At 60.9% G+C, this 57,406-nt stretch carries 52 protein-coding genes (1 of these 52 cut by a window edge); 38 read left to right on the plus strand and 14 right to left on the minus strand.

Features of this window, described 5'->3' with window-relative positions; all coding sequences use genetic code 11:
* Nucleotides 1-111: 111 nt before the first annotated feature.
* A complete protein-coding gene (locus ASC74_RS29895; protein WP_056746503.1) occupies nt 112-540 on the minus strand; it encodes a hypothetical protein in 429 nt (142 codons plus the stop codon).
* A gap of 654 nt (nt 541-1,194) precedes the next feature.
* Here ASC74_RS29895 and ltrA point away from each other — a divergent pair.
* A complete protein-coding gene (ltrA, locus tag ASC74_RS29900) occupies nt 1,195-2,454 on the plus strand; it encodes a group II intron reverse transcriptase/maturase (protein ID WP_177338893.1) in 1,260 nt (419 codons plus the stop codon).
* Nucleotides 2,455-2,542: 88 nt separating this feature from the next.
* Here the strand turns inward: ltrA and ASC74_RS29905 are convergent, their stop codons facing one another.
* The 3 genes from ASC74_RS29905 to ASC74_RS29915 form a co-directional block, all read right to left on the minus strand.
* The gene (locus ASC74_RS29905) at nt 2,543-2,956 is read right to left on the minus strand and encodes a VOC family protein (protein ID WP_046048345.1); all 414 of its coding nucleotides are present in this window, start codon (nt 2,954-2,956) and stop codon (nt 2,543-2,545) included.
* A gap of 183 nt (nt 2,957-3,139) precedes the next feature.
* Nucleotides 3,140-3,736 carry a TetR/AcrR family transcriptional regulator gene (locus ASC74_RS29910; protein WP_056746506.1) on the minus strand — a complete coding sequence of 199 codons (597 nt, stop codon included), beginning with the start codon at nt 3,734-3,736 and terminating at the stop codon, nt 3,140-3,142.
* Nucleotides 3,723-4,574, minus strand: a complete 852-nt coding sequence (locus ASC74_RS29915; RefSeq protein ID WP_056746508.1) for a 3-hydroxybutyryl-CoA dehydrogenase — start codon at nt 4,572-4,574, stop codon at nt 3,723-3,725. The genes ASC74_RS29910 and ASC74_RS29915 overlap by 14 nt, the downstream gene beginning before the upstream one ends.
* Nucleotides 4,575-4,739: 165 nt before the next feature.
* Here ASC74_RS29915 and ASC74_RS29920 point away from each other — a divergent pair, with 165 nt between their 5' ends.
* Together ASC74_RS29920 and ASC74_RS29925 are read left to right on the plus strand one after the other, a co-directional pair.
* Nucleotides 4,740-5,759 carry an AraC family transcriptional regulator gene (locus ASC74_RS29920; RefSeq protein ID WP_056746510.1) on the plus strand — a complete coding sequence of 340 codons (1,020 nt, stop codon included), beginning with the start codon at nt 4,740-4,742 and terminating at the stop codon, nt 5,757-5,759.
* Nucleotides 5,756-7,570 (plus strand): ABC transporter ATP-binding protein, encoded by a 1,815-nt coding sequence (locus ASC74_RS29925; protein ID WP_056746512.1) that lies wholly within the window; start codon nt 5,756-5,758, stop codon nt 7,568-7,570. Before ASC74_RS29920 ends, ASC74_RS29925 begins: the two co-directional genes overlap by 4 nt.
* Before the next feature lie 3 nt (nt 7,571-7,573).
* Here ASC74_RS29925 and ASC74_RS29930 read toward each other — a convergent pair whose 3' ends face one another.
* On the minus strand, nt 7,574-8,530 hold the full coding sequence (locus ASC74_RS29930; protein ID WP_056746517.1) for an alpha/beta hydrolase: 957 nt from the start codon (nt 8,528-8,530) through the stop codon (nt 7,574-7,576).
* A 391-nt stretch (nt 8,531-8,921) separates the two neighbouring features.
* Here ASC74_RS29930 and rbsK point away from each other — a divergent pair, with 391 nt between their 5' ends.
* Genes rbsK through ASC74_RS29945 form a run of 3 tightly spaced genes read left to right on the plus strand, consistent with a single transcriptional unit; the run spans nt 8,922 to nt 12,279 of the window.
* A complete protein-coding gene (gene rbsK, locus ASC74_RS29935; protein WP_056746519.1) occupies nt 8,922-9,848 on the plus strand; it encodes a ribokinase in 927 nt (308 codons plus the stop codon).
* Nucleotides 9,849-9,892: 44 nt separating this feature from the next.
* On the plus strand, nt 9,893-11,224 hold the full coding sequence (gene fucP, locus ASC74_RS29940) for an L-fucose:H+ symporter permease (RefSeq protein WP_056746520.1): 1,332 nt from the start codon (nt 9,893-9,895) through the stop codon (nt 11,222-11,224).
* A complete protein-coding gene (locus tag ASC74_RS29945) occupies nt 11,221-12,279 on the plus strand; it encodes an aldose 1-epimerase family protein (protein WP_056746522.1) in 1,059 nt (352 codons plus the stop codon). Before fucP ends, ASC74_RS29945 begins: the two co-directional genes overlap by 4 nt.
* Here ASC74_RS29945 and deoR read toward each other — a convergent pair.
* Nucleotides 12,272-13,036 carry a DNA-binding transcriptional repressor DeoR gene (gene deoR, locus ASC74_RS29950; RefSeq protein ID WP_056746523.1) on the minus strand — a complete coding sequence of 255 codons (765 nt, stop codon included), beginning with the start codon at nt 13,034-13,036 and terminating at the stop codon, nt 12,272-12,274. The genes ASC74_RS29945 and deoR overlap by 8 nt on opposite strands.
* A gap of 127 nt (nt 13,037-13,163) precedes the next feature.
* Between deoR and deoC the strand changes: the two genes are divergently transcribed.
* Entirely contained in the window at nt 13,164-13,847 is a 684-nt protein-coding gene (gene deoC, locus ASC74_RS29955) for a deoxyribose-phosphate aldolase (RefSeq protein WP_056746526.1), read from the plus strand.
* Between the two features lie 182 nt (nt 13,848-14,029).
* On the opposite strand, the gene ASC74_RS29960 is transcribed toward deoC, so the two are convergent.
* Nucleotides 14,030-14,752 (minus strand): pirin family protein, encoded by a 723-nt coding sequence (locus tag ASC74_RS29960; protein WP_056746527.1) that lies wholly within the window; start codon nt 14,750-14,752, stop codon nt 14,030-14,032.
* A gap of 237 nt (nt 14,753-14,989) precedes the next feature.
* Here ASC74_RS29960 and ASC74_RS29965 point away from each other — a divergent pair, with 237 nt between their 5' ends.
* Both ASC74_RS29965 and ASC74_RS29970 read left to right on the plus strand, forming a co-directional pair.
* Entirely contained in the window at nt 14,990-15,940 is a 951-nt protein-coding gene (locus ASC74_RS29965; RefSeq protein ID WP_056746528.1) for a GlxA family transcriptional regulator, read from the plus strand.
* Between the two features lie 183 nt (nt 15,941-16,123).
* Nucleotides 16,124-17,608 (plus strand): ATP-binding protein, encoded by a 1,485-nt coding sequence (locus ASC74_RS29970; RefSeq protein WP_056746529.1) that lies wholly within the window; start codon nt 16,124-16,126, stop codon nt 17,606-17,608.
* On the opposite strand, the gene ASC74_RS29975 is transcribed toward ASC74_RS29970, so the two are convergent.
* A complete protein-coding gene (locus ASC74_RS29975; protein ID WP_056746530.1) occupies nt 17,573-20,377 on the minus strand; it encodes an ATP-binding protein in 2,805 nt (934 codons plus the stop codon). The two genes, ASC74_RS29970 and ASC74_RS29975, sit on opposite strands and share 36 nt — an antisense overlap.
* 286 nt (nt 20,378-20,663) lie before the next feature.
* Between ASC74_RS29975 and ASC74_RS29980 the strand changes: the two genes are divergently transcribed.
* Together ASC74_RS29980 and ASC74_RS29985 are read left to right on the plus strand one after the other, a co-directional pair.
* Complete coding sequence (locus ASC74_RS29980; protein ID WP_056746531.1) at nt 20,664-21,239, plus strand: flavodoxin family protein; 576 nt, start codon at nt 20,664-20,666, stop codon at nt 21,237-21,239.
* 31 nt (nt 21,240-21,270) lie between these two features.
* Complete coding sequence (locus ASC74_RS29985; RefSeq protein WP_056746532.1) at nt 21,271-22,095, plus strand: alpha/beta fold hydrolase; 825 nt, start codon at nt 21,271-21,273, stop codon at nt 22,093-22,095.
* A gap of 133 nt (nt 22,096-22,228) precedes the next feature.
* Here the strand turns inward: ASC74_RS29985 and ASC74_RS29990 are convergent, their stop codons facing one another.
* Nucleotides 22,229-22,666 (minus strand): helix-turn-helix domain-containing protein, encoded by a 438-nt coding sequence (locus ASC74_RS29990; RefSeq protein ID WP_056746533.1) that lies wholly within the window; start codon nt 22,664-22,666, stop codon nt 22,229-22,231.
* Nucleotides 22,667-22,873: 207 nt separating this feature from the next.
* On the opposite strand from ASC74_RS29990, the gene ASC74_RS29995 reads away from it, so the two are divergent.
* From ASC74_RS29995 to ycaC, 6 genes are all read left to right on the plus strand, one after another.
* Complete coding sequence (locus ASC74_RS29995; protein ID WP_056746534.1) at nt 22,874-23,860, plus strand: MBL fold metallo-hydrolase; 987 nt, start codon at nt 22,874-22,876, stop codon at nt 23,858-23,860.
* 45 nt (nt 23,861-23,905) lie between these two features.
* A complete protein-coding gene (locus ASC74_RS30000; protein ID WP_046049925.1) occupies nt 23,906-24,826 on the plus strand; it encodes a LysR family transcriptional regulator in 921 nt (306 codons plus the stop codon).
* A gap of 617 nt (nt 24,827-25,443) precedes the next feature.
* Nucleotides 25,444-25,860, plus strand: a complete 417-nt coding sequence (locus ASC74_RS30005) for a DoxX family protein (protein ID WP_056746536.1) — start codon at nt 25,444-25,446, stop codon at nt 25,858-25,860.
* Nucleotides 25,853-26,446, plus strand: a complete 594-nt coding sequence (locus tag ASC74_RS30010; protein WP_056746538.1) for an antibiotic biosynthesis monooxygenase — start codon at nt 25,853-25,855, stop codon at nt 26,444-26,446. Before ASC74_RS30005 ends, ASC74_RS30010 begins: the two co-directional genes overlap by 8 nt.
* Nucleotides 26,443-28,281, plus strand: a complete 1,839-nt coding sequence (locus tag ASC74_RS30015; RefSeq protein ID WP_056746540.1) for an amidohydrolase — start codon at nt 26,443-26,445, stop codon at nt 28,279-28,281. The genes ASC74_RS30010 and ASC74_RS30015 overlap by 4 nt, the downstream gene beginning before the upstream one ends.
* A gap of 71 nt (nt 28,282-28,352) precedes the next feature.
* On the plus strand, nt 28,353-28,979 hold the full coding sequence (gene ycaC, locus ASC74_RS30020; protein WP_008032694.1) for an isochorismate family cysteine hydrolase YcaC: 627 nt from the start codon (nt 28,353-28,355) through the stop codon (nt 28,977-28,979).
* A gap of 126 nt (nt 28,980-29,105) precedes the next feature.
* Here the strand turns inward: ycaC and ASC74_RS30025 are convergent, their stop codons facing one another.
* On the minus strand, nt 29,106-30,539 hold the full coding sequence (locus ASC74_RS30025; RefSeq protein ID WP_056746541.1) for a mechanosensitive ion channel family protein: 1,434 nt from the start codon (nt 30,537-30,539) through the stop codon (nt 29,106-29,108).
* A 78-nt stretch (nt 30,540-30,617) separates the two neighbouring features.
* Entirely contained in the window at nt 30,618-31,637 is a 1,020-nt protein-coding gene (locus tag ASC74_RS30030; protein WP_056746542.1) for an alpha/beta hydrolase, read from the minus strand.
* Between the two features lie 138 nt (nt 31,638-31,775).
* On the opposite strand from ASC74_RS30030, the gene ASC74_RS30035 reads away from it, so the two are divergent.
* On the plus strand, nt 31,776-32,672 hold the full coding sequence (locus ASC74_RS30035; protein ID WP_056746544.1) for a LysR family transcriptional regulator: 897 nt from the start codon (nt 31,776-31,778) through the stop codon (nt 32,670-32,672).
* A 136-nt stretch (nt 32,673-32,808) separates the two neighbouring features.
* On the opposite strand, the gene ASC74_RS32435 is transcribed toward ASC74_RS30035, so the two are convergent.
* The 3 genes from ASC74_RS32435 to gspG all read right to left on the minus strand — a co-directional run bounded on the left by ASC74_RS32435 (nt 32,809) and on the right by gspG (nt 35,185).
* On the minus strand, nt 32,809-33,402 hold the full coding sequence (locus ASC74_RS32435; protein ID WP_082555913.1) for a hypothetical protein: 594 nt from the start codon (nt 33,400-33,402) through the stop codon (nt 32,809-32,811).
* Between the two features lie 148 nt (nt 33,403-33,550).
* On the minus strand, nt 33,551-34,738 hold the full coding sequence (locus tag ASC74_RS30045) for a type II secretion system F family protein (protein ID WP_056746548.1): 1,188 nt from the start codon (nt 34,736-34,738) through the stop codon (nt 33,551-33,553).
* 12 nt (nt 34,739-34,750) lie between these two features.
* The gene (gene gspG, locus ASC74_RS30050; RefSeq protein WP_056746551.1) at nt 34,751-35,185 is read right to left on the minus strand and encodes a type II secretion system major pseudopilin GspG; all 435 of its coding nucleotides are present in this window, start codon (nt 35,183-35,185) and stop codon (nt 34,751-34,753) included.
* Between the two features lie 195 nt (nt 35,186-35,380).
* Here gspG and ASC74_RS30055 point away from each other — a divergent pair, with 195 nt between their 5' ends.
* The 20 genes from ASC74_RS30055 to ASC74_RS30150 all read left to right on the plus strand — a co-directional run.
* Complete coding sequence (locus ASC74_RS30055) at nt 35,381-35,989, plus strand: lytic transglycosylase domain-containing protein (RefSeq protein WP_056746552.1); 609 nt, start codon at nt 35,381-35,383, stop codon at nt 35,987-35,989.
* Nucleotides 35,990-36,434: 445 nt separating this feature from the next.
* The gene (gene mnxG / locus ASC74_RS30060; RefSeq protein ID WP_056746554.1) at nt 36,435-42,263 is read left to right on the plus strand and encodes a manganese-oxidizing multicopper oxidase MnxG; all 5,829 of its coding nucleotides are present in this window, start codon (nt 36,435-36,437) and stop codon (nt 42,261-42,263) included.
* A gap of 36 nt (nt 42,264-42,299) precedes the next feature.
* A complete protein-coding gene (locus ASC74_RS30065) occupies nt 42,300-44,252 on the plus strand; it encodes a cytochrome D1 domain-containing protein (RefSeq protein ID WP_056746556.1) in 1,953 nt (650 codons plus the stop codon).
* A 12-nt stretch (nt 44,253-44,264) separates the two neighbouring features.
* The gene (locus ASC74_RS30070) at nt 44,265-44,921 is read left to right on the plus strand and encodes an SCO family protein (protein ID WP_056746557.1); all 657 of its coding nucleotides are present in this window, start codon (nt 44,265-44,267) and stop codon (nt 44,919-44,921) included.
* Nucleotides 44,918-45,556 (plus strand): SCO family protein, encoded by a 639-nt coding sequence (locus ASC74_RS30075; protein WP_056746560.1) that lies wholly within the window; start codon nt 44,918-44,920, stop codon nt 45,554-45,556. Before ASC74_RS30070 ends, ASC74_RS30075 begins: the two co-directional genes overlap by 4 nt.
* A 9-nt stretch (nt 45,557-45,565) precedes the next feature.
* On the plus strand, nt 45,566-47,116 hold the full coding sequence (locus tag ASC74_RS30080) for a cytochrome c/ABC transporter substrate-binding protein (protein WP_056746562.1): 1,551 nt from the start codon (nt 45,566-45,568) through the stop codon (nt 47,114-47,116).
* 15 nt (nt 47,117-47,131) lie between these two features.
* Nucleotides 47,132-48,085 (plus strand): peptidylprolyl isomerase, encoded by a 954-nt coding sequence (locus tag ASC74_RS30085; protein ID WP_056746564.1) that lies wholly within the window; start codon nt 47,132-47,134, stop codon nt 48,083-48,085.
* Nucleotides 48,086-48,306: 221 nt separating this feature from the next.
* Nucleotides 48,307-48,840 (plus strand): response regulator, encoded by a 534-nt coding sequence (locus ASC74_RS30090; protein ID WP_056746566.1) that lies wholly within the window; start codon nt 48,307-48,309, stop codon nt 48,838-48,840.
* 84 nt (nt 48,841-48,924) lie between these two features.
* The gene (locus ASC74_RS30095; protein WP_056746568.1) at nt 48,925-50,631 is read left to right on the plus strand and encodes a GspE/PulE family protein; all 1,707 of its coding nucleotides are present in this window, start codon (nt 48,925-48,927) and stop codon (nt 50,629-50,631) included.
* Complete coding sequence (locus ASC74_RS30100; RefSeq protein ID WP_056746570.1) at nt 50,612-51,415, plus strand: hypothetical protein; 804 nt, start codon at nt 50,612-50,614, stop codon at nt 51,413-51,415. Before ASC74_RS30095 ends, ASC74_RS30100 begins: the two co-directional genes overlap by 20 nt.
* A gap of 1 nt (nt 51,416) precedes the next feature.
* On the plus strand, nt 51,417-51,962 hold the full coding sequence (locus ASC74_RS30105; RefSeq protein ID WP_056746572.1) for a hypothetical protein: 546 nt from the start codon (nt 51,417-51,419) through the stop codon (nt 51,960-51,962).
* Nucleotides 51,949-52,497: a GspMb/PilO family protein gene (locus ASC74_RS30110; RefSeq protein WP_056746574.1), complete on the plus strand. Its 549-nt coding sequence runs from the start codon at nt 51,949-51,951 to the stop codon at nt 52,495-52,497. The genes ASC74_RS30105 and ASC74_RS30110 overlap by 14 nt, the downstream gene beginning before the upstream one ends.
* Nucleotides 52,497-53,018, plus strand: a complete 522-nt coding sequence (locus ASC74_RS30115; RefSeq protein ID WP_056746576.1) for a hypothetical protein — start codon at nt 52,497-52,499, stop codon at nt 53,016-53,018. Before ASC74_RS30110 ends, ASC74_RS30115 begins: the two co-directional genes overlap by 1 nt.
* Entirely contained in the window at nt 53,015-54,850 is a 1,836-nt protein-coding gene (locus ASC74_RS30120; RefSeq protein WP_056746578.1) for a secretin N-terminal domain-containing protein, read from the plus strand. The genes ASC74_RS30115 and ASC74_RS30120 overlap by 4 nt, the downstream gene beginning before the upstream one ends.
* Nucleotides 54,851-54,852: 2 nt before the next feature.
* Entirely contained in the window at nt 54,853-55,326 is a 474-nt protein-coding gene (locus tag ASC74_RS30125; protein WP_056746580.1) for a type II secretion system protein, read from the plus strand.
* A gap of 4 nt (nt 55,327-55,330) precedes the next feature.
* Nucleotides 55,331-55,705, plus strand: coding sequence for a type II secretion system protein (locus ASC74_RS30130; protein ID WP_056746582.1), 375 nt, complete (start codon nt 55,331-55,333; stop codon nt 55,703-55,705).
* Nucleotides 55,680-56,216, plus strand: coding sequence for a type II secretion system protein (locus tag ASC74_RS30135; protein ID WP_056746583.1), 537 nt, complete (start codon nt 55,680-55,682; stop codon nt 56,214-56,216). Before ASC74_RS30130 ends, ASC74_RS30135 begins: the two co-directional genes overlap by 26 nt.
* A 4-nt stretch (nt 56,217-56,220) precedes the next feature.
* The gene (csgE, locus tag ASC74_RS30140) at nt 56,221-56,613 is read left to right on the plus strand and encodes a curli production assembly/transport protein CsgE (protein ID WP_056746585.1); all 393 of its coding nucleotides are present in this window, start codon (nt 56,221-56,223) and stop codon (nt 56,611-56,613) included.
* Nucleotides 56,610-57,029, plus strand: a complete 420-nt coding sequence (locus tag ASC74_RS30145) for a curli assembly protein CsgF (protein ID WP_056746587.1) — start codon at nt 56,610-56,612, stop codon at nt 57,027-57,029. Before csgE ends, ASC74_RS30145 begins: the two co-directional genes overlap by 4 nt.
* A gap of 31 nt (nt 57,030-57,060) precedes the next feature.
* A protein-coding gene (locus tag ASC74_RS30150) for a CsgG/HfaB family protein (RefSeq protein WP_056746588.1) crosses the window boundary here: on the plus strand, nt 57,061-57,406 show its 5' end (the start). The gene runs 521 nt beyond the window's last position; the window shows 346 of its 867 coding nt (coding positions 1-346); it begins with the start codon at nt 57,061-57,063; its stop codon lies beyond the right edge, outside the window.

The following is a 57,406-nucleotide window of genomic DNA, read 5'->3' on the forward strand; positions in this document are numbered from 1 at the left end:
GTGGGGTTTCCCCATGTGAGAGTAGGTCATCGTCAAGATTAAATTCCGAAACCCCTATCTGCGTATGCAGGTAGGGGTTTTGTTTTGTCCGCAGGAAAGTGCGAACGGACATTACCGGTACTTGATCACAATCCCTTTGAGTTTCCGACCTTCGATGGTTTTTACGTCGCGAGCCCACAGTGGACCGTTGACATAGGCGCCTACCGGTTGGATATGGTCGTAGACCACCACCACGGCATCGCCGCCGAGCTTGGCGGACTCGTCGCGTAGTTTTTCTTCTACCTGAGTGATGGGAGGAGCAGGCTCGACGCTCGCGTCGATGACCACCTCACCCAATCGGACGTGAGGGCGAAGAGGCTCGGTGCGCAGCACCACGACCTCGCTGGCGAGCGTCGGTGCGGGATGCTCCACGCCCACATAGGCGGTGGTCTGGGCGTCGACGGTGGCGCAGCCACTCAGCGCGAGCAGAGTGGCGGTGAGTCCTCCGGCCAGCAGTGACAGTTTGAAACGAGTGGACCAAGGCACATCATGGGCAGGCATGGTGGGGTTCCTCCGAACAATCCGCAGTTGTACGAGGTAGCGTGTTGACGGTAGCAGACGGTCCGGCAGTTGCCAGAAGCCCAACCTTTCCAGGTTGGGCTTTTTTCATGGTGCGCCCGGCAGGGCGCACTCACTAAGGGGTGAAAGTCCCCTGCACACCCGGCAAGGGGAAGTGCTAGCTAGAGGCAAGGGTTTCGCGGGTGACTGCGAGTCTGAAGGAAGCCCGAGGCAAAACGCTGGCCTGACGAACAGGAAGCGGATACGAGGCGGCATGGCGGGGTAAGTGGTCCATGATCTGCAAAGCCCAATACTTGCACAGAACGCCATGACGTAGATCCGACAGGCATAAGCGGGAAAGTGGGTGCGCAATACCCGGGGAGATCTGCACGGTTGCCCGTCAGGGCTACCGGCACCGCGAGGTGCGGGGATGGCCGTGCAGAAGTCAGCAGAGGGCATAGTAGGTCACGAGACTGAAGGCCTGAACGATTAATACCGAGAGTAGGACGACTGATCTCGACAATCCACGATGATGCAGAAGCTCCCAGTGTGGGAGGCCTGCCTGCCAGAGCCGGACGGAATCCGGAAGGAAGCCCGCAGAGTGCTGAGGGGGTTGCGGCGACAGCTGGGCGAACGAAATCGGAGGACTATCGGCTCATGGAGCAGGTGGTCGAACCCAGCAACATGCGACGGGCGTACAAGCGAGTTCTGAAGAACCGAGGCGCAGCGGGCGTTGATCGCCTGACGGTCGAGGAACTGAAAGACTGGTTGTTGGTGCACTGGTCAAGTGTGAAGACGGCACTGCTGGAAGATCAGTACCTGCCCCGGGCAGTACGCCGAGTGGACATTCCCAAGCCCAATGGCGGGGTCAGAACGCTCGGCGTACCCACGGTGGTGGATCGACTCATCCAGCAAGCGCTCCATCAAGTACTGCAACCGATTTTCGAGCCGACATTCTCCGAGGGCAGCTTTGGCTTTCGCCCACAGAGAAGCGCGCTGGATGCGGTGGCCAAGGCAAAAGAGTACGTAGCCGAAGGAAAGCACTGGGTGGTGGACATTGATCTGGAGAAATTTTTCGATCGAGTCAACCATGATGTGCTGATGGCTCGACTCGCCTATCGGGTGAAGGATGGTCGCCTACTGAGACTGATTCGCCGCTTCTTGGAAGCGGGGATGATGGCCGATGGAGTGATTCAACCTCGAAACGAAGGCACGCCTCAAGGTGGGCCGCTATCACCGCTCCTGTCGAATATCCTGTTGACCGACCTCGATCGGGAATTGGAAAGAAGGCAGTTAAAGTTCTGCCGCTACGCTGACGACTGCAACATCTATGTCGGTAGCGAATGCACAGGACGGCGGGTGATGGCGAGTATCAGGACCTTCCTGGAAGGTCATCTGAAGCTGCGTATCAACGAGCATAAAAGTGCAGTGGCGCGGCCTTGGAAACGGAAGTTTCTGGGCTATGCGATCACGATCTACCGCAAAGAAGCTCGAGTGCGGATCGCACCCGAAAGTCTTCGCAGGTTGATGGATCGAGTTCGTGAGTTGCTGCGCAAGGGGCGAGGACGGTCCTTGCGGCACACCATCGAGGTGCTAAACCCCGTATTGCGGGGTTGGGCGAACTATTTCCGATTGACCGCGAACATGCGGACACTGGACGAACTCGATTGGTGGCTGCGTCGAAAATTACGTTGCCTACTCTGGCGGCAGTGGAAAACCCCGAAGACCCGAGAACGACGACTCATCTCACTTGGGCTTAGACCCGAGCGGGCGTGGCAATCGAGCGTTAATGGGCGAGGGCCTTGGTGGAACTCGGCATCCCATCACATGAATCAGGCAGTACCGACGATGTACTTCGCCAAAATGGGGCTGGTCTCGTTGCGCAGCACTGCGCAACGACTCCAGTGTATTAATTGAACCGCCGTATGCGGAACCGCATGTACGGTGGTGTGAGAGGGCTGAGGGAGTAATCCCTCACCCTACTCGATCCTTGAGAAAGTGAGTTTCACTGATCCTTTTCGCAATTCACCATCCACGACACACCAAACCGATCAACCAACATGCCGAAGCGTGCTGCCCAGAACGTCGCTTCCAGTGGCATTTGAACGCTGCCGTCTTCCGACAACGCAGCGAAGACCCGTTCAGCCTCCGCAATGCTGTCGACATTCAGCGAAACCGAACAGCCGCTCATTTCGTCAGTAGGGCGATCAGGTGTTGTGTCCGAGCCCATGATCGCCTGATCGCCCACCAGCAGGCGGGTGTGGATGATCAGGTTGTGGTAGTCCGTCGGAAAGTGCTCGCGCGCGGGACTTTCGCCGAAGGTCATCATGACTTCGATCTGGCCTGGCAGGCTTTGGGCATAGAAGGTGAAGGCGGCTTTGCAGTCGCCGTTGAAGATCAGGTAGGGATTGATTTTCATGCTTTGCTCCCGGTAACGAAGAAGCGGAGGGAGGCTGAATTCACCTCCGGCTCCGCAGTGATTGGGCTCCCTTTAGCAAAGCGTTAGATATCGTGATTGGCAGGAATCGTTTAGATGTTTTTTCTATTGAAGCGGCGTGGCTTATGGCTTCTAGCGCCTCAGTAGTGATCCCGGTTCCTCAAGCTACTGCCCGTGGGCCGCGGGGCGTAGCAAACGTTCGATGGCTCCACTCACCAGACTCTCCAACAGCTCAACGCGCTCTTGCTCATCCAGCGAATGTTGCGCCAACCAGCCGGGTGCGCTGTTGAGTAAGTTTGCGATGGCATGTCCGGCGGCCAGCAAACCCTGTTCACTGAAGCGGGATCGGGCCCCGAGCATCAGCAGCAATTTGCGCTCGTATTGCTCGCGCAGCTGCCGAACCCGTTCCTGTTGATCTTCATTCAGGCAGCTGCTGTCACGCTCTGCCAGACGAAAATGCCAGGGCATCTCCTGATGCAGGTTCAAATGCGCTCGGATAAGGGCATGGAGCTTGTCACGTTTTGCCGGCGCCTTTTGCTCGATACGCCCCAAGGTTGCCAGCAGCTCTTCGTAGAACTCTTCGATCAGATCGAGCAGCAAGTGCTGTTTACTGGGGTAATGGTGATACAACGAGCCGGGAGCGAGCCCCAGGCAGGTCGCGAGCTCACGCATGCCGACCTGTCCGAAACCTTTGCAGGCGAACAGCTCCAGCACCTTGTCCCGGTACTCGGCAAAGCGCGAGCAACGCTCAGGCATAGGCATGGAAGCCACGCCCCGTTTTGCGCCCCAGGTAACCGGCGGCGACCATTTCCTTGAGCAGTGGAGCAGGGCGGTACTTGCTGTCGTTGAAGCCGTCGTAGAAGGCTTCGAGGATCGCCAGCACGGTGTCCAGACCGATCAGGTCCGCCAACGCCAACGGCCCAATCGGCTGATTGCAGCCCAGGCGCATGCCGGCGTCGATATCTTCGGCGCTGGCCAGGCCTTCCTGAAACACCAGGATTGCTTCGTTGATCATCGGCACCAGAATCCGGTTGACCACGAAACCCGGACGGTTGCCCGCGGTGATCGCGGTTTTGCCGAGAGTGGTCGCCATGTCCAGCGCCAGGGCGTGGGTGGCGTCGCTGGTTTGCAAACCGCGAATCACCTCGATCAGGCCCATCACCGGCACCGGGTTGAAGAAGTGCAGACCGATGAAGCGCTCAGGCTGGCTCACGCTGGCAGCGAGTTGGGTGATGGACAGCGAAGACGTGTTGGAGGCAATCACGCAATCGTCGCTGACCTGCGCGGCGATTTGTTGCAGCACGCGCAGTTTCAGCTCGAGGTTTTCGGTCGCGGCTTCGATCACCAGTTGCACGTTCTGCAGGTTGCTGTAGTCGGTGCTGGTGCGGATCTTGTCGAGAGCGGCGAGCTTTTGCTCTTGCGTCAGCGTTTCCTTGGCAACCTGCCGATCGAGGTTTTTGGCGACGGTCGCGACGGCCTTTTGCAGGGCGCTCTCGGAGATGTCGAGCAAGGTCACGTTAAAACCGGCCAAGGCGCAGACTTGCGCAATGCCATTGCCCATGGTGCCTGCGCCGATCACGCCAATGTTTTGCAGATTCATGTTCTGTCCTTCCGATCAAATCCCGCGATACCTTGGCCGCCGTAGTGGCCGAAGGCGTACTATTGGCCGCGAGTCTAGAGCCGGCAGGGCGGTTGTTCTATGCCGAAACTGTTCAACGGCACTGGTGTTTTTTGCCATTCGGGTGATGGGGAGAGAAGCGTTCACATGCGGGAAAAGGACTCGGTTTCTGCCTACTTCGTGCAGGCAATGATCCATGGGCTGGGCAACAATCCGCAACGTCAGAGGGCTGCGCTTGAACAGGCCGGCATCGATCCGGCGTTGATGGAGCAGCCCACCGCACGTGTACCGGCGAGTGCGTTTGCCGCGTTGTGGTTGATTCAGATCCGCGAGCTCAACGATGAGTTCTTCGGGCTCGACTCCCATGGCATGCCGCCGGGCGGATTCGCGCTGATCTGCCGGGCATTGATTCAGGAACCCGACCTGCACAAAGCCATGCGCCAGTGTCTGGCCAATTTCGCGCTATTCCTCCACGACTTTCGCGGCACGCTGACGGTGCGCGGCAAACGTGCAGTGATCAGCCTGCAGAACCACTCGCCAAACAGCGACGTCAGTCGTTTGGGCGAGGAGACGTTTCTGGTGTTGATGATCAGTCTGCTCTGCTGGCTCGGCGGTCGACGCATTCCTATCGACCGCGCAGATTTTCGCCATGAACGTGTGTCGCTCAGCGATGACCGTTTGCTCTGGGGACCGAACCTGACCTTTGGCGCGGAGCGCACCGAAATCGAATTCGCCAGCCACTATCTGCGTCTGCCGGTGGTTCAGGATCTGGCATCACTGAAAGTGTTTTTGCGCACCGCGCCGCAATGGCTGGTGATCCGTTTTCGTAATCAGCATGGCCTGGCGTCGCAGGTCCATCAGCGCCTGCGCAACAGTCATTACAGCCAATGGCCGACCTTGCAGGCCTTCGCCCTGGAACAGCACCTGAGCCCCAGCACCTTCCGCCGAAAGCTGGAGCGTGAAGGGTGTTCGTATCAGGAGATCAAGGACGAGGTACGGCGTGGCGTTGCGTTTGAGCAACTGCGTCAGAGCAAGGCGAGTATCAGTGACATTGCCGAACAGCTTGGCTTTCAGGAGCCAAGCGCGTTTCACCGGGCGTTCAAGAAGTGGACGGGAGAAAGTCCGGGACGGTATCGGGCGAGGTATCAGGGGGAGCTCACGGAGTGAACCCTGTTCTTGATCGTTTCACCTCGTTACTCGACCAGGCGAGACGCGCCTTGCTGCTGGTCTGGGCAACGTCACGCGGACTGTTTCTGGGATTGGTGCTGGCGACGCTGATCGCCGGCGTACTCCCGGCACTGGCCGCCTGGTTAGGCCAACGTATCGTCGATGCGGTCGTCACTGCCATGCAATTGCACGCGCAGCAGGGCAGTGCGCCGTTGTGGCCGGTCGTGCGTTATGTGCTGTTTGAAGCGGGCGTGCTCGCGTTGCTGTCCGGGACTCAACGGGCGTTGTCGGTCCAGCAATCGCTGTTGCGGGTGCAGTTGGGGCAGAAGGTCAATACGATGATTCTGGAAAAGGCCCAGACGTTATCGCTGGTGCAGTTCGAGAATTCGGAGTTCTACGACAAGCTGGTTCGCGTGCGCCGCGAGGCCTCGACCCGGCCGTTGGCGCTGGTGATGAAGTCGTTGGGGCTGATCCAGAACCTGATTGTGTTGATCAGCTTCGGCGTGTTGCTGGTGCATTTTTCGCCTTGGGCGCTGGTGCTGCTGGTGGTCGGTGCACTACCGGTATTTTTTGCCGAAGCGCATTTTTCCGGTGATGCTTTCAGACTGTTCACTCGCCGCGCGCCGGAGAGTCGGCAACAGAGTTACATCGAGACGCTGCTCTCTCACGAGGGCTACATCAAAGAGGTCAAACTGTTCGGCTTCGCGCCGCTGCTTTTGAAGCGTTATCGCGAGACGTTCGCGCGGCTCTATGCCGAAGACCGGCGCCTGACATTACGTCGGGATGGCTGGGGATTTGTCCTCGGTCTACTGGGCACCGGCGCGTTTTATCTGGCCTATGCCTGGGTGGTGGTCGATACCGTCCATGGCAATATCAGCCTCGGGCAGATGACCATGTACCTGGTGTTGTTCAAGCAGGGGCAGACGGCGGTGAGCAGCAGCCTGAGTGCCATCAGCGGTCTCTACGAGGATGGCCTTTACCTCTCCAGTCTTTATGAATACCTGGCCGAGCCTGTTGTGGCGGATACCGGCAACCTCACCGTGGGCGCGGTACCCGGCGATGGCCTGCGTTTCGAGAACGTCGGTTTCCGTTATCCAGGTGCCAGTCGCGCCGCGCTGGAAGGCATCGATCTTCACCTTGTGCCCGGCCACAGTGTGGCGCTGGTGGGGGAGAACGGTTCGGGCAAGACCACGCTGATCAAATTACTGACGCGGCTGTACCGTCCTGATCAGGGCCGTATCCTGCTGGACGGCAGCGATCTGCAAGCGTGGGAAGAAGACGCGCTGCGGCGGCGCATCGGGGTGATTTTTCAGGACTACATCCGCTACCAATTCTCCGTCGGCGAGAACATCGGCGTCGGTGACACACTGGCGTTCAACGATGAACAGCGCTGGCAGGCCGCCGCCGCCGAGGGCATGGCTGCACCCTTTATCGAAGGGTTGGATCGAGGATATGCCACGCAATTGGGGCGGTGGTTTGCCGGCGGCCAGGAGCTGTCCGGCGGGCAATGGCAGAAGATCGCGTTGTCGCGCGCCTACATGCGGCGCAACGCCGATATCCTGATTCTGGATGAGCCGACTTCTGCACTCGACCCGGCGGCGGAAGCGGCGGTGTTTGAGCATTTCAGTGAGCACACCGAAGGCCGGATGACGTTGCTGATCTCTCACCGGTTTTCCAGCGTGCGCAATGCCGACCACATCATCGTGCTGGACCAGGGAGCGATCCTTGAGCGAGGCGATCACGACAGTCTGGTGGCCGCGGGCGGGCGCTATGCGCAGCTATTTGATTTGCAGGCCCGCGGTTACCGATAGCGCTCAAGACTCCCGAGAAACCCGAGTTACCGTCGGCCCGGCCATCTGCGGTGGTTTTGCCTTCATCAAGCCGTCGAGTGCCTGGCGATACTGGCTACCACCCAGGCTCATGCTGTTGTTGTGCGTACCGCCGGGTACCAACAGCAGACGCTTGGGTTCGCTGGCGGCATTGAACAACTGCTGGCTGAACCGCGATGGCATGAACGGGTCGGCCAAGCCATGAACCACCAGCAACGGCATGTTGATGTCGACGATCTTGTCGATGGAATCGAATTTCTGCGACAGCAGCCAGCGCGCCGGCAACCATTTCACTGGCAGGTTGCTGTCGGCCACTTGCGCCACGGCATCGCCCAGCGAGGTGAAAGTGGACTCGATCACCAGACCGCGCACCGGCACCACGCCATGCCCCTTTTTCGCCTGCGCGGCCAGGTCTGCCGCCAGGTCGATAGCCACCGCGCCACCGAGTGAGTGGCCGTAAATCAGGCGCTTGCTGGCGTCCGGTTGCATCTGGGTGAAGCGCTCCCAGGCGGCTCGCGCGTCCTCGTAAACACTGGCTTCCGATGGCAGATCACCCTTGCTCTGGCCAAACCCACGGTAGTCGATGGCCAGCACCGAATAACCCATGGCGCGCAATTGCTCGATGCGGAACGCCTGGCCCGTCAGGTTCCAGCGCACGCCGTGCAGGTAGAGGATCGACGGCGCATCACGACGCGCGGCCGGCCACCACCAGGCATGCAGGCTTTGCCCGGCCTTGAAGCTGGCGGGCTTGATGTCGAACTCCTGAACGTCTTGCGGCAGACCGCGATACCAACCTGCGTTGCCCGGCTCAATACGAAACAGCAGCTCGCGCTCTGTGTACTTGAGCACGCCGCAGCTCACCGGCAAGCCGACGATTAGTACGGCCATGCACAGCAGCGGCAGCCAGCGTCGGCTCAAGCGGCTCATCACATTCGAAAACATGCGGGGGTCCGGAGGATGAAAAGGAAAGCTCGGGTTTTAACAGAAGCGTGGGCAAAGGTGGGGATAAATTCGACAGTCGTGTGTTGCCCCCGTCACCTGTGGGAGCGGGCTTGCTCGCGAAAGCGGAGGGTCAGTCACATCAATGCTGGATGTGCCGACGTCTTCGCGAGCAAGCCCGCTCCCACATTGGAATGCGTTCCCCTGTGGGAGCGAGCTTGCTCGCGATGAGGCCATTACTGCCCATAAATCTTTATAGCCATCCGCAAAGCCATTCGTCTTTGCTTCATACACCACTCAACAAAAAGATTGAGTAATCACACAAAATGTTATTTAAATAACAAAACAACAACGCCAGCGTCAGTCTGGCAAGCCGGATCAAGGTGGGATAGCAATGAGTAAGCTCGCAGTCATCGGTAGCAACATGGTGGATCTGATCACCTACATCGATCGCATGCCGGCCCAGGGCGAGACGCTCGAAGCGCCGGGGTTTGCCCTCGGTTGTGGCGGCAAGGGCGCCAATCAGGCGGTTGCCGCCGCCAAACTTGGGGCGGATGTGTTGATGCTCACCAAGGTCGGCGACGACCTGTTTGCCGACAACACCCTGGCCAACTTCCAGCGCTTTGGCATCGACACCCATTACGTGCAGCGTGTCCCCGGCGTGTCCAGCGGGGTGGCGCCGATCTTCGTTCAGGCTGACTCGCACAACAGCATCCTCATCGTCAAAGGCGCCAACGCGCATCTCGCCCCGGCAGATATCGACGCGGCCGCGCATGCGTTGCGTGAGTGTTCGCTGATCGTTCTGCAGCTCGAAATCAACGTCGACACCGTTTACTACGCCATCGAGTTCGGCCGCGCACACAACATTCCGGTGCTGCTCAACCCGGCGCCGGCCTTGTCAGGCCTGAGCCGTGAACACCTGGCGCAACTGGATTTCCTGGTGCCCAACGAGTCCGAGCTGGCGTTGATTACGGGCCAGACCGTGGACTCACCGGAGTCGGCCCATAACGCCGCCCAGACATTGGTCGCCAGCGGCATCCGCCACGTCATCGTGACCCTCGGCCAGCAAGGCGCGCTGTATGTCGGCGAGGAGGGCGAGTTTCAGATTCCCGGCCTGAGCGTTGCCGCGCGCGACACCACCGGGGCAGGGGACGCCTTCATCGGTTGCTTCATTCATCACTGGAGTCGCGACCGCGATATCCGCGCCGCCATGACCCAGGCCGTGGCGTATTCCGCCTGCTCGGTCACGGGCCTGGGCACTCAGACGTCCTACCCGGACGCCATTGCATTCGCTGAATTCCAGCGCCAACTCGACGCCTGACGTCGAGCTGATTCACCACTCAACGCTCACCACGGAGAACAACAATGACAAAGCCTCCGCTCCAACAGACGCCCGATGGTTTCTACCTGAACCGCACGCCCTGGTTCGCCTTCATTTTGCTGTGCAGCATCTTTGCGCTGTGGGCGGCGGCCGCGAGCATGAACGACGTGCTCATCGCGCATTTCAAAAAGGCCTTTCTGCTCAGCGATTTCCAGACCGCGTTTGTGCAGTCGGCGTTTTATCTGGGCTATTTCTTCGTGGCAATTCCGGCTGCGCTGGTGGTCCGCCGTTTCAGTTACAAGACCACCATCCTCATCGGCCTGATGCTGTACATGTTCGGTTGCCTGTTGTTCTTCCCGGCTGCATCGACCGCCAAGTACGGCATGTTCCTGCTGGCGCTGTTCGTAATCGCGGCGGGCCTGTCGTTTCTCGAAACCGCGTGCAACACCTATTCGACGCTGATGGGCCCGCGTGAAACCGGCACCCGTCGCCTGAATATTTCCCAGACGTTCCACCCGTTCGGTGCGATGGCCGGGGTCTATGTCGGCAGCTTTGTGATGTTCAAGGACACCGACGCCACTCGCGAGCAACTCACGCAAATGAGCGCCTCGGACGCGGCCGTCCAGCAGCTGCAAATGATCCAGTCCACGTTGCTACCGTACAAATGGATGATCGCAGTGCTGGTGTTGATGCTCATCCTGATCGCCATCACCCGGTTTCCCGCGTGCAAAGGCAACCAGCCGAGCAGCAAGAAAACCGCCAGTCTCGGCCAGAGCCTGTCGCGGCTGTGGCGCAACAAGCGGTTCACCTTTGGTGTGTTGGCGCAGTTTCTGTACGTCGGGGCCCAGGTCGGGGTGTGGAGTTTCACCATCCGCTTGGCGATGCAGTTGGGCGGTATGAACGAGCGCAGCGCGTCGTGGTTTCTGCTGACCACGTTTGCCGCGTACTTTGTCGGCAAGCTGATCGCCAACGTGCTGATGCGCAAACTGCACCCGGCCAAGGTATTGGCGGTGTACGGCGTGCTGTGCATCGCGTTGCTGGCGTACACCATTCTGGTGCCGAACATCACGGCGGTATACGCAGCCGTTGGCGTGAGCGTATTCCTCGGTCCGTGCTGGCCGACTATCTACGGCCTGACGATTGACGGCTTGGGTGAAGACACCGGTGTCGGCGGTTCGCTGCTGGTGATGAGCATTGTCGGTGGCGGGGTGATTCCGATCTTCCAGGGACTGCTGTCCGATTACAGCGGCGGCAACATGCAATTGGCCTATAGCGTGCCGCTGCTGTGCTTCATCGTGATCGTGATGTACGCGGTGCGTTGCCTGCGTCATTCCGACAGCGAGCGGGCAGCGGTGGGTGCGGTGGTCGCGTCATGAATACGCGGATCAATCTTCATCCGTCGCAGTTCGGCGAGGGGCGCAAAACCTTGCTGGAATCCGAGGCGTTCACGGTCAGTGCCTGGGTCTATCCCAGTGGCGTGCTGGCCGTGGAATTGGCCAACACTCGCGGCAGTCTCGTGGTGCTGCCGTATCAGGGGCAAATGATTTGGTCCGCCGTGTTCGACGGTTGCGACCTGACCATGCGCAACCTGTTCAGCCAGCCCAAACCCAGCCCGACGGTGATCGGCACCTACGGCTGTTTCATGTTTCACAGTGGCCTGCTGCGCAACGGTTGCCCGAGTCCCGAGGACGATCATCCGTTACACGGCGAGATGCCTTGCGCGGCCATGGATCGCGCCTGGCTGGAGGTCGGTGAGGACAGCGTCGGTCAATACCTGCGTTTGGGTGGCGAGTACGAATACGTGCAGGGTTTTGGCGACCGCTATCGGGCTAGCCCGAGCGTGACTTTGCGTGCTGACTCAGGGCTGTTCGACATCGCCATGCAGGTGACCAATCTCGCGGGCAAACCGATGGACCTGATGTACATGGCGCACATGAATTACGCCTATGTCGAAGGCGCTCGTTTCATCGATCCTTTGGGTTTCGAGCGGGTGCGCTTGCGCAGCAGCGTGCCGTCCCACGTGAAACCGACGCCGGTCTGGACTGAATACATGCAGGTGCTGGCGAAAGACCCGGAGCAGTTCACATGCCTGGATCAGCCGCGGCTCTACGATCCTGAGATCGTGTTTTTCTTCGACGGCGTGCGGGCGGATGACAGTGGCCACGCGCACTTTCTGCTGAGCCATCCGGACGGCGCAGCGTTCTACACCCGCTACCGCCCCGACCAATTCGACCATGCAGCACGCTGGATTCTGTATAACGCCGATCAACACGTGGCGGCGTTCGTGCTGCCGGCTACATGCGAACCGGAAGGCTATCGCGCCGAGTCTGCCAAGGGCCATGTGCGTTCACTGGCGGCGGGGGCGACGGCTGATTTCAGCGTCACCACCGGCTACCTGAATGCAGTGGAACAGCAGGCCCTGATCAGATGATCAACTGCGCGCCGCTGGCGGTAATGGCGTCGCGGTAGGCCTTGGGGATTTTCTTGTCGCTGACCACGAACTGAAAGTCTTCAAGGTTGGCGAAATGCGCGGTGCGCACCGTGTCGAACTTGCTGTGGTCGGCCAGCAACAGCCGATGTTGCGCCTGGCGCAGGACCTTCTGCTTGACCTCCACTTCATTGAAGTTGAAGCAGGTCACGCCGAAGTCCTGGCTGATGCCAGCAGCGGAAACGAAGGCCCAGGTCAGGCGTACGCTGTCGAGGATGCCGGTTTCGGTCTGATTCTCGAACACCTGGTTCTTGCGGTGGAACGTGCCGCCGCACACCACGATGTGGCAGTTGGGTTTTTGCGAAAGTTTGAGCAGCACGTTCAGGGAGTTGCACACCGCGGTGAACTCGAGCTCGTCGGGGATGAAGTCGACCACGAAAGGTGTGGTGGTGCCGCAGTCAAAGAACACCGTGTCGCCCGGTTGGATAAACCCGGCGGCGAGTTTGCCGATACGGCGTTTTTCTTCGACGTGCCGGGTGTCCTGTTCGGCCACGCGGTAATCGCCGGGCTCGCTGCCGTCGTGAATTTTCGTGATGTAGCCACCGAGCAGCCGCAGATGATCGGTGTACTTGCTCAGGTCGCGGCGCAGGGTCATCTCGGACACGTCCAGCAACGCCGCCATCTCGCGCAGATGAATGGCGCTCTGGTCTTGCAGGGCTTGTTGAATCAGCTTGAGACGCTCGGCTTTTTTACTGTCCACAGGCATTCCGGGGTTGAATGTTGGTGTTGTTTAAGTAACATTAATTGTGAGATTTGTAACGTTTTTGCGCGAATCACCCTCGATTGTGGCGCAGGGGCATTTGAATATACAAACAGGAGTTTTTGCGATGGCACACCTCGAACCCCAAGCGTTGGCGCAGTACATCGATCATACCTTGCTGGCGCCCGATGCTTCCCGCGAGCAAATCGCAACGTTGTGCCGCGAAGCCGTAGAGCACGGCTTCTATTCGGTGTGCGTGAACTCGGGGCAGGTCCCTCATGCGGCTCAATGCCTTGCAGGGCAAAGCATCAACATCTGCGCAGTGGTCGGCTTCCCGCTGGGTGCCGGTCTGAGCGAAACCAAAGCCTTCGAAGCCGAGCGGGCGATTGCTGCCGGTGCCGGGGAAGTCGACATGGTGTTGAACATCGGCGGGTTGAAAGACGGCTTGTTCGATCAGGTGCGGGACGACATCGCCCAGGTCAAACAGGCCTGCAGCAGTGTGCCGCTGAAAGTCATTCTGGAAAACTGCCTGCTCACCGACGCCGAAAAAGTGAAGGCCTGCGAGATTTGCCGTGAGCTGAACGTCGCTTTTGTCAAAACATCGACCGGCTTCAGCCGCAGCGGCGCCACCGTGGAAGATGTCGCCCTGATGCGCCGCACCGTCGGCGCGGTCATTGGGGTCAAGGCTTCCGGTGGCGTGCGCGATTATCCGACCGCGCTGGCGATGATCGAGGCTGGCGCCACGCGACTGGGCACCAGCTCGGGCATCGCGATCATCAGCGGCGCGCTGGCGGCGGGTGAGGGGTATTGATCAGTTAGACCTGCGGCATACCGCTCGTGTACGAGTGGTTATTGATGAAATTGTCGCGGTGTTTTCTGGCACTCGGGACGAAAGCTAAAGATCACAGCCTCGTTTCACTCGACAGCTCCTACAGGTGTACGCAAATCCCTGTTGGAGCTGTCGAGTGAAACGAGGCTGCGATCTCTTGATCTTTATGGCATTTCCGGCAGCTCTTGGGGCCGCAGGTCAAACACCAGCACTTCGGCATCCACGCCGTTGCTCAGGGCCAGTACCTGTTCATCGCGAACCCGCACACCATCACCTTCCTGCAAAGGCACGCCGTTGAGTTCAACACTGCCGCGGGCCACATGTACATAAGCATAGCGATTGGAGGCCAACTCCAGCGTTGCGCTTTCCTTGCCGTCGATCAACGCGGCATACACCCGTGCATCCTGACGCACCTTCAGCGAACCCTTCTCCCCGTCGGGGGAGATGATCAGTTGCAGACGGCCGCGTTTCTTCTGAGTGCTGAAGTGCTCTTGCTGATAACGCGGTTTGGCGCCGCTGACCTCCGGCACGATCCATATTTGCAGGAAGTGCACCGGCCGGGTGGTCGAGTGGTTGTATTCGCTGTGCGCCACGCCGCTGCCGGCGCTCATCAACTGCACGTCACCGGGGCGGATCACCGAGCCGGTACCCAGGGTGTCTTTGTGTTCCAAAGCACCTTCGAGCACATAAGAGAAAATCTCCATGTCGCGGTGTGGGTGCTGGCCGAAGCCTTTACCGGCGGCAACCCGGTCATCGTTGATCACCAGCAGGTCGGAAAAACCCTGCTCTTTCGGGTTGCGATAGTTGGCGAAGGAAAAGGTATGGAACGACTTCAACCAACCGTGATTGGCCGCGCCGCGATCCGAAGCTTTGCGAAGGGTCAGCATGATGAAATCTCCTGTGGGGACGTTGATTCGTCCGAGTGAGGAGAAGGTTAATAGTTACTGGCTGATGCAATAAGTAGATGGAAACTGAAATACTGTCCCTTTTAGGTTGACAGTAATCGACTGGCGATCACGTATTCTTCTCCGACGCTGATGCCACATTTGGCCATAATGCACCGCACTCTTCGGATGCCGGTATTTGGCAGACGGACCTTCTTATGACTTCAGTGATTTGAACCCATGAAAACCGTGGCTATGGTGTTGTTTCCGGACTTTCTGCTGCTGGACATGGCAGGCCCGATGGAAGTTTTTTCCATCGCCAATCGCTATCTGGCAGCGGATGATCGTTACGAACTGTCGACCATCGGCACCGAACATGGCGCACTGCGTGCCTCCAACGGCGTCAGCGTCCAGGCCGATTTGCACATCGATCAGGCGGATCGGGCGTTCGACCTGTTGCTGGTGCCGGGCGGTCCGGGTGCCTACAACGAAAAACATCCACCGTTGTTGTGTTGGCTCAAAGCCGCGGTCGGTCGCGCCGAGCGATACGGCTCGATCTGCACCGGCGCGTTTGTGCTGGGACATGCCGGTTTACTGGATGGTTATCGCGTGACCACCCACTGGCATTACACCGAACGACTGATCAAAGGCTTCCCGAAGGCCACCGTCGAGACCGATCAGATTTACGTGCAGGACCGCAATCTCATTACGTCCGGCGGTGTCACCGCGGGTATCGACCTGGCGTTGTCGGTGGTGGCCGAAGACCATGGAAAGAAAGTCGCCCAGGACGTGGCCAAGGTGCTGCTGGTGGTGATGAAACGTCAGGGTGGCCAGGCGCAGTTCAGTCCGCTGATGACCGCTGTCGCGCCCCATCAAACGCCGATGACCCGAGTACAAAACCATGTGCTTGAGCATCTTGATGAAGCCTTCAGCATCGACCGCATGGCCAGCCTCGCGAACATGAGTACACGGCACTTCGCCCGGATGTTTGCCCGGGAAGTGAACATGACACCCATGGAGTTTCTGCAAAGCGCGCGAATCGATTGCGCCAGGAATTTGCTGGAAACCAGCGACTTGCCGCTCAAGACCGTGGCCTTCAAAAGTGGTTTCGGCAGCGTGCGGCACATGCGTTTTCTGTTCAGTGAAAAGCTCGGTTTGACCCCGACTCAATACCGCGAACAGTTCAGCTAGAGCCTTCTTGTCCGTTATGCGCACCGTGATGGCTGTGACGCTCCCACCGTGGCAGTTGTACCGTCACTGATGCCTGCCAAGATACCCTGAACGCTTTGCAATGGAGGTGCGGGAGCCTGGAGGGCGGGTGCAAGGGATGTTGCTGCACTGTGAGCCGGGCCAGGTTTCAGCACGTGAATGTGCATGAACAGCCTCAGAGATTTAAACAGCGATGCGGTGCTGCGATTCGGCCCTTATGCATTCCACCTGCGGCAACGGCTGATCCTTGACGGTGATCGACCGCTGCGCATGGGCGGTCGGGCTCTGGATATCCTCCAGGTGCTGGTCGAGCGCGCCGGCAACGTGGTCAGCAAGGACGAACTGATTGCTCACGTCTGGCCGACGTCCGTGGTCGAGGAAATCAACCTGCGCGTGCACATTGCGGCCCTGCGTCGGGCGCTTGGCGACGGGCAGAATGGCCAGCGCTACATCGTCAACATTCCCCAACGCGGTTATAGCTTTATCGCCCCGGTGCAGCCTGCGCCCGCGGGCACGCAGGTCTTGATCGAGACCGTTCAAAAACATCAGCACAACCTGCCTGCACGACTCACGCCGGTGACCGGCCGAGATTCGATGGTCGGCAGTCTCGTCCGGCAGTTGCCGGTTCGGCGTTTCATGACCCTGGTTGGCCCCGGCGGCGTCGGTAAGACCACGGTGGCGTTGCGTGTCGCCGAACTGCTGTTGCAGCACTATGAAGATGGCGTGTGGCTGGTTGATTTCGCGGCGATCGATGACCCCACTCGAGTGGTCGATCATCTGACCCAGACCCTTGAACGAGAGATCGGCACGACGCTGGACGGGCTGGCAAACCGGCACACGTTGCTGGTGCTCGACAACTGCGATCACCTGCTGGAACACTGCCGAACCCTGGTCGAGGATGTGCTGATCTCGGCGCCTCGGTTGTCCATTCTGGTGACCAGCCGCGAGCCTTTGCAGGCGGCAGAAGAAACGGTCCAGCGCCTGCCATCTCTGACGGTGCCGCCCGTGTCGGCGTTGCACAGTGTCGCCGAAGCCATGGGGTATTCGGCGGTGCAGCTGTTCGTCAGTCGTGCCCGAACCCGTCAACAAGGGTTTGCCTTGCGCGAACAAGACCTCCAGGCGGTCCGTGAAATCTGTCGGCGGCTCGATGGGTTGCCACTGGCCATTGAACTGGCAGCGGCGCAGATCCACGCGCTGGCGTTGGTCGGTTTGCAAGCTCAGCTGGATAACTGTCTTCAGCTGCTGACCCAAGGTCGGCGCACGGCGGTGCCCCGACATCAGACGCTCAAAGCTGCGCTGGACTGGAGCTATGAGCGGCTGAGCCTGCTGGAACAAACCGTGTTGCAGCGCCTGTCGGTGTTCAAAATGTCCTTCACCCTCGATGCCGCGATTGGCGTGTGCAGTTGCGTGGAGCTGAAGCCCGATCAACTGGCGGAACGGGTGAAGCGATTGGTCGCCAAATCGTTGCTCTCGATGGATCAGGTCAACGGCACAGCCCGTTATCGCTTACTCAACACCACGCGCACGTATGCCCTTGAGAAGCTCGAACACAGCGGCCATCTGCGGGCGTTTGAGCGGCGCTATTCGCACTACATCAGCCGGGCGCGCTGGGTCTCAGGCGTGCAGTTGCCCATGGAGCTCGTCGAGTAATCGACGGACTTTGCTCAGGTCCGGTGTAGAAAATCCCTCGGTGAACCGATGGTAGATCGGTGCCAGCAGCTCATGTGCTTGCTGATACAAGCCCTGACGCTGCCAAAGTTGCGCCAGCGAGGTGGCGCTTCGCAGTTCCCAAGCCAGGGCGCCCTGGTGTTTCGCCACGTTTAATGCCCTTATCAACACGGCCTCGGCCGCTTCGGTTTTCAGCGGGCAATTCTCGGCCAGCAGCGCATCAGCCCGGGCCCGCAGAACTTCTGCCGTGCTCCAGCCGGCCGTACCGGTGTCGGCCCGTTGCAACAGGGCGTCATCGACGAAACTGCAATCCAGGGTGACCATGATGTCCTTGATCAGCCCCACGCCGGGCTGAAGAGGCAAGTGCGCCTCGGCGCGGTCGATCACCTGCGCATAGTGCCGGGCCCAGGTGTAGAACAGCAGCACCGAGTGTTTCTGTGCTTGTTCCAGCAGCAGGCGCAAGAGTTCACGAGCGGTACGGGTATCGCCGTTGTAGTGAGCGATCAGGCAACCGGCCAGCGCCAGGGTATAGCAGATGGACGTGCCATGGTTGATCTGGATCGCAATGTCCAGCGCTTGCCGGGCGGTGCGCCAGGCTTGTTCCGGTTGCCCCTGCAACCAGAGGATGCGCGCCAGAATCGTCAGGGCGGCGACGCTCTGATCGTAGTGCACGCCAAAACCGTAGGTGAAGCGGTTGAGGTGGCCGCTCTGGGCCATGCGCTGAAGGACCTGTTCGGCATTCACCCGCGCTTGCTGCTGGTCCCCGGCAAAGTGCAACGCGAGGACCCGCAAGCGATGCGTGCTAAGGGACACCACCGCATCGCCGTGCAGCCCCAACCGATCGAATTGCCGGCTCTGTTCCAAGGCCATTTGATAGTTGGCGCTACAGAGGTTGACCGCCATATGTCCTGACACCGCCCGCAACTGACCGGCCAAATCGTTGCAATGTTTGGCCAGGGTTCTGGCGCTGACGAAAGCCTCGATGGTTTCCGCCGTGCCGACCTGAGTGTGATAGCAAGAACTGCCGAGGGCGAGATGCAGGGCTATTTTCAGCTGCGGGCAGGGATCGGACGTTGCATCGAGCAGTGCCAGCGCCCTACGCACGTACAGACCGTGCTCCTTGAGCAGTGACAGTTCCTGCCACAGCGGCGTGGAAGCTGCCGTCAGGCGAATCGCCAATGCCTGCGGTCCTTGCGCGTTAAAGCACCAGTCGAGGGCCGAACGAATGTCTTCCAGACCGCGGACATAACGCTCGATCCACGTGCCCGTCGGAATCAGCTCCCAGTCGTGCTGGGCCTGATTCATCAAAGCCAGGCAGCGCTCGGCGTGACGTTCCAGGGTATCGGGCAGGTCGGCGGCCTGGTCGAGTTTTTCCAGGGCATAGCTGCGGGTGGTGTCGAGCAATCGGTAGAACACCTCTTCGTCACCCACTTCCACGTTCAGCAGCGATTTGGCCACCAGTTGCGTGATCGAGCCAAACACTGCCTGCGGTTCGATGTGTTCGCCGACGATCACCGCCGCCGCCGATTCCAGGGTGAATCCGCCTCTGAACACACCCAGTCGGCGCAGACAGGTTTGTTCGCAGGCACTCAGCAGCTCGAAGCTCCAGTCCAGCGTGGCACGCAGGGTTTGGTGTCGGCCCAACGTGGTCTGGCAACCCTGGGTGAGCAGGCGAAAACTGCCTTGGAGTTGGGTCAGCAATCCGCTTAATCCGAAGCCGCTGACTTGCGCGGCCGCCAATTCGATCGCCAGTGGAATACCGTCCAGACGCCGGCAGATTTCAATCGCCAGCGGCAGCTCGTCATCGGTCAGTTCGAAGCTGTCGTGGCTGGCCATCGCGCGTTCGACGAACAACTGCAGGGCGGAAAATGTAAGGGCCTGAGCGCGGTCTGGTACGGCGATGGGGGGAGGGCAGTCCAGCGATTCCAGGCGCTGGACACATTCACCTTCGGCCCGCAGGCTCTCACGGCTGGTGGCCAGAATGTGCACCTCTGGCGCGGCGCGCAGGATGCTCTCGCTCAGCAATGCGATGGCGTCGACCAGGTGTTCGCAGTTGTCGATCACCAGCAGCATCTGCCGGTTGCGCAAGAACGCGGCGAGGCCGCTCATCGGCTCGGCGTCGTGCAAGGACAGTTCGAGCAATGTCGCCAGGTGAACGGTGATCATCGACGGATCGTTGATCGGCGCCAGGTCCAGCAGACGAATGCCATCCCGGTAGCGCCCGATCAGTTGTTCGGCAACACGCAGGGCCACGGTGGTCTTGCCGATCCCGCCGGGGCCGACCAGGGTAATGAAACGCTGGCGTGACAGCTGGACCATCAGACTATCGACGAGGGACTGGCGACCGATCATGCGGGTTCGACGAACGGGCAGGTTGTGACCGCTCGGCGCGGGCGCTTCGCTCCCTGGAGGGTGCTCGATGTGCTCCAGCGAATAGGGCGCCACAAAGCTGTACCCGCGCTGGGCCACGGTGACGATGTAACGCTGGCCGGCCTGGCCGTCACCGAGGGCCTTGCGCAATGCGGCCATGTGCACCCGCAGGTTGATGTCTTCCACCACGCTTTTGGGCCAGACCCCGGCGATCAGCGTTTGTTTGCTGACCACCTTCCCGGCGTGTTCCAAAAGGATCAACAGAATGTCCATCGCACGCCGACCCAGGCGCAGGGGCTGATCGGCCTCCATGACCAGACGTTGTCCGGGATAGATCCGGTAGGGGCCGAAATGGATGGCTTGTTCGGGGGGAAGGGTCAACGTGTCACTCCTGCTTGCCGCCGTCTGGTACGCGGTTTCCGAGCATATTTGTCAGGTTTTTACGGCAGCGCAATGCGCTGGCCGGATGACTCTGCAATGTCCGCCTGAACCGCTGGTTTGCGGCCCCTGTTCATGAGTTCCGTATTTATTGGGCGCGACGGTCTTGAAGATATCGCTGAGGCTTTTGGCGCACCAGGGAAAATTAACAACGTTTAACTCGTCCTGAGTCTGGTCTACGCCCAAAACTCTACCCTGTAGGGATTAAACATGTCATGAGGACGCGGGAATGAGCAACGTGGTGGTGGTCTATCACAGTGGCTACGGGCACACCCGCGTCATGGCCGAAGCCGTGGCCCAAGGTGTGGAAAGGCACTTGAGAAGTACCTGCCAGCTGATTTCGGTCGAGGACGTGGACCGGCACTGGGACCATTTGCACAGCGCCGACGCGATCATCTTCGGCGCGCCGACCTACATGGGCAGCGCCTCGGCACCCTTCAAGGGGTTCATGGAAGCCACGGCGGCGTTCTATCTGGCCCAACCCTGGCGCGACAAACTGGCGGCCGGCTTCACCAATTCCGGCTGCCTGTGCGGCGACAAACTCAACACCTTGCTGCAGATGGCAGTGTTCGCCGCGCAGCATTCAATGATCTGGGTCGGCCTCGACCTGCTGCCGGCGCGTTCGAGCACGGGGGTGTTCGATGGGCAAATGAATCGCCTGGGCAGCTCGCTCGGCGCCATGGCGCAGTCGAATGTCGAACAGCCCCCCGAATGCGCACCGCCTCCCGAAGACCGCTGCACCGCCGCGCATCTGGGCGAGCGAGTGGCGCGGCTGGCTGAACGCATGAGCCACTCACCGGTTTGATACACCCCAACACTCGCTAAGGAGATAACGCATGAGTACGTTCACGACCCGAGACGGCACCGAGATTTATTACAAGGACTGGGGCACCGGTCAGCCTATTGTCTTTAGCCATGGCTGGCCGTTGAACGCCGACAGCTGGGAATCGCAAATGATCTTCCTGGCCTCCAAAGGCTACCGGGTGATCGCCCATGATCGCCGCGGTCATGGCCGCTCCAGCCAGCCGTGGACTGGCAACGACATGGACACCTACGCTGATGATCTGGCCCAGTTGATCGAGTTACTGGACCTGAAGGATGCCGTGCTGTTTGGCTTCTCCACCGGCGGTGGCGAAGTGGCGCGCTACATTGGTCGCCACGGCACTGGTCGCGTAGCCAAGGCCGGGCTGATTTCCTCGGTCCCGCCGCTGATGCTCAAGACTGAAGCCAACCCCGGGGGCCTGCCGATCGAAGTGTTTGACGGCATTCGCGAGGCATCCCTGGCCGACCGTTCGCAGCTTTACATCGACCTCGCAAGCGGTCCGTTCTTCGGCTTCAACAAACCGGACGCCAAGTCATCTCAGGGCATGATCGACTGGTTCTGGATGCAAGGCATGACCTCCGGCCACAAGAACGCTTATGACTGCATCAAGGCGTTCTCCGAAACCGACTTCACCGAAGACCTGAAGAAGTTCGATATACCGACGCTGGTGGTACATGGCGATGCTGACCAGGTGGTGCCGATCGAAGCGGCGGGCATTGCGTCTGCAAAACTGGTGAAAGGATCTACGTTGAAGGTCTACCCGGGCGCTCCCCATGGATTGACGGATACCCACAAGGATCAGCTCAACGCTGATCTGTTGGCGTTTTTGAAGGACTAAGCGTCCCGATCCTATGCCATGGAGGCTCTGTAGCAGCTGTCGAGCCCCGGCGAGGCTGCGTTCTCGGATTTTGCGACTGCTTCGTCCGAATGCGGCCCAAACCGAACGCAGCCTCGCCGGGGCTCGACAGCTGCTACAGGAAATGTGTTGGCGGGTCTACGGGGCGTTGGGGCAGGGCGCGCACAGCGCGGCAACGCCACGCAAACGGAGTGATGCCTTCATTGCGAGTGAAGATGTGGCAGAAATGCGCCTGATCGCAGAAGCCGCATTCGAGACTGATTTGCGTCAGCGTCAGGTCGGTGCTCTGAATCAATTGCTTGGCGCGGGCGATGCGCTGGTTGCGAATCCAGTCTTGAGGTGAGAGCCCGGTGCTGCACTTGAACGCGCGGGAGAAATGACTGCGTGAGAGGGCGCAGGCCCGTGCCAGTTCAGTGACTTCTACGGTTTCACCAAGGCGCTCGAGGATCAGTTGCTTGGCCAGGCTTTCGCGCCAAGGGGTCAGGCCGCCGGTGTTTTTCTTTCGCGTTTCAGTGGCCGTCGCGCGGGCGACGCTTTGCTGAGAATGGGCCATGACAAATGTCCGTGTCGGTGAGCTTCATTTTTGGCAGCAGGGCTCTGGCAGGCGAGTTAAACGTTGTTAATTCCGTCGGTGTGGGTGGCAACCAACGGCGCTAACTCAGCACATTGCTGCAATTTCTACGGGGGCGAGCCGTGCAAAATCGACGTCATCTGGCGGCGTTGTACGTGGCCGCTCTTCTGACTCGACCAAGGTGGTGGCATGAAACATTCTCTGGTTTGCGCGCTGGGGCTCGCGGTAGCGCTGGCGTCCGGCATTTCCTCGGCTCAGGCACCGGCGCAAGTCAGCACACAAGTGCCGGGTTACTACCGGTTGGCGGTGGGCGATTACGAGGTGACGGCGTTGTTCGACGGCTACAACGATCTGTCGCCCAAACTGCTCAAGGGCCTGACCCAAAGTCAGATCCGCACGCTGCTGGCTCGCCGTTCGATTGAAACGCCGGGCGTACAAACCGCGTTCAACGCCTTTCTGATCAACACTGGCAAGCAGTTGATCCTCGTCGATACCGGCGCCGGCCAGTGCATTGGTGCTACAGCCGGGATGCTGTCAGACAATATGAAAGCCGCCGGTTATGAGCCTGCGCAGGTCGATACGATTTTGTTGACCCACCTGCATTTGGACCATGTCTGCGGACTGGTCGACGGCCAACAGAAACCGGTTTTCGCCAACGCCACGGTCTTTGCTGCGAAGGCAGAAGCCGACTACTGGCTTGATCCCCAGGCCCTCGCCAAGGCGCCCGAAGGTGCCAAACCGTACTTCAAAATCGCCCAGGACTCGACCGCGGCGTATGTGGCCGAAGGGCGTTTCAAGACCTTCGCCGCCGGTCAGTCGCCAGTGCCGGGCGTGGTCGACGCGGCGCTGGAACCCGGTCACACGCCGGGCAGCACCACGTATCGCTTCACCTCGCAGGGGCAGAGCATTCTGTTTATGGGCGACCTGGTGCATAACCTCGCGGTACAGTTCGAGCACCCTGAAGTGTCGATTGGCTTTGACGTCAACAGTCAGCAAGCGATCAAGAGCCGCGCCAAGGTTTTCAGCGATGCAGCGGCGAGCAAAGTCTGGGTAACGGCGGCGCACTTGCCGTTTCCGGGCATCGGCCATATCGCGGCAGAAGGCAAGCATTTCCAATGGATACCGGTGGAGTACGGTCCTTACAAACGTGCGGCCAACGTACCGCTGATCGAGTAAAGTCCACCGCTTAGTGCCTGGCTGAACACACGAGGGAATCTGCCTGTGAACCGTAACGATTTGCGCCGCGTCGACATGAACCTGTTAGTGATTTTCGAAGCGTTGATGTTCGAAAAGAACCTCACCCGTGTGGCTGAAAAACTGTTCATGGGGCAGCCGGCGGTGAGTGCTGCGCTGGGACGGTTACGGGATCTGTTCGACGATCCGCTGCTGTTGCGCAATGGCCGCGGGATGGAGCCGACGGGGCGGGCACTGGCGATCCTCAAGGAGCTGCAACCGGCGATGGATGTGATTTCCGGGGCGGTCAGTCGAGCCAAGGAATTCGATCCCGCTACAAGCTGCGATGTGTTCCGCATTGGCCTGTCGGATGACGCCGAGTTCGGTTTGTTTCCGCCGCTGTTGCGGCAACTGCAGGAAGAGGCGCCGGGGATCGTCGTGGTGGTGCGTCGCGCCAACTATCTGCTGATGCCGGCATTGCTGGCCTCGGGAGAAATTTCGGTGGGGGTGAGCTACACCACGGATTTACCTGCGAATGCCAAGTGTAAGAAGTTGCGGGACATCCCCTGCAAAGTGCTGCGTGGGGACAAACGACCGGGAACGCTGACGCTCGACGAATACTGCGAACGACCGCATGCCATGGTGTCGTTCTCCGGCGACCTGAGCGGCAACATCGATCTGGATCTGGCCAAGGTCGGCCGCAGTCGCCGCGTGGTATTAGGCGTGCCGCAGTTCAGTGGGTTGCGGGCGTTGCTTGCCGGCACTGAAATGATCGCCACCGTGCCTGATTATGCGGCGTGTGCGCTGGTTGATGGGTGTGCGTTGCGGGCTGAAGATCCACCGTTTCCCATCGATGCGGCGCAGCTTTCGATGGCCTGGAGCGGGGTGCATGACAACGATCCGGCGGAGCGATGGTTGCGGTCGCGGATCAGTGAGTTCATGTCAAAGCCTTTGCCTGTTTCAGCTTGAACATGGCGACCTCCGGGCCGACCACATTCCCGCCTGCCCGATTCTCTGTAGGAGCGAGCCTGCTCGCGAAGGCGGCCTGGTAGCCGACCAATCTCTTTCAGGTGTACATATCCATTCCTGCGGTAACGGCCACTAATGGTTTCGCCCTTACGGCGACTCCCTTTGGCAAACGCCCCAAAGGAAGCAAAGGTCTCGCCCCAGCGTCCGGCCCCTCGCCTGGGCTCGGCGTACCCTCGCTCCGGCATTCATCTGGGGGCATCGCCTCCGGTTGGCTTCGCTTCAACCTCCTCTCGATGTGTTCGACTTCGTCGAACGGCGCTGCGCGCCTACCCCCCAGATGAACACCTCCACTCAGCCTCCCGAAGGGGCGGGTGAATCAAGATCAAGAGCTGCAGGCGAGCTAACGCTCGGCCTGTTGAGTGGTGAGGGGCGAAAGACGTGCGCCGATTCCCTTGTGGGAGCGAGCCGTTCCCACAAGGGATCTGCGGTGGATCGTACCGCCGGGCTCATCCACAAAAAGAGCACGTACATCCAATTTTTCCCCTCCCCACACCGGCACTATCGAATGACGTTTCGGCACATCGCTGCCGGTGGTTTCTCATTAGTGCAGGTAGCCCATGAACGTTTCGCGATGGGATGAACGAGCCCAGGATCTCGGGTTGTTTTTTTTGCGGGTCAGCGGTGGTTTGTTTCTGCTGTGGGTGCACGGTTTGCCGAAACTGCTTAACTACAGCACTCAACTGCAAACCATCGAAGACCCGTTTCACCTGGGCGCGAACGTCACGCTGATGCTGGCGATTTTCGCCGAGGTGCTGTGTCCGTTACTGATCGTCGCCGGGGTGTTTGTGCGTTTGGCGTGCCTGCCGATTCTGTGTGTGCTGCTGATCGCGCTGTTGATTGTGCATCCGCAATGGAGCCTCGATGAAGGGCAGTTCGGCTGGCTGCTGATGATGTTGTTCACCAGCCTTCTTATCGCCGGGCCGGGACGGCTGGCGCTCAATGTCCGTTTCCCTGGAGCTTTGCGTTATGCCTGAATCCAATCGTTTCGAGGAAGTCGTGACACTGGTCATCAAGCACAGGGTCAAGGCGGGGTTTGAAGTGCCCTACGAAGCCTGGTTGCGCAACATTGTCAGCATTGCCGGGCAACAGGAAGGGCACTTGGGTGTCGATGTGATTCGCGGCAAGAGTGCCGGTCTTGACCTCTACACCTGCGTGCTGCGCTTCTGCTCGACCGAATCGATGCAGCGCTGGCTCGATTCGCCGCAACGTCTGGGACTGGTCAACGAAGCCACGCCGATGCTCGCTGACGGCGACCAGACCGAGGTCAATCCGGTCAACGAATTCTGGTTCGCGCCGCAAGCCGACGCCGCTTCGCCGCCACCGCCGCGCTGGAAGCAGGCCGTGGTGACGTTGTTGGTGATTTTGCCGCACACCTTGCTGGTGCCGCTGATCTGGGGGCCGCTGCTGCAGCTCAACGCCTTCCTGTCCAATTACGTGGTCGCGACGTTCCTGATCACGCTAACCATCGTCGTGTCGGTGGTGTACCTGTTCATGCCGATGGCGACGCGGTTGTTCGCGCCCTGGCTGTCCTCTTCCACTCAGCCCAAGGAAACGCGATGAACGCCGATCTGATTTTATTCAATGGCCAATTTCATACCGTTGACCGTGAAAACCCACGCGCCAGCGCTGTAGCGATCAGCGACGGTCGCTTTGTCGCAGTCGGCACCGACGCCGACGCCATGGCCCTGCGCGGTTCGGGCACACAGGTCATCGATCTCAAGGGTCGCTGCGTCATTCCCGGCCTCAACGACTCGCACTTGCACCTGATCCGTGGTGGCCTCAACTACAACCTCGAACTGCGCTGGGAAGGCGTCCCCTCACTGGCCGACGCACTGCGCATGCTCAAGGATCAGGCCGACCGCACACCGACGCCGCAATGGGTGCGTGTGGTCGGTGGCTGGAACGAATTCCAGTTCGCTGAAAAGCGCATGCCGACCCTCGAAGAACTCAATCAGGCCGCGCCGGATACACCGGTATTTGTCCTGCATTTGTACGACCGCGCCTTGCTCAACCGTGCCGCGTTGCGCGTGGCCGGTTACACCCGCAACACGCCGAACCCGCCGGGTGGCGAGATTGTGCGCGATGCCAACGGTGAACCGACCGGCATGCTGGTCGCCCGGCCCAACGCGATGATCCTCTACTCGACCCTGGCGAAGGGGCCGAAGTTGCCGCTCGAGTATCAGGTCAACTCCACCCGCCAATTCATGCGCGAGCTCAACCGTCTCGGCCTGACCAGCGCCATCGATGCCGGCGGCGGTTTCCAGAATTATCCGGACGATTATCAGGTGATCGAACAGTTGGCCAAGGACCAACAGCTGACCATTCGCATCGCTTACAACCTGTTCACCCAGAAGCCCAAGGAAGAGCTGACCGATTTCAAAAACTGGACCAGCAGCGTGACCCTGCATCAGGGCGACGATTACCTGCGGCACAACGGCGCCGGGGAAATGCTGGTGTTCTCGGCGGCCGATTTCGAGGACTTCCTCGAGCCGCGTCCGGACCTGCCGCAAACCATGGAAGACGAGCTGGAGCCGGTGGTGCGCCACTTGGTCGAGCAGCGTTGGCCGTTCCGTTTGCACGCCACGTACAACGAATCCATCAGCCGCATGCTCGACGTGTTCGAGAAGGTCAATCGCGACATTCCGTTCAACGGTTTGCCGTGGTTTTTCGACCACGCCGAAACCATTACACCGCAGAACATTGAGCGGGTGAGGGCGCTGGGTGGCGGTATCGCGATTCAGGATCGCATGGCATTCCAGGGCGAATACTTCGTTGAACGTTATGGCGCCAAAGCCGCCGAAGCGACCCCGCCGATCAAACGCATGCTGGCCGAAGGTATACCGGTCGGTGCCGGCACCGATGCCACGCGAGTGTCCAGCTACAACCCCTGGACTTCGCTGTACTGGATGGTCAGCGGTCGCACGGTCGGTGGCCTGGAACTGCATGCCGAGGGCTTGTCTCGTCAAACCGCACTGGAGCTGTTCACCCACGGTAGCGCCTGGTTCTCTTCCGAGCAGGGCAAGAAAGGCATGATCAAGGTCGGCCAACTGGCGGATGTCGCAGCCTTGAGCGCGGATTTTTTCAGCGTCGACGAAGAAGCGATCAAGTGGATCGAGTCGGTGTTGACCGTGGTCGGCGGCAAGGTGGTGTACGCCGCCGGTGACTTCGAAAAACTCGGGCCGGCCAGCGTACCGGTGCTGCCGGACTGGTCGCCGGTGGTGAAAGTGCCGGGGCACTGGCGTCCAACCTCACCGATGCAGGCGCAGGTTCACCATTGCAGCGGGCCGTGTGGCGTGCATTCCCATAGCCATGAAAAGGCGCGGTTGTCGAATGCGCCGGTCAGCGATTTCGCGGGTTTCTGGGGCGCGTTCGGCTGCTCGTGCTTCGCGTTCTGACGATCACAAAAAAAAGCGCCGACCCTGCGCGTCGGCGCCGTATGTAATACCCATCCACCGAGGAGTTTCACATGAGCAACGTTCCGTACAAACGCCTGAACAAAGATGACGCCGTTGTCCTGTTGGTCGACCACCAGACGGGCCTGATCTCGCTGGTTCAGGATTTCTCGCCGAACGAATTCAAGAACAACGTACTGGCCCTGGGCGATGTGGCCAAGTTCTTCAAGCTGCCGACCATCCTGACCACCAGCTTCGAAAACGGCCCGAACGGCCCGATGGTTCCCGAGTTGAAAGAGCAATTCCCAGACGCGCCGTATATCCCGCGTCCAGGCCAGATCAACGCCTGGGATAACGAAGATTTCGTCAAAGCCGTTAAAGCCACTGGCCGCAAGCAACTGATCATCGCCGGTGTAGTCACCGACGTTTGCGTGACGTTCCCGACGCTGTCGGCGCTGGCTGAAGGGTTTGAAGTGTTCGTGGTGACCGATGCCTCGGGTACTTTCAACGAAACCGTGCAACAAGCAGCCTGGGCGCGCATGGCGGCGGCCGGTGCTCAACTGGTGAACTGGTTCTCGGTGGCCTGCGAGCTGCAGGGCGACTGGCGCAACGACATGGAAGGCCTGGCGAACCTGCTGTCACCGCGCATTCCGAACTACCGCAATTTGATGAACAGCTACTCGGTGCTTACCTCGAAGTAAGTTCCGTCAAGCAACACGCATAACCTGTGGGAGCGGGCTTGCTCGCGAAGGCGGTGTGTCAGTCAACATTGGTATTGCCTGACACACCGCCTTCGCGAGCAAGCCCGCTCCCACATTGAGATTTGTTTATGCCTGGCGTTTCTGAAGCCACCCCAAAAACCCTCCTTTTTTGATCGGCACCGGTGTGGTCATCAACGCCAACCGACTGCTCTGCTGTCTGACTGCCTGCAACTTGTTCAGCGCCCGACCCACTTCGACACGTTGTTCCATGCAGTTACGGGTCAGGGATTTGTCGATCCGGTAAATGATGCACGAGGTCAATGTGGTGAAGGTCGCCTGCGAGGGCGTATCGGCGAGAATGCTTTGCTCGCCCATGACTTCGCTCGGTCCCATACGCCCGGCTTCGGTTTGCCCAGTGCCATTGGGCACGGTGGCGCTGACCACGCCGGTGGCGATCACCATCAAGCTGTCTGGCACTTCGCCCAATTCCAGTACCACCTGACCTGCCGCGTACTGCTGCGCGACCATCGACTGGGCGATCTGATCACGCTCATCCTCGCTCAAGGAACGGAAGATTTTCACTTCATCGAGCAACGCCCGTGCGCGTGTCGTCGGTTCAATCACGCCATCGAGCTGCCGGGAAATCCCCGCCGCTTCGAGGTGCCGATGCACCAGGTCGAACAGTTGATTGCGCACTTCGCTTTTTTTACCCAACTCGGCGATAAACCCGCTGGCTACGTATTCAGACATGGTTTCGCCAGACTCTTTCAGCACTGCTTTCGGTGCCGGGTTGAGCAGCAAACTGCTGCTGCCCTGAAGCGTGCGGTCCAGTGCATCCAGCACCCGACGCGGGCGAATGTGGTTAGGCACTTGAATGCTGATCGACACGCCGTGCATGTTGTTCGGCCGACTGAGGTTGACGATTTTTGCCTTGGCCGCCACCGAGTTCGGCACCACCGCGGTACTGCCGGCACTGGTCAGCAGGTGGGTGGCGCGCCAGTCGATGTCGAGCACTTTGCCCTCGACGCCGTCGATCATGATCCAGTCATCCACCTGATACGGCTTGGTGGTGTTGAGCACGATCCCGGAAAACACGTCGCTCAAGGTACTTTGCAACGCCAGGCCCACGACGATTGCCACGACGCCGGAAGTCGCCAACAAACCTTTCACCGGCAGCTCCAGTACATAGCCGGCCGCCGCGACGATGGCGATCAGAAACACCAGCGCGCCGATGACATCCTGCAGCAACCGACCGCTGTGACCGATGCGGCGCATCAGTACCAGACCGATGACTTCGGTGAGCACCCGTGCGGCGTACAGCCACCAGAGAATCCCCAGCGCCGTGGCGCCCGATTGCGCCACGCGATCCTCGGTGAACAGCGGCGCCTGCAACGGACTCACGCCGGCATTGATCGCGAGTGCGCTGAACATCACGAACAGTGTCAGACGCACACCGACCCGCGTGACACGATGCTTAAACGGCGCGAGGTGCCAGAGCACGGCGTCGATCACCAGCAGCAGGGCACTCCACGACAGCAGATGGGCAAGGAAAAAGGACATGGGGAAACTCCGGCTAAAGATTGCTTTCGATCGCGTAGCAGCTTCGCCACGCATTTCTGTGTGGCGAGTCGAGGGGGCTCAGTTCAGATGCGTCTTGAGTTCCAGTGCCGCCTGGCGAACCGCTGCTTTCACCTCCGGTATCTGGCTCAGCGGGTTGAGCAGGCCGAAGTCGTGAATCATGCCGTTGTAGCGCACGGCCGTGACCGGCACACCGGCCGCGTCGAGGTGGCGGGCATAGGCTTCACCTTCGTCACGCAACACGTCGAACTCGGCGGTTTGCACCAGGGCCGCTGGCAAATCTTTGAGCTGTTCGGCGCTGGCTTGCAACGGCGAGGCATGGATCTGCGCACGCTCGGCTGTGTCGGTGGTGTAGCTGTCCCAGAACCAGTTCATCATGCCCTTGGTCAGGAAGTGGCCTTCCGCAAATTGCTGGTACGACCCGGTATCGAACTGTGCGTTGGTCACTGGCCACATCAACAGCTGGAAGCGCAGCGCCGGAGTTTTCTGTTCCTTGGCCATCAAGGCCACGACCGCCGCCATATTGCCGCCGACGCTGTTGCCGGCTACGGCCAGGCGTTTGCCATCGACGCCGATGTCCTTGCCATGCTCGGCCACCCAACGGGTCGCGGCGTAAGCCTGGTTGATCGCGGTCGGGTAGTGCGCTTCCGGCGACGGCGTGTAATCGACATACACCGCGACAGCACCGGAGCCGACCACCAAGTCGTGGATCAGACGCTGGTGAGTCGGGTAATCGCCCAACACCCAGCCGCCACCGTGGAAGAACATGAACACCGGCAATTCACCTTTGACCTTGGCCGGGCGCACGATTTTCAGGTTGATGGTTTGCCCATCGACCTTGATCGCACGGTCGCTGATGTCCACACCCGACAGATCGACCTTCACCGAATTTTGCGCGCCGGTCAGTACCGCACGGGCATCTGCAGGGCTCAGTTGCTCAAGCGGCTTGCCACCGCCGGCAGCGAGGGCTTCAAGGAAGGCTTGCGTGTTGTGTTCGACACCCGGGCTGCCAGCGGCAAAGGCGTTGCCTACGGCCAGGGCGAGGAGGGAAGAGGTCAGGGTTTTTTTCACGATGTTCATGGTTAATTCCTTTTTAATTGTGTGTTCGGTCTGGGGTTAGAAGCAGCGGCTGTCGCTGCACCGTGGACACAGATTAATAAGGTGTCTAAAAAGGAAAAAGCGGCTATAAAATGTTTGACTGTCAACCAAGGCGTGACAATGAACCCATTCGAAGATATGCGTATTTTTTGCCAGGTCATGGACTCCGGCAGCTTCACCGCGGCGGCCGATCAATTGGGCCTGTCCAAGCAGTTCGTCAGCCGGCGTTTAATGCAACTCGAAGAACGTCTGGGTGTGCGTCTGCTCAATCGCTCCACGCGGCGACTGGACGTCACGCCACTGGGACAGAGTTACTACGAGTCAGCCTTGCGCCTGCTGGGCGAAGTCGAGCAAGTGGAGCAGGGCATCGCCGGCCAGACCACCGAGCCCCGCGGCACTATTCGTATCAGCGCGCCGTTGTCGTTTGCAGTAGCGCATTTGGGCTGTTTGCTGCCGGTGTTTTTGCAGCGTTATCGCGATGTCACGGTGGAGGTCGACCTCAGTGATCGGCCGGTGGATTTGCTCAGTGAGGGTTATGACCTGGCGCTGCGCATCGGCATTCTGGAGGACTCGACGCTGATCGCCCGACGCATCGCTTCCATCCAGCGGGTGTACTGTGCCAGCCCGGCTTACCTGGCCGAGCGCGGCACGCCGCTCAAACCCGAAGACCTGCACAGCCATGACTGCCTGCCTTATGGCCACGGGCGTCAGGTGCAATGGCGTTTCGAAGGGCAGGGCAAGCCGTTGGTGGTCAATGTCACCGGGCGGATGCGGGTCAACAATGGTGAATTGCTCAGGGACGCGGCGATTGCCGGCATGGGGATTACTTACTTGCCTACCTTCATTGTCGGTTCGGCGTTGAAGGACGGCAGGCTGGTGCCGGTGCTGGATGAGTTGCGTCCGCAGCCGCTGACGTTATCGGCGGTGTATCCGCAGCACCGCCAGAGTTCACGGCCGGTGCAGGCGTTGATCGAGTTTTTGCGCGCGCGCCTGGATCAGACTGAGGGTGTGTTGTAGAGCATGAGCACATGCCAGTGTGCGAGCCTGCTCGCGATGGCGGAGTGTCAGACGACGTCATGTTGAATGACAGATTGCTATCGCGAGCAGGCTCGCTCCCACAGGGGATTTGTGGAGCTTTGGGGTTCAGCGGTTGTCAGGACCTTTTGTCATCGCCTGGCTCGCCACCAACATGCACACCATGGTCGTCACCCGGTTCACCGCCGACATGTACGCCGTGGTCATCGCCGACTTCACCGGCACGATGAACGCCGTGGTCGTCGCCGATTTCACCGGCGCGATGAACGCCGTGGTCGTCACCAATTTCACCGGCGCGATGAACCCCATGATCATCACCGGGCTCGGCGTGAGTGCCATTGCGTCCGGAGGAGGCTGTGTTACCGGAATGGCCCGAGCCATGGTCGCTGCCACTGTGACCGCTGCCGCTATTGCCGCCACTGCCGCTTCCCCCGTTACCGCCGCTATTGCCTCCGCTGCCGCTGCCACCGTGACCACCGCCATTGCCGCCGCCACCGCTTCCACCGCCGCCGCCAGAGCCCCCGCCACCCCCGGAGCCGCCACCCCCACCGCCAGAGCCTCCACCGCCACCAGAGCCGCCACCCCCTCCGCCACTCCCGCCATCCTTGGCCTGTGCGCTCGATACACCGGACAGGCTGTCCGGAATCAATACGGTAGACGCCGACAGAACTGCGCCAATCGCTACTGCCAGTAAAAGCTTGTTGATGTGCATGTCGTTCTCCGTCTTCTTGTTCGGGTTGGAACGTTGATGAACAATGCAACGTGCTGCTTGATTCAGTTGATAAACACTTCAACGCATCGATTTATTCATTTGTAAGTCGATGAACACTGCAACGTGCCGCTCGACCCTGTTCCAGGGGTCAGTGAATACTCGAGGCCAGCTCGAAAATCGGGATGTACATCAGGATCACGATCACCCCGATCAGCAGGCCGATGAAGGTCATGAGCAAGGGTTCGAACAGCCGCACGAACCATTCGATCCAGCGGCTGATTTCTTCGTCGTAGAAGTCGGCGCTACGCTCCATCATTTGCCCCAGGTTGCCGGACTGCTCGCCGGCGCGCAGCAAGCGCAGGGACACCGGTGTCACGAGGTGATTGAGTTCCAGGGCGGTCGACAGCGACTGACCCTCGCGCACCCGTTCGCAGGCCTGGTCCAGGCGCGCGCGGGAGGCGACGGTGAGCAGGCCGCGAACCATGCCCATGGCGGTGACGAGGGGAATGCCGCCTTGTAGCAGAATCCCCAGCGAGCGGTAGAAGCGCGCCAGTTCGTACATGAAGATGCGTTGATGGACCGCCGGGAGTTTTTCGATCACACGGTCCAGGCCCCGACGAAAGGCCGGTTGGCGCTGGAGGAAGGTGAGGGCGACGATGATCGCCAGCAATGCGCCGAAGAATTCGCCCTGATGGGCGTGCAGGAACATCCCGCTGCTCATCAGGATCTGCGACAGCCACGGCAGGTTCGAGCCCAGTCCTTCGAACACCAGGCTGAAGCGCGGCACCACGTAACCCATCAGAAACAACACCACGCCACCGCCCACCACCAGCAACAGCATGGGGTAGATCGACGCGCTGACGATTTTTTGCCGAACCTCGTCCATGCGCTGGCGATAGCTGACGTAGCGGCCCAGGGCATCGCCCACGGCGCCGGTCTTCTCGCTGGACTGTACCAACGCAACGTAAAGAGGAGGGAACACCGCCGACAACTGGGCCAGTGCCTGGGAGAACGATTTGCCTTCATAAAGCAGACGCACCAGTTCGCTCAAGGTCTTGCGGGCCTGGGGCGCGTTCTCTTTTTCCGCCAGGCTTTCCAGCGCATCGATCAACGGTAGGCCGGCATTGAGCAACGTGGTCAGTTCCTGGCTGAACAGCACCAGGTTGAAGGTCTCGCGCTGTCGAACCCGCAACGCACGCCAGTGACGCTCGGCGTACAGGCTGATCACCCGGTAGCCCTGGTCTTCAACGATACGCCGGGCTTCGCTGTGGCCGAGCGCCTCGACGGTCATCGAAACGACGCCGGCCTTGCCAACGGCTTTGAGATGAAAACGCATGATCGCCTCCCGTCATTGCCAGCTGGTGACTTCGGCGTTTTCACCTTCGCCGCCGGGTTGGCCGTCCTTGCCCATGGACAGCAAGTCGTATTCGCCATTTTCGCCGGGGCAGCGATAGGTGTAGTTACGGCCCCACGGATCCTGCGGCAGTTTTTTCTGCAAGTAAGGGCCGGTCCAGCGGGTTTCATCGCTGGGCGCGGTGACCAGCGCCTGTAAACCCTGCTCGGTCGACGGGTAATGACCGACCTCCAGGCGGTACAGATCCAGGGCTTTGCCCAGGCCTTCTATTTGCGCCTTGGCCACCTTCACTTCGGAGCGGCCCAGTTGGGCGAAATACTTCGGCGCGACGATGCCAGCCAACAGCCCCAGCACCACCAACACCACCAACAGTTCGAGCAGGGTGAACCCGCTTTGAGCACGCGGGGCGGAACGCAAACGCTGATTCATGATGACCTCACACAGTCGGCAGAAGGGTCGCCGAGAAGGCTTATGCAATTGCCATGCACATGCCCGGGCATTCCTCTGCAACCCCTGAATTACGGGGCTTCGCGCATCCGGCACAGTGCTTGCGTATGACTGGTTTACTACCGGCCATTGGGGCATTAGCCCCATTTTTCGGGGCCGGGCAGGAGAGGCAGAAAAATGAAAACACTCACCACAGGACTGCTCGGCCTGCTTGTGCTGGCCGGCGTCGTACAGGCCGATGTGTTCGTTTCCGTGGACGCCAAGGGCAGCTACGTTCTGTCCAATGTCCACCGTCCCGGTCGCACCTATGAACGGGTGATTCACGAGCCTGAAACCGCCCGGGTCAGCATGGATCAGCAACCGCAGATGATTGCCCGGCAGCCCTATGCCGAGCTGGTTTCGGCGGCTGCCACAGCCAATGAATTGCCGGCGGCGCTGTTGCATGCGGTGATCCAGGCCGAGTCCGCGTATGACTCCCATGCGCAGTCACCCAAAGGCGCGGGTGGGTTGATGCAATTGATGCCTGACACCGCCCGGGAGATGGGGGTGAAGAATGTCTACGACCCGAAAGCCAATATTCAGGGTGGCGCCAAGTACCTGAAGCACCTGATGACCCTGTTCGATAACGACATCAGCCTCGCCGTGGCGGCCTACAACGCCGGTCCGAAAGCGGTGCTCAGCCGTGGCGGGGTGATCCCGCCGTTCGCCGAAACCCAGCGTTACGTGCCCAGTGTCTTGCGCCAATACCGACGCTTGCAGGGCCTGGCCGCGGATGCGCCGCTGTGATTGGGGGTTTCCCCCATATGTGGGGCACCCGATCCGTACCGCCGACCGAAGACCACAATCGTCCTGTAGCAGCTGTCGAGCTTGCGAGGCTGCGTTCGGCTGCGCAGCAGTCGTAAAACCTGAGCATGAGGTTTTCCTGAAACACCGCGTTGCCGGATCTCACGACGGCTGCGTCCGAACGCGGCCCGCGCCGAACGCAGCCTCGCAAGCTCGACAGCTGCTACAGAGCCGAACGCCGACTTCGACGGTTGTTACGAAATTTGCGTTTTGGGGGAAGTTATCTTCAGCCCGAAAAGTGGGGGGAATGGGTGGGGAATATCCCCCGAGTTGTTAAGTCATTTATGTAATCTACTGAAAAATAACAAAATTATTTATGGCATGCGGATTGCTCAAGGGGATTTGTCGAGACTTATTCCTAATGAGTACCACAGCGAGGCCCGTGATCATGACCGGCATACCCTACGCTCCGTCCTTGTTTAATCTGCTGCTGTTGGTGGCGTCGATGCTGGGCATCGAGCTGGCCGAAGCGGCTGTGCGTTGCGAGCGCAATCTGGTGGCCAATATCGTGGCGCTGGATCAGCCGCTGATGTTCAACCGCCTCGGCGCGCAGAACGCCAACGGCATGATGTTCGCCCTGCGCCGCGATGTGGTCGATGATCACGAGATGTCCCTGGCCCAGGGCGGGGCGGCGGTGCCGGGCAAAGTCTCGCTGCGGCCCGACAAGCGTCCGCGTCCACTGGTGCTGCGCGTCGCTGCCGGTGACTGCTTGACCATCAACCTGCAGAACTTGCTCGCCTACCAGGCCAACCCCGGCAGTCATGAAAACGGAGGGGAGGAAGAGATTGAGGGCGAAGTCGCCATCGGCAACATGGACCCATTCAAGGTCGATGAGCAGGTCGCCGACCGTCACGTCGGCTTCCAGGTCAATGGCATGCAAGCGGTCAACAGCATCGACGACATTGCGTCCTATACCGGGCGCAACGCCAATACCTTGATTGCCCCCGGTGCCACCCGTTCCTACACCTTGTACGCCGAGCGCGAAGGGGCGTTTGCCGCCAGCAGCCGCGGCGCGACTTTCGGCGGTGAAGGGGATGCGGGCAACGTGGCCAACGGGCTATTCGGCCAAGTGGTGGTGGTGCCCAAGGGCGGCCGTACCTATCGCAACACCGTGACAGAAGAGGAAATGCGCCTGGCCAGCGTCGGCCGTACCCCGGCCGGTCAACCGATTGTCGATTACCAGGCGCGCTACCCGCAACGCGCACCGTGGATACGTGAAGGCAAGGCCGGCATGCCGATCATCAACATGGTCGACGGCAATGAAATCATTTCCAGCGAGAGCGACGCGATCGTGATGGGCAGCAACGCCGACGGCAGCTTCCCGCCGTCGACTTATCCGCTGGAAGCCATCGGTAAACGCAACCCGGCAATCCCGAACCGTCTGGAACCGTTCCGCGATTTCGCCTCGCAGTTCCAGGATGAAACCGCCGCGACCCAGGCGTTCCCCGCTTACTGGGCGGACCCGGTAATGGCCCACGTGCTGGAGCCGACGCGCGACTCGTTCATGATCAACTATGGCTCCGGTGGCATGGGCGCCGAAGTGGTTGCCAACCGTTTGGGCGTCGGGCCGATGCACGATTGCCTGTCGTGCGCCTATGAAGAATTCTTCCTCAGCTCGCACACCGTCGGCGACGTGGCGATGCTGGTGGACGTGCCGGCCAACGCTGGCCTGGAAAATATTCGTCCCGGTGAAACGCCGAGCGCCGATCAGGTCGGGGTCAAGGCGACCATGGCGCTGTACCCGTCCGAGCCGTCCAACGTCAACCACAGCTACATCGGCGACTTCATCAAATTTCGCAACACCCACAACGGCCACGAACAGCACATTTTTCACCTGCACGGGCACCAGTGGTTGTTCAACCCCAACGACGACAACTCCGACTATGTGGACGCCCAAGGCATCGGCCCGGGCGCCGGTTACACCTACGAAATCGCCAACGGTGGGTCGGGCAACCGCAACCGGGTCGCGGGCGATGCGATCTATCACTGCCACTTCTACCCGCACTTTGCCCAAGGCATGTGGAGCATGTGGCGGGTGCATGACGTCTTTGAAGAAGGCACCAGACTCGAGGTGTCCCAGCAGGGCGCCGACGGTTATCACAGCGAACCTTATGCACTGCGCAGCGGTAAACCGGCGGCAGGTGCCCGGGCCTTGCCCGATGGCGAGATCGTCGCCGGTACGCCGATTCCAGCCGTTGTGCCGCTGCCAGGCAAAGCCATGGCGCCGATGCCGGGCAAAGTCGCGGTCGTGCCGAAAATCGGCGACACCCTGGTGGCCGGTGATGATGACGACGATGACGAGGAGGATGACGACGACGGCGAACAAATCAGCGGTAACGGCGGCGCTCAGGCCATCGGTTCCCTGGCCCTGGTGGATCGCAGTGAAGCCAACCGCAATGCCGACGGCAGCCTGAAAAACCCTGGCTATCCGTTCTGGATCGGCGGCATGGAAAGCTCGGTCGGCCAACGCCCACCGACCCCACCGCTGGACATGCTCGACGCTGCCAAGGCGCAGGCCTTGAAAACCAGCGGCAACGCCTTGTGGGCCAATCTCGACCCGGCTCAGTCCGGTGGTTGGGATGGCGGTCTGGGGCGCCATTCTCTGGACGGTTTCTCCTCCGGCGGCCAGGCGCACACCATTACCACGTCCCTGGATTTCTCCAAGGAAGTGACGCGCGCCAAACCCATTTACATGCCGGAAGAGGGCACCGAAGTCGAACAGGCGGCCATGGCGTTCCACGCCAAAAAAGACCATCCGAGCTTCGCCGTGCTGCCCGGTAATCAAATCGTGGCGCGCAGTTTCCGCACCAACGGCGCCTTGCCGATCGCGGGCGCACCGTATTACGAACCGTGCATGGATGATCGGCAAAAACGCCTGACCAGCAGCGCCGGGACCGGTGAGTTCAACAGCGGTGAACGGGTTGACGGCATGTCCTTCAGCGGCTCCTCGACGTTCACCGCCGACCGTCCACGGGTCTATAAAGCCGCGAACATTCAGTTTGATGCGGTCTACAACAAGGTCGGTTACCACTTCCCGCAAGCGCGCATTCTCGCGCTGTGGGAAGACGCCTGGCCGGTGATTACCAAACAGCGTCCGCCAGAACCTTTGGTGATGCGCATGAACACCTTCGACTGCGTGCAGTACCAGCAAACCAACCTGGTGCCGGCCACTTATGAAATGGACGACTATCAGGTGCGCACGCCGACTGATGTAATCGGTCAGCACATTCACCTGCCGAAATGGGACCTGACGGCCGCCGACGGTTCGGCCAATGGCTGGAACTACGAGGACGGCGTGCTTTCCCCCGGTGCGGTGCAAGAACGCATCCGCGCCATTCGCGAGTTCAACCAGTGCCAAGGCACCGATCCGCGTGATGGCACGCCGGCCTGCCCGAAAGCCAAGGCTCACCCGTTCTTCGGCCAATACGGCCGGGCCGACTGGGTCGGAGCGCGGACGGCGATGCAGCGCTGGTTTGTCGATCCAGTGGTGAACGCCAAAGGCGTCGACCGTGGCCTGGGAACCATTTTCACCCACGACCATCTCGGGCCATCGACTCACCAACAGATCGGTCTGTACGCCACCGTGCTGGCTGAACCGGCCGGTTCGACCTGGTTCCACGCCGAAACCGGCGAGCCGTTGTACAGCGGCGCGCGGCAGGACGGCGGGCCAACCTCGTGGCAAGCGGTGGTGTCCACCGGTGACCTGGATGGCGACGGCAAGAACGACAGCTTCCGAGAGTTCTTCCTCGAATACAGCGACTTCCAGCACGCCTATGAAGCCGGTGTGTACGTCGGCGCCGGCCCCAACGGCGTGCCCAATCCGCAAACCTTCCCGGCCACCGCTGACAGCTTCCGTTACGCGATCAACCCGCCGGTGCGCAAAGAAGCCGAGACCCTGCTTGAACAGGTGGTCGAAGCCCGCGGTGGACTGATGCCCGGTTGCCCAAGCCGGCCATGCCCGCAAGCCATCTCGGTCGATGACCCTGGCATGTTCGTGGTCAATTACCGCAACGAACCGCTGGCCCTGCGGGTGTACGACCCGAACAAGGTCGGCCCGGACGGCAAGCGCGGCATGCAGGCCGACGGCCTCGGCGGCGACCTGGCGTACGCCATGCAAAGCCGTACCGACCGCGCCATCCCAGCGATGAACCTGGCACCGAACCTCGTCACCGCGGCCACCGGTCCAACCGGCGGTACTACGCTGTTCCCGCCACACATCAACCGTGGCGGCGCCGAACCGGGTGACCCGTTCACCCCGATGCTGCGCACCTACACCGGTGACAACGTGCGGCTGCGGGTGCATGCCGGTGGCCACGAAGAAGAGCACAACGTGACCCTGCACGGCGTGAAGTGGCTGCAAAGCGGTTCCGGTTTCGGCAACAGCTCCAACTCCGGCTGGCGTTCGTCGCAAATGATCGGGATCTCCGAGCAGATGGGCTTCAATGCGCCGGTGTCGATGATCTCCAGCGCGGCCGCGACCACCGGGGACTACCTGTACTCGATGGACGCCTCCCTGGAAGGTTACTGGAGCGGAATCTGGGGCGTGATGCGCAACTACACGGCCCAGCGCAGCGACCTGTTCGCACTGCCGAACAACGCAAAACCGGCCGGTATGCGCAACACCGTGGCGTTCGATGGCATCTGCCCACGGATCGGCGCCAACCCCAATGGCATCGGCACCCGGCCGACACCACAACGCAACTATGAAGTGGTCGCGGCGCTGGCCAACGACATCCTTGGCAATCCGTTGAACCTGTCGATGGCCGATCCGGCCGGCATCGGGCAACACGTCGGCGGGGCTTTGAAGCCGGCGGGCGGCACCCTGGTCTACAACTCGCGGGCAGTGAGCATTCCTCAGGTCACGGTGAACGACCCCGAGGACGGGACGACCTTCACCATCGGCGGGCAAAGTGGCCCGTTGCATGACCCGACGGCGATCCTTTATGTGCGCAAGGGCGATCTCGATCCGGTCACCGGCAAGCTCAAACCCGGTGTGCCCGTCGAACCGCTGGTGCTGCGCGCAGCGGCGGGTGACTGCATCAACATCACCCTGGAAAACCGTCTGCCCAGCGTGATGCCGGACCTGACCCAGACGGCCTCGGTGATGGGCATGGTCAAGCGTGACCGCAACCATGGCGAGGGCTCGACCACCTTCAGCAATAACCTGATGCGGCCATCCAGCACGGTGGGCCTGCACGCACAATTGCTGGCGTACGACATCACCAAATCCGACGGGACCAACGTCGGCACCAACCCGATCCAGACCGTGCCGCCGCGTGTCGGCAATGTCGGCGCGTACCCGACGCGGACTTATCAGTACTACGCCGGGCACCTGGAGCGTGAAGGCAAGCCGATCACGCAACTGGGCCGCAGTGTCGACAACATCAACGCCACGGCGGTGGAGTTCGGCGGGTTGAATTTCACCCCGGCGGACGTCATCAAGCAGCCGCAAAAAGGCCTTGGCGGTGCGATGAGCATCCTGCCGGTCGGCGCCACCTGGGTTGACGATGCACGCAAAGTCTCGGCGACGGTCACCGCACCGGGGCAAACCACCTACCGCGATTTTGCGATGGTCTGGCAGAAGGCGTTGAACATGCGCTGGGCCAATGGTCGTCCGGTAGAAGGTATTGCCTCGGAGGCCGGTGTACCGACCGATCCGCAGGACAACTCGAGCATGGCCATCAACTACAAGACCGAGCCGATGTGGTACCGCTTCGGCCTGCCACCGGATGCGCCGTTCGGCCACGCCGACGGCCATGGTTACGGCGACGTGCCTAACGCGCACATGGCCTTCAGCAATGCGCTGGTGGGGGGCGATCCGCAAACGCCGGTGCTCTATGTGAAACCGGGGCAACCGTTCCGCACGCACATCATGATGCCTACGGGTGGCAGTCGCGGCTCGACCTTTCAGTTGGACGGTCACGTCTGGTCGGTCAACCCGTTCCAGTCGGAGAAGAGCGATACCGGCGGCTATCCGATGAGTACGCCAGGGGTGGGCTCGGTGCGGTTCGGCTACAACCCGATGTCGATGTACATCGGCGCCCACGAAAGCATCTTGCCGGCGGCGCACTTCAGCTTCATGCACCCAAGCGCCGGGGGCAGCAATGCAATACCGGGCGACTACCTGTTCCGAGACTACGGCGCTTACGGCAACACCGCCGGGCTTTGGGGATTGCTGCGGGTGACCAACGAACCTGAACCGGCTCCGGCACCTTGAGCCATAGCAGACACAGATCTGAAGGGGAGAAGTGTTATGAACAGGACCATCAAAATCGCCGGATGTGCGCTCGTTGTAGGGTTGGCGATGATCTGGCTGGGAGTGTGGCGGACGACGCCTGCGGCCACGCTGAGCGAGGTCGCGCTGCCGAATACCTGGGGCGGCCAGACGCTTGAGCGTGACGGGGTGTCGGTGGCGCTCGAGGTGCGGCCGCTGGCGCAGGACGGCGTGCTGCGCGAGGGTGGATTCGCCGACGTGCGCTTTCGGGTCACTGACAGCGCTTCGGGCCAGCCACTGTCGGGTGTCGCACCCGGTGCCTGGCTCGATCCGGAAACGGTCGCCGCCGACCAGGCCCAGGGCCGCGAACACAGCTGCAAATCCCGGGTCGGGGTGTTTCTGAAATCGAGCATCGGCGCGCGGCCGTTGCTCGATCTGAACAGCTACTTCCTGCTGGTGATGAACCGCGATGCCAGCGTCTCGGTGGTCGATCCGTCGGTGTCGGTGGGCGGGATCACCAGCACGATGGCGCGGATCGACATCAAGCAACCGCCGATGGATTGGGTCACGCCCAGAGACAACAAGCGGGCGTTCGTCTCAATGCCGACCGCTGATGAGATTGCGGTGATCGACAGCGAGCAATTCAAGTTGATCGACTCGGTGGCTGCCGGCAGCAACCCGGTACGGCTGGCATTACAACCGGATGAGCGTCTGCTGTGGGTCGGCAACAACGCGAAATCGGCCGAGGCGTCCGGGGTGACGGTGATCGACACGCGCAGCCTCAAGACGCTCAAACACTTGGCCACCGGTGCCGGGCATCACGAAATCGCCTTCAGCAAGGACAGTCGTTTTGCCTTCGTCACCAACCGCGATGACGGGACGGTGAGCCTCATCGACATCGCCAGCCTGACCATCAGCAAGCAACTCAAGACCGGCTCGCACCCGTTGTCCGTGGCGTACTCGCCGCTGTCCCAGGCGGTGTATGTCGCCGATGGCAAGGACGGCACGGTGACCGTGGTCGACACCGCCAGCCTCGCAGTCCGGCGGGTGATCAAGATGAAACAGGGCCTGGGCCCGATGGGTTTCAGCGCTGACGGTCGTTTCGGCATCGTGCTCAACACGCTCGAGAACCAGGCCTCGGTGATCGACGCGGCCAACGATTCGTTGATCCATGAATTGGACGTGTCCGCTGAACCCTATCAAGTGGTGTTCACCAAGGCCTACGCCTACATTCGCGGACTGGCCTCGGCCAAAGTCACGATGATCAATCTGTCGTCCTTGGGTGAAGGCCGCACGCCGATCAGCCAGGGCTTCGAAGCCGGACCTCAGGCACCACGGCTGGCCGGTGATTTACCGTTGGCATCTAGCCTGGCGGTATCGCGGGACGACAACGCGGTGTTTGTGGTCAACCCGGTGGACAACACCACCTACTTCTACGCCGAAGGCATGAACGCGCCGATGTCCGGCTACCCCAATCGCGGGCAGGTGGCGCGGGCGGCGATGGTCATCGACCGCAGTCTGCGCGAAGTCGAGCCGGGACTGTACAGCGCCCGGATCAAACTGCCCGCCGCCGGACGCTTCGACGTGGCCTTCCTGCTCAACCAGCCGAACATCATCCATTGCTTCACGGCTTTGGTTGAGCCGGATAAAACCCTCACCCGGCACCCGGGTGTGCCGAAGGTGGAGTTCATGCTCGACACGTCAACGGCCGCCCTCGGCAGTCCTTACGTGGTGCGTTTTCGCATCGTTCAGGGCAAGCAGAAAGCACAGCGCAGCGGGGTCAAGGACGTTCAGGTGCGCTACTTCCGGGCTCCGACGTCCAGGGTCCGGCAAGTCGCCGCGCTGGAAGTGGGCGACGGCGTTTATGAAGCCCCGGTGACCCTCGACCAGAACGGCGCTTGGTACCTGCACGTTCGCGCGGCGTCGCTGGGCGCGAGTTTCGACGACAAAACTTTTGCCAGCGTTCGGGTTCTGCCCGGCGATGCCCACTAAAAGGAGTTCGACATGAACCGATTCGCACACCGTGGACTGCTGACGTTCTGCTTGCTGGCCGCCGGTATCGGCCAGGCCTTGGCCCACTCGGCGGATGAACACGCCGGTCACGAAATGCCGGCCAGCAGCGCCCGTTCGGAAAGCGCCCAAATCAAGTTCGCCGACGTGACGCTGGTGGACCAGAACGGCAAAGCGGTGCGCCTGGAAAAAGACCTGGTGACCAACAAGATTGTGGTCATGAGCTTCATCTACACCACCTGCACCACGGTTTGCCCGGTGGTGTCGTCGATCATGGGCAAGGTGCAAAAACAGCTGGGTGCCCGGGTCGGCGGTGAGGTGCAACTGGTGTCGATCAGCATCGACCCGCAGCGCGATGACGCCAAACGCCTGAACGACTACGCCCGCCACTTCCAGCACGGCCCGGGCTGGAGCTGGCTGACCGGCAGCTCGCAGTCGATCAACGAAACCCTCAAGGGGCTGGGCACCTTCAGCGGGGACTTCAAAAACCATCAGCCTCTGATTTTGGTGGGGGACGGCAACAGTCGCCACTGGACCCGCTATTACGGCTTCACCGACCCGACGGTGCTGGCCCGTGAAGTGGAGAAACTCAGCGGGCAGCGCAACGTCCACGCCAAGCACACGGCCATCGCGATGGAGCAGCAGCCATGAGAGCTCTCGACTGGATCTCCCTGACGGTTTGCTTTTGCCTGTTCAGTTCGCTGGCGTCCGCCCACGAAGGGCACAAAGAGCCGGCACCTGAGGTGTCCGCCGTTGCCGCACCGCCCGGCTTGGTTACGAGCACTGGCACCCGCGATGCGAAAACCTGGTTCACCGACACGCCGTTGCAGGACCAGAACGGCGAGACCCTGCGCTTCTACAGTGACGCGCTGCAGAACCGCGTGGTGCTGCTCAATGTGATTTTCACGAGTTGCAACGATGCCTGTCCGCTGATCACCCGCAAGCTCAAGGAAGTGCGTGAGTTGCTGGGCGACAAAGCTGACGGCATCACGTTTATCTCCCTTACCAGTGATCCGCTGCGCGACACGCCAGCGGTACTCAAGGCTTACACCTTGAAGCAGGGCGTCGATGGCCCCCACTGGCTTTTTCTTACCGGCGACAAGGCACAGATGGACCTTGTATTGGGGCGCATCGGCCAGATCGTGCCGACCCCCGAGCAGCATTCAACACAACTGATCGTGGGTGACGTGGCCAATAAACGCTGGAGCAAAATCCGTCCCGATGCCCCGGCCGCCGCCATTGCCCAGCGCTTGCAGTTGCTGACAATGCCCGTGGCCGGTCGTTGAGCCCGCGCCATGAGAACTTCACTCGCTCTCGGCCTGCTACTGCTTGGCGGCCTGCATTTCGCCGCTGATGCGTTGCCGCTGAGCCCCAGCGAAAGCGCCGGTAAACGGCTGTATCGCGAGGGTGTGTCCGCGAGTGGCGAGCCGATCATGGCGCGGGTCGGGGCGGCGGACATACTGTTGCCCGCCACCAGCCTGCCGTGCGCCAACTGCCACGGCGCCGATGGCCTCGGGCGGCCCGAAGGCGGGGTGCGACCGCCGGATCTCAGCTGGTCGCGGCTCACCAGCACCTACGGCCAGCAGCACATCAATGGCCGTGCGTACCCGGCGTACACCGAAGACACCTTGGCGCGGGCTATCCAGGAAGGGCGTGATCCGGGCAACAATCGGCTCGACTCGGCGATGCCGCGCTTCGTCCTGTCGATGAATGATCAGCGCAACCTCACGGCCTACCTCAAACGCGTGGCCGAGGACCGCGACCCCGGCCTGACCCCCGACAGTCTGCACCTGGGCACCTTGTTGCCAAGCCAGGGGCCGTTGAGTGAGGAGGGCGCCACGGTGGCAGCGGTGCTCCGGGGCAGCGTGGCGCGAATCAACGAAGCGGGCGGGATTCATGGCCGGCAGTTGCGCCTGACCATCGTCGATCCGGGCCCGGACCGCGCCAGTGCCGAGCAGGCGCTGGACCGATTGATCGAGCAGGAACAGGTGTTCGCCCTGATCGCGCCGCTGGCGCCGGCACTGGACTCGGACCTGGCCGCGCGTCTGGAACGGGCCGGCATTCCGCTGATCGGACCGCTGTCATTGCTGGGCACGGCGCAGGCCAGTCGGCAGATTTTCGAACCGCTGCCGGGGTTGCGCGAGCAACTGATCGCCCTGGCCGATTACGCCACCATTAATTTACGGGTGCTCCAGGGGCCGACGCTGATCACTTACCCGGACGAGCCCAGTCAACGGTTGGCGGCGCAGAGCCTCGGCCAGTACTTGCAGGATCACGACTGGCAAAAGGTCAGTCTGAAAGTCTACGACTCGGCGCAAGACGAACTGCCACTGGGCTCGCGGTCGGTGTTTTACCTGGGCAGCGGCGGCGGTTTCAGTCGCCTCGCCGAGCGCTTGCAGGCGGCGGGGCAGGTGCCTTATCTGTTCGCTGCGTCGAACCAGGTGGCGGGTGATCTGTTGCAGGTGCCCAGTGATTTTTCCCGGCGGGTGTTTCTGGCTTATCCGTTCGTGCCCAGTGACTGGACGCTGGCCGGACGTCTGGCCCTGACCCAAGTGCGCCAACGCCAGGGGCTCGGCGGTCAGCACGCGATGTTGCAAGTCGGCGCGTTCAGTTCGATGTTGCTGTTCAGCGAAGGCATGAAACAGGCCGGGCGCGACGCCAGCCGCGAGAAACTAATCAGTGCGCTGGAAGGCCTGCACGACTTCGATACCGGGCTGACCCCGCTGATCAGCTTCGGTCCGGGCCGCCGCCTCGGCTTGCGTGGCGCTCATATCGTCACCGTGGACTTGCCCGGCCAGCGCTTTTATCTGGTCGCGCCCTATAAACCCATTGCCGCTACACCCTGACTGGAGGTCTCGATCATGGCGCTCAAGACTCTGTTGCTCCTGCTCACGCTGTGGGTTCCCGTGGCGTTCTGCAGCAATGGCCCGGCCGCCGCGCGGGTCAATGGCGAGGAAATTTCCGAGCTTCGCCTGGAGCGCTATTTCGCCGAATACCTGGAGGATCAGGGCCGGGCGGTGGGCAGCATCCGCAACCCCAAGGCCTACAAACACTTACGTCAGGCGGCACTGACAGCCTTGATTGACAAAGAGTTGCTGTGGCAAGAAGCCGTCAAGCGCGGGGTGGTGGTCAGTGACGCGGTGGTGCAACGCCAGGTCGATCAGACCCGGCAGGCCATGGGCGGTGCCGACGTGTTCGCCCGGCGCCTGGAAGACGCCGGTTTCGACGAAGTCGGTTACACCGAGTACACCCGCCGTGAGCTCGCGGCCCAGCAAGTGTTTGCCGACCTCACGCAGGTCGCCGGGCCTGACGAAAAACAGGTCCGTGCGTTCTATGAAGAGCATCGCGCCGAGATGAGCCGGCCGGAACACATCCAGGCACGGCACATCCTGATCAAAGTGCCCCAAGGCGCGGATGCCGCCGCGGTTGAAGCGGCCCGGCTACGCTTAGAGGAGATGCGTGTGAAAATCAGTGCGGGTGAGGATTTTGCCAGCGTGGCCCGGGCCGATTCCGAAGATGCTTCCGCCAGCGAGGGCGGTGATCTGGGCTATTTTCCTCGTGGACGGATGATGCCTGAATTCGAAGCCGCGGCCTTTGCCCTGGCACCGGGGGCTGTCAGTACACCGGTGCGTACAGCGTTGGGCTGGCATTTGATTTACCTGCAGAACCACTTGGAGGCGACCGATGTCTCAGAGGTGCGAGGGCTTGAAATGGTCCGGGCTTACCTTGCCCGACAGCAACAGGCTCAGGCTCGTCTACAGGTTCTCGCGCAGCTGCGATCAAGCAATCGAATCGAACGGGTTGACGATGATTGAGGGTTCCCCCCCAATAGTGGGGAAATGCTTCAAGGTCCATCCGAGTGCTTCCCCGCCTTTGGGGGATGGAGTTTCTGGACGAAATGGTTTTTTCATGAAAATCAAAGACGTACAACGGTAAAAAACCGACGCTCAGCCTGGCATGAAGTGTGCGTTAGCCTCAGTGAAGGCGCGTACTCCCAGGGCTGGAACATCGGACCTGCGGCTTCAAGGAGTCGACCTTGTTAAACAAAATACTGGTTGTCGAAGACGAACAGCTGCTTGCCGAAAACCTCAAGGATTACCTTCAGGCGCAAGCGCTGGACGTCCGGATAGCTCACGACGGTGCGATGGCAATCGGCGAGGCCGAGCGTTTTTCACCCGATGTGATGGTGTTCGATTACCGCTTGCCCGACATGGAAGGCTTTGAGGTGCTCGATGCTGTCCGCCAGAACAGGAAGTGTCATTTTGTGCTGATTACCGGGCACCCAACCGCTGAAGTCTGTGAGCGGGCCCGGCAACTGGGAGTCAGCCATATCCTGTTCAAACCGTTTCCATTGGCGGAATTGGCCCGAGCAGTCTGCGACCTTCTGGGGATGGAGCGCGAACCCAAAGCAGGCATGAGCAATTCGCAAGGTTTTGTCGAACGACGCCAGAGCAGGTCCGAGAGTTTCCCGCTGCAGTTGTACGACGGCAGTTGGGTGCTGGCAGATCGTCGACGAAACACATCGACCTCCAAGGCACCAGACGACGAACAATTGCTCACCGGGGAGTAGTGGCGCGACAAGACGTTCCGGCTTCCGCCGCAATGGCCTGCCGCGTCGACAGGGCTCAAAGCCCCCGGCGTTGGAGAGCATGCCATGGACCGTCTATTCCTTGCCGTCGAACCGGCGCTGTCGGACTGTGTACCGTCGCGCTTTTCCAGTGAGCAACTGGCCCTGGCACGCTCGCTGGCCGCCAGTTCCGGCGAACGGGTACTGGAAGCCCTCGGGGGGTTATGCGAACTGGCCCCCATGCCCTTCATCCAGTGCCTCGGCGCGACCCTGCATTATCCGGTGCTCGACACCGACAGCCTGTTCAAAGCCACTCCGGTGTTCGACCGGGTCACCCTGGCCCAATGCCTCAAACGCGAATTCATCCTGCTGCGTCACGACGATGCGGTCATCGGTGTGTTTGCCGACCCCTTCGATACTTCACGCCTGGCCTGGATCGACGACTGCCTGCACGGCGCGCCGCTGTACCTGGTGCATGCCGACGACCTGAAGGCCTACCTGGCACGCCACGAAGAGAGCTTCCACGCCGTGGAATCGCTCAACGCCCAGGCCGACGCCAATGTCGAAATCGATACCCTGCAAAGCCTGTCCCTGACCAGCATCAGCGAAGACGCCAGCGTCGTCGTCAAACTGGTCAACTCGACCCTCTACGACGCGCTGAAAATGCACGCCAGCGATATCCATCTGGGCACCACCGGCAGCGGTCTGGTGATCAAGTACCGGATCGATGGCGTGCTGAACAACATCAGCAAAATCCAGGGCAGCGAATTCGCCGAGCAAGTGATTTCCCGGGTCAAGGTCATGGCCGAACTGGACATCGGCGAAAAACGCGTGCCCCAGGACGGTCGCTTCAAGATCGGCATCAGCGGCCGGCAGATCGACTTTCGGGTGTCGATCATGCCGAGCATTTTCGGCGAAGACGCGGTGCTGCGGGTCCTCGACAAACAGGACCTGGCCGACAAGGTTTGCGGCGTGCAGTTGCAAGCCCTGGGCTTCGAAGAAGAAACCCTGCGCCATCTGCGTCGGTTGGCGGCCGAACCTTACGGCATGGTGCTGGTGACCGGCCCCACCGGTAGCGGCAAAACCACCACGCTGTACGCGATGATCACCGAGATCAACCACGGCGTGGAAAAGATCATCACCATTGAAGACCCGGTGGAATACCAACTGCCGGGCGTGCTGCAAATCCCGGTCAACGAAAAGAAAGGCCTGACCTTCGCCCGTGGTTTGCGCTCGATCCTGCGCCATGACCCGGACAAGATCATGGTCGGTGAAATCCGCGACCCCGACACCGCGCAGATCGCTGTGCAATCGGCGCTCACCGGGCACCTGGTGTTCACCACCATTCACGCCAACAACGTGTTCGACGTGATCGGCCGGTTCACCCAGATGGAAATCGACCCTTACAGCCTCGTGTCGGCACTCAATGCGGTGCTGGCCCAGCGGCTGATCCGCCTGGTCTGCGCCAGTTGCAGCGCACCGGCTTACCCGACCGATGAAGAGTTGCGCCTCTCCGGTCTCGATCCGCAACAGGTCGATCACTACCACTTTGTCCACGGCAAGGGCTGCGGTCATTGCCGGGGCACCGGTTACCGCGGGCGTACGGCGATTGCCGAACTGCTGCACCTCGACGACGAGCTGCGGCAAATGATCGTCGAGCGCCAACCCATTTCGAAAATCAAGGCCCTGGCGTGCAGCCGTGGCTTGCGCCTGTTGCGTGAGTCGGCACTGGAGCTGGTTGCAGAGGGGCGGACCACGCTCGAGGAGATCAATCGTGTCACTTTTATCTCGTGATCGTTTTGTCGCCGTGCTCGGCGCCAGTGGTGTCGGTCTGGGCCAGCGCCGTGGCAGTGAAACCCTGTGGCTGGGCAGCGTCGGCTTTATCGACGAAGGCTTCCATGCCTGGGCCGTGGCGCTGGAAACCCTCGACTGTCTGCTGGGCGAACACACCCGTCCCGGTGCCGAATTGAGTGTGGTGATCTCCGGGCACTTCAGCCGCTTCTGTCTGGTGCCCTGGAGCGAACAGATCAGCAGCCCTGCCGAATTGCTTGGGTTTGCCCAGCTGTGTTTCGAAGACCTTTACGGCGTACCGACGCAACCCTGGAGCATGGTGTTGTCGGCTGAGCCGGCGGGTTATGACCGGGTCGCCACCGCGCTGCCGCAAGACTTGCTGACGCATCTGCGCACGCTGGTCACGGGTCGTGGCCTGCGCCTGCGCTCGGTGCAGCCGTACCTGATGGCGGCGTTCAATCACTTCGATAAAAGCTTCGACGCCGGCGATTTTCTGTTCGTCGTCGCCGAACCGGTGCGCAGTGTGTTGCTGCTGGCCCGGGAAGGGCGCTGGGCATCGGTGCGTTCGGTGGGCAGCAGCGACAGCGACGTCGCGCTGACCGCGTTGATCGGTCGTGAAAGCCAATTGCAGGCGTCCACCAGCGAGCGACCTCTGAACGTTTACCTGCACGCGCCGGCACGCATTGACTCGCACCCTGACGTACCCGGTGTGCACCTGCGCACCCTCGAAGAACACCGGACATCTGTACGCGATGGCTTGTACGTCATGTCCCGGGCGGTGGCCTGACATGCGCGCCCTGATGCTCGACTTCCAGCCGCGCCGTCGCTCGGGCCCTTTGGGCTGGAGCCTGCTGGTCGGTGGCGTGGTGCTGACGCTGACCTGCTTCTTTGTTCAGCAGCATGTCAGTGAACAGGCCGCGCAACAGCAAGGCCATTTGCAAACCACTCAGCGCGTACTCACCGGCGACACGGGCGGCAAGGTCAGCCTGACCCCGGCCGAAACCCGTGAACAGGCGCACAACCTGGCCGAGATGCGCAAGGTGTCCCAGCAGTTGCGCCGGCCTTGGGAGCGTCTGTTCGCCATGCTTGAAGCCATGCCCCGGGACGACATTGCGTTATTGACCCTGACCCCGGATGCCCGCAAAGGCCAGGTGCGAATCAGCGCCGAAGCGCGGGATCTGGAAGCCATGCTCAACTTCCACCGCAGCCTCGAAGCCAGCGAAGAGCTGTCCGATGTGTCGCTGCTCAGCCACGAAATCGTCGCGAACGTGCCGGAACACCCGGTGCAATTCAACCTGTCGGCTAGCTGGGAGATTGGCGATGCAAATCCCTAGATTGATCGTCCACGAATACCTGCAAGGCTTGGGCATTCCTGGCCTGGCAGGGCTGACGATGCTGCTGCTGGCGCTGGTGTATGGCCTGGTGGGCCTGATGCCGGACTGGCAGTCGCTGCAAACGCTCAGCCAGCAGACGCGCGAAGCCGGCGAGTACCTGGCCAAAGTCGAAGACGGCAGTGTTGCCGCGCCGGTGGTGCCGCAACGTCAGCTCGACGATTTCCGCAGCAAATTGCCGTCCCAGCCGCAGGCCACCGTGGCCATCGACAAGATTTACGCGCTGGCGGCGCAGGAGCACATCACCCTGGCCCGCGGCGAATATTCCCTGGGCATCGACCCCAAGACTCACCTGGCCCGTTATCAGATTCTGCTGCCAGTGCGCGGCAGCTACCCGCAACTGCGGCGCTTCCTGCACGCCTTGCTCGGCCAGTTGCCGGCGGTGGTGGTGGAGGACGTGGAGTTCCAGCGTAAAAAAATCGCCGACACCGACCTGACCGGGCGGATCCGCATGACCCTTTACTTGTCGAGGTCATGATGAATACCAAACGCGCAGTGGGTTGGGTGGCGTTCTTCAGTGTGGCGGCGGCGCTGACCTGGTTGCCTGAGTACTTCACGTCGTCATCCGAGGAGGGCGATGCGTCGGTGGCCGCCGTGGGCACCCCGACCAACAGCAAAACCCGTGGTGCGCTGCCCGCCGCATCCGCCGGCAAAACAGCGGCAGCGATCAAGGACCTGAGCCCGGCGGGTGACCTGTTCGCCGCCCGCAGCTGGACGGCAGCGCCGCAGCTCGCCACCGTCAACGAACAACCCGTCAACCTGACCACGGAGGTGCAAGTCCCCACGGCACCACCGATGCCTTTCCAGTTCATTGGCAAGCTGAATGACCGTTCCGACCTGCAAGTGTTTTTGCAGAGCGGCGAAAAAATATACGTCGTGCGCAAGGGGGATGTGATCGACGACACCTGGCGGATCGAGGGGATTTCCGATGTGGAACTCAGCTTTGTCTACCTGCCTCTGCATTTGTCTCAGACTTTGTCTGTGGGGAGCACGCAATGAACAGATCCCGTTTGCTGATGAACCTTTGCCTTTGTGCAGGACTGGCCGCGTGCAGTTCGGCGCAGGTCGCCAAGCAAGAGGCGACCGACCTGATGGAGTCGGGACAGTACGAAGCCGGCCTGGCTCGCATCGAGGAAGGACTGAAGGAAAACCCTCGCGACACCGAGCTGCACCTGGCCCTGAACAGCGGCCGTGCTCGTGCAGTGACGGCGCTGTTGACCCAGGGCGACATGGATCGCGCCCAGCGTGATTTTGCGTCTGCCCGCCAGGCTTTCGGCCGGGTGTTGACCATCGAACCGAACAACCGCCGTGCCCAGGACTCGCTGCGTCAGCTCGATCACATGCGCAGCCTGGATGAAAAACTCGAATTGGCCCGTGGTGACCTGCGACGCGGTGACATCTACGGTGCCGACCGCCAGGTGAAACAGATCCTCGAACTGGACCCGAATAATGAAGGGGCGCTGGAGCTGCAAAGCAACGTCCGCCTGGTGCAAAGCCGCAACGTGATTCCATATCCACAACTGCGGACCCGTCTCGATCGGCCGGTGACCCTGGAGTTTCGCGAAGCCAACCTGAAAACCATCTTCGAAGTGCTGTCGCAGGTCGCCGGTTTGAACTTCATCTTCGACAAGGACCTGCGCCCGGACATGAAAGCCACCATCTTCGTGCGTGACGTGCGCATCGAAGACGCCGTGGAACTGCTGCTGCAACAGAACCAGCTGCACCAGAAAGTGGTGAACGAAAACACCTTGCTGATCTACCCGGACTCGCCGCAGAAGATCAAGGATTACCAAGAGCTGGTGATGCGCACCTTCTACCTGACGAGCATCGATGCCAACACCGCGCTGAACATGATCAAAACCATGCTCAAGACCCGCGATGTGTTCGTCGATGAACGCCTTAATACCCTGACCATGCGCGACTCTGAAGACGCTATCCGTATGGCTGAAAAACTCCTGCAATCGCAGGACCAGTCCAACCCTGAAGTGGTGCTGGAAGTGGAGGTGATGGAAGTCGCCACCCAGCGGATTCTCGACCTTGGCCTGCAATGGCCGAACACCTTCGGCGTGGTCAACAGCGACGGCTCGGCCGTGACCCTGCTCGATCAACTCAAAGGCATCAACTCCAGCCGGATCTCCATCTCGCCGTCGCCGCAGGCCAAGATCAACGCCCAGGACAACGACATCAACACCCTGGCCAGTCCGGTGATTCGCGTCAGCAACCGCGAACAGGCGCGCATCCACATTGGTCAGCGCGTACCGATTATCAGCGCCACTTCGGTGCCTTCGACTCAAGGCCCGGTGATCACCGAAAGCGTCACCTACCTCGATGTCGGTCTTAAACTTGAAGTACAGCCGACCGTGCACCTGAACAACGAAGTGGCAATCAAAATCGCCCTGGAAGTGAGTAACGCCACGCCGCTGGAACCGACCCGCCAAGGCACGATTCCGGTTCAGGTCGATACCCGCAACGCCCAGACCACCCTGCGTCTGCATGACGGCGAAACCCAGATCCTCGCCGGCCTGGTGCGCAACGACCATGGCGCCACCGGCAACAAAATCCCCGGCCTTGGCGACATTCCAGGTCTTGGCCGCTTGTTCGGCAGCAACAAGGACACCGTCGGCAAGTCGGAGCTGGTGCTGTCGATCACGCCGCGGATCGTGCGCAACCTGCCGTACCAGAGCCCGTCGGACATGGAGTTCACCACCGGTACCGAAACCAGCATGCACATCCAGGCGCCGGACCGTCGGATGGAAGCGCCGATCCAGAACGAACACATCGATCGGCCGGTTGCTTCCACTTCCACCACTGTTGTCGTCGAGAAGCGTTGATCATGAACGCCTCGCAACGCGGTTTTACCCTGATCGAAGTCGTGGTGACGCTGGCCCTGATCGGCCTGCTGGCCGGCATGGCCGCGCCGCTGACCGAGACCGTGGTGCGCCGGGGCAAGGAGCAGGAATTGCGCACCGCGCTGTACCAGATCCGCGATGCTATCGACGCTTACAAACGCGCGTTCGACGCCGGCTACATCGAGAAATCCCTGAACAGCAGCGGCTACCCGCCGAACCTGCAAGTACTGGTGGACGGTGTACGCGATGTGCGTAGCGCCAAGGGTGCCAAGTTCTTCTTTTTACGGCGCGTGCCCCATGACCCGCTAGCGCCGGTCAAGCGTAACGACGAAGGCGGCTGGGGCGTGCGCTCCTACGACAGCACGGCTCAAAACCCGCGTGAAGGCGAAGACGTCTTTGACGTTTACTCCAAGGCTCGCGGCAAGGGTCTCAACGGCATCGCCTATCGGGAGTGGTGAGATTATGCGTCGGGAAAAGGGTTTTACCCTGCTGGAACTGATGGTGGTCATGGCAATTATCGCCACCCTGATGACCATCGCCTTGCCACGCTATTTCAACAGCCTCGAGGTCTCGAAAGAGACCACGCTGCGCCAGAGCCTGTCGGCCATGCGCGAAGCACTGGATCACTACTACGGCGACACCGGGCGTTATCCCGACTCCATCGAACAGCTGGTCGAGCAGCGTTACCTGCGCAACCCGCCGATGGACCCGATCGCCGAACGCAAAGACCTCTGGGTGCTGGTGGCGCCGCCTGACGGCGTCCCGGGCGGAGTCGCCGATATCAAAAGCGGGGCCACAGGGAGGGCGCGCGATGGCAGCCTTTATTCCGAGTGGTAAGCCCTCGAACGAGGCCGGGTTCACTTACCTGGGCGTGCTGTTTCTGATCATGCTGATGGGCATGGGCCTGGCCAGCGCTGGCGAGTTGTGGTCCACCGCGTCGCGCCGTGATCGTGAACGCCAGTTACTCTGGGTCGGCACTCAATACGCTCAGGCATTGCGCAGTTACTACCGCAGTTCACCTGGCCTGGCCCAGTACCCGAAGGATCTGGCGGACCTGTTGCAGGACGAGCGTTTTCCATCACCCAAACATCACTTGCGCAACCTGTACCCGGACCCAATTGGTGGCGGCGAATGGACGTTGATGCGCGGGTTCGACGGACGCATCACCGGCCTTAGCAGCCCCTCCACGGACACGCCGCTCAAGCAGGCGGATTTCCCCAGTCAATGGTCGGACTTCACCGGCATGGCGAGCTACAAGGACTGGCAATTCGTGGCCGAGAAAGCCTTTCTCGATGGCGCGTCCGCGCCCAAAGGCCAATCCAAAACGCCTCAGGCGCTGGGGCAGTGATGCCATGAACAGACACTGGCTACCGACCCTGGTCCTGATGCTGATGACGTCCTTCGTGTCGGCTGCCGAAGAAGACGAAATGCTGGGTTTTATCGTCGACGACACGATCTCGCACATCGGCCACGACTTTTACTACTCGTTCAGTGAACGCCTGCGCGCCACCAGCCCGATGGACTTCAACCTGGTGGTGCGCGAACGACCTTCGGCACGCTGGGGCAGCCTGGTGACCGTGGAGTATCAGCAACGATTGGTTTACCGGCGCTTCCTGCCGCCGAACACCGTGGAGTTGAAGGACGAGGCCTATGCGGCTGCCGATCTGGTCCGCGTGCAGATCGTCCAGCGCAAGCTGGAAACCTTGTTGCAAGACACCACCGACCTTGAGAGGGACGAACTATGAACACTGGAACTTTCTCGAAACGCACGGGCATGTGGTTATTGGGGCTGGGCAGCTGTGGGCTGGTCCAGGCCACGGAGTTGGTCTACACGCCGATCAACCCGTCGTTTGGCGGCAACCCGTTGAACGGGACCTGGTTGCTCAACAACGCCCAGGCGCAGAACGATTACGACGACCCTGACTTGAAGAACCGTACCAGCGCGGCCGGCACGTCGGCCCTGGAGCGCTTCACCAGTCAGCTGCAATCACGGTTGCTGGGGCAGTTGATGGACAACATCTCCGCGGGCAATGCCGGGAGCCTGACCACCGACGCTTTTGTTGTGAACGTCATCGACGACTCCGGTGCACTGACTATTGAAGTGACCGACCGAGCGACCGGTGAAGTTTCCGAAATCCAGGTGAATGGCCTGGCCCCTTGACGGGGATATGGATCGATGGGGAGTCAAGGACATGAAAAAAATAATAGCGCTAGGGCTGATGTTGGCGGCATTGCAAGGGTGCAGTTTGCGCGAGCCGATGGGGGCCGAGCAGGACACCGAATCACCGACCCTGACACCTCGGGCGTCGACCTATTACGATTTGCTGAACATGCCACGGCCCAAGGGCCGGTTGATGGCGGTGGTGTATGGTTTCCGGGATCAGACCGGGCAGTACAAACCGACCCCGGCCAGTTCGTTTTCCACCAGCGTGACCCAGGGCGCGGCAAGCATGTTGATGGATGCGTTGCAGGCCAGTGGCTGGTTTGTGGTGCTGGAACGTGAGGGGCTGCAGAACCTGTTGACCGAGCGCAAGATCA

Origin of the sequence: Pseudomonas sp. Root329 (genome assembly GCF_001424925.1) — a bacterium.
GTDB lineage: Bacteria > Pseudomonadota > Gammaproteobacteria > Pseudomonadales > Pseudomonadaceae > Aquipseudomonas > Aquipseudomonas arabinosi.

Bases quoted from the DNA above. Each gene is read 5' to 3' on its own strand.
- ASC74_RS29895 (WP_056746503.1), bottom strand. From the start codon at position 540: ATGCCTGCCCATGATGTGCCTTGGTCCACTCGTTTCAAACTGTCACTG.
- ltrA (WP_177338893.1), top strand. From the start codon at position 1,195: ATGGAGCAGGTGGTCGAACCCAGCAACATGCGACGGGCGTACAAGCGA.
- ASC74_RS29905 (WP_046048345.1), bottom strand. From the start codon at position 2,956: ATGAAAATCAATCCCTACCTGATCTTCAACGGCGACTGCAAAGCCGCC.
- ASC74_RS29910 (WP_056746506.1), bottom strand. From the start codon at position 3,736: ATGCCTATGCCTGAGCGTTGCTCGCGCTTTGCCGAGTACCGGGACAAG.
- ASC74_RS29915 (WP_056746508.1), bottom strand. From the start codon at position 4,574: ATGAATCTGCAAAACATTGGCGTGATCGGCGCAGGCACCATGGGCAAT.
- ASC74_RS29920 (WP_056746510.1), top strand. From the start codon at position 4,740: ATGCGGGAAAAGGACTCGGTTTCTGCCTACTTCGTGCAGGCAATGATC.
- ASC74_RS29930 (WP_056746517.1), bottom strand. From the start codon at position 8,530: ATGTTTTCGAATGTGATGAGCCGCTTGAGCCGACGCTGGCTGCCGCTG.
- rbsK (WP_056746519.1), top strand. From the start codon at position 8,922: ATGAGTAAGCTCGCAGTCATCGGTAGCAACATGGTGGATCTGATCACC.
- fucP (WP_056746520.1), top strand. From the start codon at position 9,893: ATGACAAAGCCTCCGCTCCAACAGACGCCCGATGGTTTCTACCTGAAC.
- ASC74_RS29945 (WP_056746522.1), top strand. From the start codon at position 11,221: ATGAATACGCGGATCAATCTTCATCCGTCGCAGTTCGGCGAGGGGCGC.
- deoC (WP_056746526.1), top strand. From the start codon at position 13,164: ATGGCACACCTCGAACCCCAAGCGTTGGCGCAGTACATCGATCATACC.
- ASC74_RS29960 (WP_056746527.1), bottom strand. From the start codon at position 14,752: ATGCTGACCCTTCGCAAAGCTTCGGATCGCGGCGCGGCCAATCACGGT.
- ASC74_RS29965 (WP_056746528.1), top strand. From the start codon at position 14,990: ATGAAAACCGTGGCTATGGTGTTGTTTCCGGACTTTCTGCTGCTGGAC.
- ASC74_RS29970 (WP_056746529.1), top strand. From the start codon at position 16,124: ATGAACAGCCTCAGAGATTTAAACAGCGATGCGGTGCTGCGATTCGGC.
- ASC74_RS29980 (WP_056746531.1), top strand. From the start codon at position 20,664: ATGAGCAACGTGGTGGTGGTCTATCACAGTGGCTACGGGCACACCCGC.
- ASC74_RS29985 (WP_056746532.1), top strand. From the start codon at position 21,271: ATGAGTACGTTCACGACCCGAGACGGCACCGAGATTTATTACAAGGAC.
- ASC74_RS29990 (WP_056746533.1), bottom strand. From the start codon at position 22,666: ATGGCCCATTCTCAGCAAAGCGTCGCCCGCGCGACGGCCACTGAAACG.
- ASC74_RS29995 (WP_056746534.1), top strand. From the start codon at position 22,874: ATGAAACATTCTCTGGTTTGCGCGCTGGGGCTCGCGGTAGCGCTGGCG.
- ASC74_RS30005 (WP_056746536.1), top strand. From the start codon at position 25,444: ATGAACGTTTCGCGATGGGATGAACGAGCCCAGGATCTCGGGTTGTTT.
- ASC74_RS30010 (WP_056746538.1), top strand. From the start codon at position 25,853: ATGCCTGAATCCAATCGTTTCGAGGAAGTCGTGACACTGGTCATCAAG.
- ASC74_RS30015 (WP_056746540.1), top strand. From the start codon at position 26,443: ATGAACGCCGATCTGATTTTATTCAATGGCCAATTTCATACCGTTGAC.
- ycaC (WP_008032694.1), top strand. From the start codon at position 28,353: ATGAGCAACGTTCCGTACAAACGCCTGAACAAAGATGACGCCGTTGTC.
- ASC74_RS30025 (WP_056746541.1), bottom strand. From the start codon at position 30,539: ATGTCCTTTTTCCTTGCCCATCTGCTGTCGTGGAGTGCCCTGCTGCTG.
- ASC74_RS30030 (WP_056746542.1), bottom strand. From the start codon at position 31,637: ATGAACATCGTGAAAAAAACCCTGACCTCTTCCCTCCTCGCCCTGGCC.
- ASC74_RS30035 (WP_056746544.1), top strand. From the start codon at position 31,776: ATGAACCCATTCGAAGATATGCGTATTTTTTGCCAGGTCATGGACTCC.
- ASC74_RS32435 (WP_082555913.1), bottom strand. From the start codon at position 33,402: ATGCACATCAACAAGCTTTTACTGGCAGTAGCGATTGGCGCAGTTCTG.
- ASC74_RS30045 (WP_056746548.1), bottom strand. From the start codon at position 34,738: ATGCGTTTTCATCTCAAAGCCGTTGGCAAGGCCGGCGTCGTTTCGATG.
- gspG (WP_056746551.1), bottom strand. From the start codon at position 35,185: ATGAATCAGCGTTTGCGTTCCGCCCCGCGTGCTCAAAGCGGGTTCACC.
- ASC74_RS30055 (WP_056746552.1), top strand. From the start codon at position 35,381: ATGAAAACACTCACCACAGGACTGCTCGGCCTGCTTGTGCTGGCCGGC.
- mnxG (WP_056746554.1), top strand. From the start codon at position 36,435: ATGACCGGCATACCCTACGCTCCGTCCTTGTTTAATCTGCTGCTGTTG.
- ASC74_RS30065 (WP_056746556.1), top strand. From the start codon at position 42,300: ATGAACAGGACCATCAAAATCGCCGGATGTGCGCTCGTTGTAGGGTTG.
- ASC74_RS30070 (WP_056746557.1), top strand. From the start codon at position 44,265: ATGAACCGATTCGCACACCGTGGACTGCTGACGTTCTGCTTGCTGGCC.
- ASC74_RS30075 (WP_056746560.1), top strand. From the start codon at position 44,918: ATGAGAGCTCTCGACTGGATCTCCCTGACGGTTTGCTTTTGCCTGTTC.
- ASC74_RS30080 (WP_056746562.1), top strand. From the start codon at position 45,566: ATGAGAACTTCACTCGCTCTCGGCCTGCTACTGCTTGGCGGCCTGCAT.
- ASC74_RS30085 (WP_056746564.1), top strand. From the start codon at position 47,132: ATGGCGCTCAAGACTCTGTTGCTCCTGCTCACGCTGTGGGTTCCCGTG.
- ASC74_RS30095 (WP_056746568.1), top strand. From the start codon at position 48,925: ATGGACCGTCTATTCCTTGCCGTCGAACCGGCGCTGTCGGACTGTGTA.
- ASC74_RS30105 (WP_056746572.1), top strand. From the start codon at position 51,417: ATGCGCGCCCTGATGCTCGACTTCCAGCCGCGCCGTCGCTCGGGCCCT.
- ASC74_RS30110 (WP_056746574.1), top strand. From the start codon at position 51,949: ATGCAAATCCCTAGATTGATCGTCCACGAATACCTGCAAGGCTTGGGC.
- ASC74_RS30115 (WP_056746576.1), top strand. From the start codon at position 52,497: ATGAATACCAAACGCGCAGTGGGTTGGGTGGCGTTCTTCAGTGTGGCG.
- ASC74_RS30120 (WP_056746578.1), top strand. From the start codon at position 53,015: ATGAACAGATCCCGTTTGCTGATGAACCTTTGCCTTTGTGCAGGACTG.
- ASC74_RS30125 (WP_056746580.1), top strand. From the start codon at position 54,853: ATGAACGCCTCGCAACGCGGTTTTACCCTGATCGAAGTCGTGGTGACG.
- ASC74_RS30130 (WP_056746582.1), top strand. From the start codon at position 55,331: ATGCGTCGGGAAAAGGGTTTTACCCTGCTGGAACTGATGGTGGTCATG.
- ASC74_RS30135 (WP_056746583.1), top strand. From the start codon at position 55,680: ATGGCAGCCTTTATTCCGAGTGGTAAGCCCTCGAACGAGGCCGGGTTC.
- csgE (WP_056746585.1), top strand. From the start codon at position 56,221: ATGAACAGACACTGGCTACCGACCCTGGTCCTGATGCTGATGACGTCC.
- ASC74_RS30145 (WP_056746587.1), top strand. From the start codon at position 56,610: ATGAACACTGGAACTTTCTCGAAACGCACGGGCATGTGGTTATTGGGG.